The sequence below is a fragment of the Enterobacter cloacae complex sp. IR5384 genome, assembly GCF_049237265.1.
Classification (GTDB): domain Bacteria; phylum Pseudomonadota; class Gammaproteobacteria; order Enterobacterales; family Enterobacteriaceae; genus Enterobacter; species Enterobacter cloacae.
In genome coordinates, this window is record NZ_JBMKHJ010000020.1 from 1 (window position 1) to 57,671 (window position 57,671).

Annotated in this window: 49 protein-coding genes and 1 pseudogene; 16 read left to right on the forward strand and 34 right to left on the reverse strand. The window is 53.9% G+C overall.

Annotation, left to right across the window (positions count from 1 at the left end; genetic code table 11):
• From ACOTX3_RS16110 to ACOTX3_RS16150, 9 genes are all read right to left on the reverse strand, one after another.
• Positions 1-422: contractile injection system protein, VgrG/Pvc8 family (locus ACOTX3_RS16110; RefSeq protein WP_421634979.1), on the reverse strand; the 422-nt coding region annotated here is incomplete at its 3' end.
• Positions 419-3,055, reverse strand: coding sequence for a type VI secretion system ATPase TssH (tssH, locus tag ACOTX3_RS16115; RefSeq protein WP_421631625.1), 2,637 nt, complete (start codon positions 3,053-3,055; stop codon positions 419-421). The genes ACOTX3_RS16110 and tssH, both read right to left, overlap by 4 nt.
• A 172-nt stretch (positions 3,056-3,227) precedes the next feature.
• Positions 3,228-3,719: a type VI secretion system effector Hcp gene (gene hcp, locus ACOTX3_RS16120; protein ID WP_038985100.1), complete on the reverse strand. Its 492-nt coding sequence runs from the start codon at positions 3,717-3,719 to the stop codon at positions 3,228-3,230.
• Positions 3,720-3,724: 5 nt separating this feature from the next.
• Positions 3,725-5,431 (reverse strand): OmpA family protein, encoded by a 1,707-nt coding sequence (locus ACOTX3_RS16125; RefSeq protein WP_058679508.1) that lies wholly within the window; start codon positions 5,429-5,431, stop codon positions 3,725-3,727.
• Positions 5,428-6,120, reverse strand: coding sequence for a type VI secretion system protein TssL, short form (gene tssL / locus ACOTX3_RS16130; protein ID WP_058679509.1), 693 nt, complete (start codon positions 6,118-6,120; stop codon positions 5,428-5,430). Before tssL ends, ACOTX3_RS16125 begins: the two co-directional genes overlap by 4 nt.
• A complete protein-coding gene (gene tssK / locus ACOTX3_RS16135; RefSeq protein WP_246948875.1) occupies positions 6,117-7,457 on the reverse strand; it encodes a type VI secretion system baseplate subunit TssK in 1,341 nt (446 codons plus the stop codon). Before tssK ends, tssL begins: the two co-directional genes overlap by 4 nt.
• 17 nt (positions 7,458-7,474) lie before the next feature.
• Positions 7,475-9,010, reverse strand: a complete 1,536-nt coding sequence (gene tssC, locus ACOTX3_RS16140) for a type VI secretion system contractile sheath large subunit (protein WP_246948878.1) — start codon at positions 9,008-9,010, stop codon at positions 7,475-7,477.
• Positions 9,011-9,051: 41 nt separating this feature from the next.
• On the reverse strand, positions 9,052-9,543 hold the full coding sequence (gene tssB / locus ACOTX3_RS16145; RefSeq protein ID WP_105826575.1) for a type VI secretion system contractile sheath small subunit: 492 nt from the start codon (positions 9,541-9,543) through the stop codon (positions 9,052-9,054).
• 580 nt (positions 9,544-10,123) lie between these two features.
• Complete coding sequence (locus ACOTX3_RS16150; RefSeq protein WP_029883682.1) at positions 10,124-11,740, reverse strand: peptide ABC transporter substrate-binding protein; 1,617 nt, start codon at positions 11,738-11,740, stop codon at positions 10,124-10,126.
• 182 nt (positions 11,741-11,922) lie between these two features.
• Here ACOTX3_RS16150 and mpaA point away from each other — a divergent pair, with 182 nt between their 5' ends.
• Positions 11,923-12,636 carry a murein tripeptide amidase MpaA gene (gene mpaA / locus ACOTX3_RS16155; RefSeq protein ID WP_013096425.1) on the forward strand — a complete coding sequence of 238 codons (714 nt, stop codon included), beginning with the start codon at positions 11,923-11,925 and terminating at the stop codon, positions 12,634-12,636.
• Here the strand turns inward: mpaA and ycjG are convergent.
• Positions 12,627-13,592: an L-Ala-D/L-Glu epimerase gene (ycjG, locus tag ACOTX3_RS16160; protein ID WP_038986163.1), complete on the reverse strand. Its 966-nt coding sequence runs from the start codon at positions 13,590-13,592 to the stop codon at positions 12,627-12,629. The genes mpaA and ycjG overlap by 10 nt on opposite strands.
• A 107-nt stretch (positions 13,593-13,699) precedes the next feature.
• Here ycjG and tpx point away from each other — a divergent pair, with 107 nt between their 5' ends.
• Complete coding sequence (gene tpx, locus ACOTX3_RS16165; protein ID WP_058678841.1) at positions 13,700-14,206, forward strand: thiol peroxidase; 507 nt, start codon at positions 13,700-13,702, stop codon at positions 14,204-14,206.
• 319 nt (positions 14,207-14,525) lie between these two features.
• On the forward strand, positions 14,526-15,734 hold the full coding sequence (locus tag ACOTX3_RS16170) for an aldose 1-epimerase family protein (RefSeq protein ID WP_058678840.1): 1,209 nt from the start codon (positions 14,526-14,528) through the stop codon (positions 15,732-15,734).
• 36 nt (positions 15,735-15,770) lie between these two features.
• On the opposite strand, the gene tyrR is transcribed toward ACOTX3_RS16170, so the two are convergent.
• The 3 genes from tyrR to ACOTX3_RS16185 all read right to left on the reverse strand — a co-directional run bounded on the left by tyrR (position 15,771) and on the right by ACOTX3_RS16185 (position 19,872).
• Positions 15,771-17,312 carry a transcriptional regulator TyrR gene (gene tyrR, locus ACOTX3_RS16175; RefSeq protein WP_013096421.1) on the reverse strand — a complete coding sequence of 514 codons (1,542 nt, stop codon included), beginning with the start codon at positions 17,310-17,312 and terminating at the stop codon, positions 15,771-15,773.
• Between the two features lie 113 nt (positions 17,313-17,425).
• Positions 17,426-18,478 (reverse strand): YcjF family protein, encoded by a 1,053-nt coding sequence (locus ACOTX3_RS16180; protein ID WP_058678839.1) that lies wholly within the window; start codon positions 18,476-18,478, stop codon positions 17,426-17,428.
• On the reverse strand, positions 18,475-19,872 hold the full coding sequence (locus ACOTX3_RS16185; protein WP_058678838.1) for a YcjX family protein: 1,398 nt from the start codon (positions 19,870-19,872) through the stop codon (positions 18,475-18,477). Before ACOTX3_RS16185 ends, ACOTX3_RS16180 begins: the two co-directional genes overlap by 4 nt.
• A 151-nt stretch (positions 19,873-20,023) precedes the next feature.
• Between ACOTX3_RS16185 and ACOTX3_RS16190 the strand changes: the two genes are divergently transcribed.
• Positions 20,024-21,034 (forward strand): LacI family DNA-binding transcriptional regulator, encoded by a 1,011-nt coding sequence (locus tag ACOTX3_RS16190; RefSeq protein WP_013096418.1) that lies wholly within the window; start codon positions 20,024-20,026, stop codon positions 21,032-21,034.
• A 34-nt stretch (positions 21,035-21,068) separates the two neighbouring features.
• Here ACOTX3_RS16190 and ACOTX3_RS16195 read toward each other — a convergent pair whose 3' ends face one another.
• From ACOTX3_RS16195 to pspA, 15 genes are all read right to left on the reverse strand, one after another.
• The gene (locus ACOTX3_RS16195) at positions 21,069-21,983 is read right to left on the reverse strand and encodes an OmpG family monomeric porin (protein ID WP_058678837.1); all 915 of its coding nucleotides are present in this window, start codon (positions 21,981-21,983) and stop codon (positions 21,069-21,071) included.
• 66 nt (positions 21,984-22,049) lie between these two features.
• Entirely contained in the window at positions 22,050-23,132 is a 1,083-nt protein-coding gene (locus ACOTX3_RS16200; RefSeq protein ID WP_013096416.1) for an ABC transporter ATP-binding protein, read from the reverse strand.
• 2 nt (positions 23,133-23,134) lie between these two features.
• Complete coding sequence (gene pgmB, locus ACOTX3_RS16205) at positions 23,135-23,812, reverse strand: beta-phosphoglucomutase (RefSeq protein WP_045294260.1); 678 nt, start codon at positions 23,810-23,812, stop codon at positions 23,135-23,137.
• Positions 23,802-26,081 carry a glycoside hydrolase family 65 protein gene (locus tag ACOTX3_RS16210; RefSeq protein WP_058678836.1) on the reverse strand — a complete coding sequence of 760 codons (2,280 nt, stop codon included), beginning with the start codon at positions 26,079-26,081 and terminating at the stop codon, positions 23,802-23,804. The genes pgmB and ACOTX3_RS16210 overlap by 11 nt, the downstream gene beginning before the upstream one ends.
• Positions 26,075-27,133, reverse strand: a complete 1,059-nt coding sequence (locus ACOTX3_RS16215) for a Gfo/Idh/MocA family protein (protein WP_127869231.1) — start codon at positions 27,131-27,133, stop codon at positions 26,075-26,077. The genes ACOTX3_RS16210 and ACOTX3_RS16215 overlap by 7 nt, the downstream gene beginning before the upstream one ends.
• 11 nt (positions 27,134-27,144) lie before the next feature.
• Positions 27,145-27,933 carry a sugar phosphate isomerase/epimerase family protein gene (locus ACOTX3_RS16220; RefSeq protein WP_029883669.1) on the reverse strand — a complete coding sequence of 263 codons (789 nt, stop codon included), beginning with the start codon at positions 27,931-27,933 and terminating at the stop codon, positions 27,145-27,147.
• A gap of 18 nt (positions 27,934-27,951) precedes the next feature.
• On the reverse strand, positions 27,952-29,004 hold the full coding sequence (locus ACOTX3_RS16225) for a zinc-dependent alcohol dehydrogenase (RefSeq protein ID WP_013096411.1): 1,053 nt from the start codon (positions 29,002-29,004) through the stop codon (positions 27,952-27,954).
• Positions 29,005-29,032: 28 nt separating this feature from the next.
• Positions 29,033-29,875: a carbohydrate ABC transporter permease gene (locus ACOTX3_RS16230; RefSeq protein ID WP_013096410.1), complete on the reverse strand. Its 843-nt coding sequence runs from the start codon at positions 29,873-29,875 to the stop codon at positions 29,033-29,035.
• Complete coding sequence (locus ACOTX3_RS16235) at positions 29,862-30,743, reverse strand: carbohydrate ABC transporter permease (protein ID WP_013096409.1); 882 nt, start codon at positions 30,741-30,743, stop codon at positions 29,862-29,864. Before ACOTX3_RS16235 ends, ACOTX3_RS16230 begins: the two co-directional genes overlap by 14 nt.
• Positions 30,744-30,766: 23 nt before the next feature.
• Positions 30,767-32,059, reverse strand: a complete 1,293-nt coding sequence (locus ACOTX3_RS16240) for an ABC transporter substrate-binding protein (protein ID WP_058678835.1) — start codon at positions 32,057-32,059, stop codon at positions 30,767-30,769.
• Between the two features lie 15 nt (positions 32,060-32,074).
• Positions 32,075-33,760, reverse strand: coding sequence for a sugar phosphorylase (locus ACOTX3_RS16245; RefSeq protein WP_058678834.1), 1,686 nt, complete (start codon positions 33,758-33,760; stop codon positions 32,075-32,077).
• 209 nt (positions 33,761-33,969) lie between these two features.
• The gene (pspD, locus tag ACOTX3_RS16250; RefSeq protein WP_013096406.1) at positions 33,970-34,191 is read right to left on the reverse strand and encodes a phage shock protein PspD; all 222 of its coding nucleotides are present in this window, start codon (positions 34,189-34,191) and stop codon (positions 33,970-33,972) included.
• A 12-nt stretch (positions 34,192-34,203) separates the two neighbouring features.
• Positions 34,204-34,563, reverse strand: coding sequence for an envelope stress response membrane protein PspC (pspC, locus tag ACOTX3_RS16255; RefSeq protein WP_013096405.1), 360 nt, complete (start codon positions 34,561-34,563; stop codon positions 34,204-34,206).
• Positions 34,563-34,787 carry an envelope stress response membrane protein PspB gene (gene pspB, locus ACOTX3_RS16260; protein WP_013096404.1) on the reverse strand — a complete coding sequence of 75 codons (225 nt, stop codon included), beginning with the start codon at positions 34,785-34,787 and terminating at the stop codon, positions 34,563-34,565. The genes pspC and pspB overlap by 1 nt, the downstream gene beginning before the upstream one ends.
• Positions 34,788-34,841: 54 nt before the next feature.
• Complete coding sequence (gene pspA / locus ACOTX3_RS16265) at positions 34,842-35,510, reverse strand: phage shock protein PspA (protein WP_013096403.1); 669 nt, start codon at positions 35,508-35,510, stop codon at positions 34,842-34,844.
• A 166-nt stretch (positions 35,511-35,676) separates the two neighbouring features.
• Between pspA and pspF the strand changes: the two genes are divergently transcribed.
• Complete coding sequence (gene pspF, locus ACOTX3_RS16270) at positions 35,677-36,654, forward strand: phage shock protein operon transcriptional activator (protein WP_047023082.1); 978 nt, start codon at positions 35,677-35,679, stop codon at positions 36,652-36,654.
• Positions 36,655-36,710: 56 nt separating this feature from the next.
• Here pspF and ACOTX3_RS16275 read toward each other — a convergent pair whose 3' ends face one another.
• The 4 genes from ACOTX3_RS16275 to ACOTX3_RS16290 are packed head-to-tail and all read right to left on the reverse strand — an operon-like array spanning position 36,711 to position 42,863.
• Positions 36,711-38,444, reverse strand: coding sequence for a lipase (locus tag ACOTX3_RS16275; RefSeq protein WP_023622385.1), 1,734 nt, complete (start codon positions 38,442-38,444; stop codon positions 36,711-36,713).
• Positions 38,445-38,471: 27 nt separating this feature from the next.
• Positions 38,472-39,830, reverse strand: coding sequence for a TolC family outer membrane protein (locus ACOTX3_RS16280; protein ID WP_058678832.1), 1,359 nt, complete (start codon positions 39,828-39,830; stop codon positions 38,472-38,474).
• Between the two features lie 2 nt (positions 39,831-39,832).
• Complete coding sequence (locus ACOTX3_RS16285; RefSeq protein WP_038419591.1) at positions 39,833-41,146, reverse strand: HlyD family type I secretion periplasmic adaptor subunit; 1,314 nt, start codon at positions 41,144-41,146, stop codon at positions 39,833-39,835.
• Positions 41,139-42,863: a type I secretion system permease/ATPase gene (locus ACOTX3_RS16290; protein WP_255321527.1), complete on the reverse strand. Its 1,725-nt coding sequence runs from the start codon at positions 42,861-42,863 to the stop codon at positions 41,139-41,141. The genes ACOTX3_RS16285 and ACOTX3_RS16290 overlap by 8 nt, the downstream gene beginning before the upstream one ends.
• A gap of 471 nt (positions 42,864-43,334) precedes the next feature.
• On the opposite strand from ACOTX3_RS16290, the pseudogene ACOTX3_RS16295 reads away from it, so the two are divergent.
• From ACOTX3_RS16295 to ACOTX3_RS16325, 7 genes and pseudogenes are all read left to right on the forward strand, one after another.
• Positions 43,335-43,499 (forward strand): annotated as a pseudogene (locus tag ACOTX3_RS16295) (site-specific integrase); the annotation flags it as partial.
• Between the two features lie 66 nt (positions 43,500-43,565).
• A complete protein-coding gene (gene sapA / locus ACOTX3_RS16300; protein ID WP_038419595.1) occupies positions 43,566-45,206 on the forward strand; it encodes an ABC transporter substrate-binding protein SapA in 1,641 nt (546 codons plus the stop codon).
• Positions 45,203-46,168 carry a putrescine export ABC transporter permease SapB gene (gene sapB, locus ACOTX3_RS16305; protein WP_013096396.1) on the forward strand — a complete coding sequence of 322 codons (966 nt, stop codon included), beginning with the start codon at positions 45,203-45,205 and terminating at the stop codon, positions 46,166-46,168. Before sapA ends, sapB begins: the two co-directional genes overlap by 4 nt.
• A complete protein-coding gene (gene sapC, locus ACOTX3_RS16310; RefSeq protein ID WP_013096395.1) occupies positions 46,155-47,045 on the forward strand; it encodes a putrescine export ABC transporter permease SapC in 891 nt (296 codons plus the stop codon). The genes sapB and sapC overlap by 14 nt, the downstream gene beginning before the upstream one ends.
• A complete protein-coding gene (sapD, locus tag ACOTX3_RS16315; RefSeq protein ID WP_013096394.1) occupies positions 47,045-48,037 on the forward strand; it encodes a peptide ABC transporter ATP-binding protein SapD in 993 nt (330 codons plus the stop codon). The genes sapC and sapD overlap by 1 nt, the downstream gene beginning before the upstream one ends.
• Position 48,038: 1 nt before the next feature.
• Positions 48,039-48,845, forward strand: a complete 807-nt coding sequence (gene sapF, locus ACOTX3_RS16320; protein WP_013096393.1) for a putrescine export ABC transporter ATP-binding protein SapF — start codon at positions 48,039-48,041, stop codon at positions 48,843-48,845.
• 197 nt (positions 48,846-49,042) lie between these two features.
• Positions 49,043-49,957: an ATP-grasp fold amidoligase family protein gene (locus ACOTX3_RS16325; RefSeq protein WP_058678831.1), complete on the forward strand. Its 915-nt coding sequence runs from the start codon at positions 49,043-49,045 to the stop codon at positions 49,955-49,957.
• Between the two features lie 12 nt (positions 49,958-49,969).
• On the opposite strand, the gene ACOTX3_RS16330 is transcribed toward ACOTX3_RS16325, so the two are convergent.
• Together ACOTX3_RS16330 and ACOTX3_RS16335 are read right to left on the reverse strand one after the other, a co-directional pair.
• Positions 49,970-51,037: an ATP-binding protein gene (locus ACOTX3_RS16330; protein WP_058660363.1), complete on the reverse strand. Its 1,068-nt coding sequence runs from the start codon at positions 51,035-51,037 to the stop codon at positions 49,970-49,972.
• Positions 51,034-51,738 carry a response regulator gene (locus ACOTX3_RS16335; RefSeq protein ID WP_020690953.1) on the reverse strand — a complete coding sequence of 235 codons (705 nt, stop codon included), beginning with the start codon at positions 51,736-51,738 and terminating at the stop codon, positions 51,034-51,036. The genes ACOTX3_RS16330 and ACOTX3_RS16335 overlap by 4 nt, the downstream gene beginning before the upstream one ends.
• Before the next feature lie 315 nt (positions 51,739-52,053).
• Between ACOTX3_RS16335 and ACOTX3_RS16340 the strand changes: the two genes are divergently transcribed.
• The 4 genes from ACOTX3_RS16340 (at position 52,054) to fabI (ending at position 57,662) form a co-directional block, all read left to right on the forward strand.
• Positions 52,054-52,440, forward strand: coding sequence for a hypothetical protein (locus tag ACOTX3_RS16340; protein ID WP_044158342.1), 387 nt, complete (start codon positions 52,054-52,056; stop codon positions 52,438-52,440).
• Between the two features lie 128 nt (positions 52,441-52,568).
• Positions 52,569-53,471, forward strand: coding sequence for an ABC transporter six-transmembrane domain-containing protein (locus ACOTX3_RS16345; protein ID WP_040022219.1), 903 nt, complete (start codon positions 52,569-52,571; stop codon positions 53,469-53,471).
• Positions 53,472-53,506: 35 nt separating this feature from the next.
• Positions 53,507-56,602: a multidrug efflux RND transporter permease subunit gene (locus ACOTX3_RS16350; protein ID WP_058678829.1), complete on the forward strand. Its 3,096-nt coding sequence runs from the start codon at positions 53,507-53,509 to the stop codon at positions 56,600-56,602.
• A 271-nt stretch (positions 56,603-56,873) separates the two neighbouring features.
• Positions 56,874-57,662, forward strand: coding sequence for an enoyl-ACP reductase FabI (fabI, locus tag ACOTX3_RS16355; RefSeq protein ID WP_013096384.1), 789 nt, complete (start codon positions 56,874-56,876; stop codon positions 57,660-57,662).
• Positions 57,663-57,671: the final 9 nt, after the last annotated feature.

Sequence of the window (57,671 nt, forward strand, 5' to 3'; positions counted from 1 at the left end):
CGCTCGCGCAGGATTTTCTCCACAACCTGCGGGACGGACATGTCCTGGTAAATGGCGTTCTGGTGCGAGCGGTCAAGCAGCGCCAGGCGCGGCTCAAGCGTGACCGCGTAGCGGGTTTCATCTTTTGAGGTGCCCAGGCGCTCAAGCCCGCTCACCATCCCCTGTATCACCCGCACCGGCTGCTGCACCTTAATGCCATAACCCTGGTCAACCGGAGCCTGCAGCGTCAGGGAAGCCGCCTTCATCAGCATCATCTCTTTGCTGATGGCATGGTCCGCACTGGTGAACTCAATGCGGTAGCGGAAGGGTTTGCTCAGGGCTTCATCGCCCTCAAACGCCAGCACATCAAGCCCTGCGTCACAGCCCTTCACCGAAAGCAGGTGATGGCTGTGGCTAAATCTCAGCAGGGGATTACTGCTCATGCGTGCACTCCTTCTGTACAGTCAAACTCCAGTCCGATCCCCGCCTCCTCACTCCAGTTCAGGGTCAGATGCTGTGGCTTTTGCCCCGCCGCCTTGTGCGTCAGCAGCTGCTGGCTTAGTACCGGCAGAATCTGCTGATTGAGCAGGCTGTCAACGTTGCGCGCCCCGGTGTCCGGCAGCAGGCAGGCGGCGGTCAGGGCGTCATACAGGCTCTCGTCAATCTGCGTGGTCAGGCCGTAGTGTCGGTTCAGGCGCTTACTGACCTGTGCGAGCTTCATCTCCACGATGGTACGCATGGCTTCCTGCGTGAGCGGACGGTAAATCACCGTCTGGAAACGGGCGAGTAAGGCTGGCTGGAAGTGGTCACGCAGGATTGGGCGCAGCAGTTCGTGCAGGTCGGCCTCTGTCGCCTCCGGCTGCTCGTCCAGCAGTTGCATGATGTGGTCGCTGCCGAGGTTGGAGGTCATCAGAATTACCGTGTTACGGAAGTCGATTTCACGCCCCTCGCCGTCGCGCATAAAGCCGCGGTCAAAGACCTGATAGAACAGGTTCATCACGTCACGGTGGGCCTTTTCCACCTCGTCCAGCAGCACCACGCTGTACGGGCGCTTGCGCACCGCCTCGGTGAGAATACCGCCCTGGCCGTAGCCGACGTAGCCCGGCGGGGAACCCTTCAACTGGGAGACGGTGTGGGGCTCCTGGTATTCGGAGAGGTTGATGGTAATCAGCGACTTTTCGCCGCCATAGAGCGCATCGGCGAGTGTGAGCGCAGTTTCGGTTTTCCCTGTACCGCTCGGTCCGGTCAGCAGGAACACGCCCTGTGGGCCGTTTTCTGGCGTCAGCCCGGTTTTTGCCGCGCGCAGGCGCTGGGTGATGGCGTTCAGCGCCGCATCCTGGCCCACCACGCGTTTACCAAGGCTGGTTTCCAGGCTCAGCAGCTCCGTCTGCTCATCCTTCATTAATGAAGAGAGCGGCACACCGGTCCAGTCGGCAATCACCGTGGCGACAGTACGCGCATCCACATCCAGTCCCAGCAGCGGGTTACCCTGCTGAACGTCACTCAGTTGCTGTTGCAGGCCGGCAATCTCCGCCTGACGGGAAAGGTCCGCGCGGCAGGCGAGCAGTTCTTCCGTGAGTTTCAGCTCCTGGCCGTACTGCGCTTCCCGTTCGTCGAGCTCCAGAATAATGCGGACTTCATCCTGTTCGATGGCCGCCAGACGTTCACCGTGGGTGATGTGACCCACCGCGATATCTTCCAGTAACGCCTGCTTTTCCATCGCCAGGGCCGTGAGCTGCGCCTTCATCCGGGTCAGCGTCTCCGGCACGGTGTCGAGGCTCATCCGCACGCGGGCCGAGGCGGTATCCAGCAGGTCAACCGCCTTGTCCGGTAGCTGACGGCCGGTCAGGTAACGACGGGAAAGGGTCACCGCCGCCCTGACCGCCTCATCGGTAATGTGCACCCCGTGGTGCTGCGCGTAGCGGGATTTCAGCCCCCGCAGCATCAGGCAGGCGGTGTCGTCGTCCGGCTCATCAACTTTCACCATCTGGAAGCGCCGCTCCAGTGCCGCGTCGCGCTCAAAATACTGCTTGTATTCACTCCAGGTGGTGGCCGCGATGGTCCGCAGTTCGCCGCGGGCGAGCGCCGGTTTCAGCAGGTTGGCCGCATCCGCGCCGCCCGCCTGGTTGCCTGCGCCGATAATGGTGTGCGCTTCGTCGATGAACAGCAGCACCGGGGACGGAGACTGCTGCACCGCATCAATGACGTTTTTCAGGCGCTGTTCAAACTCCCCCTTCACGCCTGCCCCCGCCTGTAACAGACCGAGGTCCAGCGTGCGCAGGCTCACCGTTTTCAGGGATTCCGGCACATTCCCTTCGGCGATGCGCAGCGCCAGCCCTTCCACCAGCGCGGTTTTCCCCACGCCCGGCTCCCCCACCAGAATCGGGTTGTTCTTGCGACGCCGCGAGAGAATATCCACCATCTGGCGGATTTCCGTATCACGACCGAATACCGGGTCGATTTTGCCCTCACGCGCGTTAGCGGTGACATCAAGGGTGAATTTATCCAGCGCATTCTGTAACGCAGGTGACAGTTCGCCCTCTTTCACCTCGCTGCCGGACAGCGGCACGCTGCCGCCCTGCGCCAGTTCTTCTTCCTGTTGTACCTCTTCGCGCTCATCTGACTGCGCATCCAGCAGCGGTCGCAGACGCTCAAGCTGGCTCAGCCCCAGCGTCAGCAGCGGCCATAAACCGTCGCAGCGCACCAGGCTCTGCCGGTCCACCAGCGCCATCAGCAGGTGCTGGCTGCGGATCTGCGCTTCGCCTGCCAGCGAGGCGCGCAGCCACGCGTCCTGCATCAGGGTCTGAGTGCTGTCCGAAAGCTGCGGACGGCTGCGCACTGAACGGGGCAGCTTCTCCAGAAAATTCAGCAAATCCTGCCAGATGGCGTCCATATCCCATTCATAACGGCGGGCCAGCACGGTGAGATCGCCTTCACCCTGCTCCAGCAGTTTCAGCAGCCAGTGCTCGGGCAGGATTTCCGCATGGGCGCGGGTCTGGCACAGGGAGGCCGCGCCTTCCATCGCACGGGCGCAGTAGGGGTTCAGACGACGTAACAGGCTGGCTGGATTTTCCATGAGACTCTCTCTTTATCAGTTCCGGACACGCTACCGCCCGTCGCTTTTCCTGGTATTCAGGAACCCAAAGCGCATAAGGTCGGGCAGGCAGATTGTGTTTTTCTTTGCTGAACGTCCGCGGTTACAGGCGTTCAGCAAAAACGGCGGACGGGAGAACCCGTCCGCACGAGACTCAGGCGGTGGCGCGTTCGTTCCAGGAATCGGAATGAATGATGTTGCCGTCCTTGTAGGTCCAGGTGATTTTTTCGTAGCGCAGCTCAATCTGCTCCAGATGGTTGTGCTTCTCGAAAGACGGATCCTTGATGTCATGCATCACCGGATTCACCTTCACCACCTTCACGTTTTCCAGTCTGGTGTTGAAGTACTCCACTTCCTGGCCGGCATCGTTGATTTTGTACCACTTGAATTCCGCAGACTTCAGGGTCTGACCGGTGGTCACCGCCTTGTACAGATACGGGCTGGAGGAGTCGATCTCCTTGGTGAACAGGAACGGCGTGTGGATACGGGTGCCGGTCAGCTTGCCGGTGTTGTTGTCGGTCGGGATGTACAGGTTGTGTTCCTGCGCCACCACTTCGATGCTGCCTTCACGATCCTGAACGTCCACGGAACCTTTGATGTCCGCGCCGCCATCGTCCTTCAGCCACAGATAAACAGGAATTGCCATGTTAATTACTCCATTTCATTTTTTGAGACGCCATCATCCTGCGATGGCGCGGGTGTGTTGCCCGGCAGCTGACAGGCATTCGCCTGCGGCACCAGACTGATTTCGACACGGCGGTTCAGCGCCCGGCCTTCCGCCGTGTCGTTGGTGGCAACAGGACGGCTTTCGCCGTAGCCCTGCACCGCAAAGCAGCTCTCCGGCACGTCGCCGGTGTCGCGCATCCAGTCGCGCACAGATTCCGCACGCTTAAGCGACAGCACCTGGTTGGACTGGTCATCGCCCGTGCTGTCGGTATGACCCGCTATCACAATCAGCCAGCCGGGCTTCGCCTTAATTCCCACCAGCGAATTCACCAGCAGCTTCGTGGTGCCGGGTTTCAGCGCCCATTTGCCGGTGTCGAACAGCGACATGCTGTCGAGGCGGATGATTTTCGGCGCGACCTTTTCTACAGGCTTCGTTGGAGGAGGTGGTGGTACATACGAACGGATCGCTTCCAGCACCGGTATTCGCAGACGTACTCCCCGATAAAGCCCCAGGCCCAGCCGGGCCGGTACACCATTGCGTGCATGCTCATCCAGCAGCGCCGCATCCTCGCGCAGCACCTGTACGGCGCTGGCTTTCGGACCGTAATCATCCATGGCGATGCTGTTGTAACGGACAATATCGAAGCTCACGCGTTGCAGCAGCTGGCGGTTGTTCCAGCCACTGCTGAGCAGTGCAGCAATGGCCGCCAGCGTGAAAATCCCGAGCGCACAACGCCAGGTTCGCTCACGCGGTGTCAGGCCCCGCCCTTCCGGCAGTAATGGCAGAATAAAATCCGGGAACAGGGAGATGACCGTACTGTCCGTTCCCACCGGCTGCCAGCCAGACACCTGCTGCATCGCGGTGTGACGGGAAAGCCACGTCGTCCAGGCCGATGTGGCCAGGCTTCCGGCCAGGATCGGCCCCATTCCCCACAGCACCGCAACAGGTGCAATGACCGGCACATCGGGGTTCTCATCCATAAAGACGGCCTGGACATGCTGACGGAACCAGTTCATCAGACTATTCATCAGCACCTGTTGCTGCACCGCAGGCGTTCCGCCGGAGGTAACCCATTCAGCAACAGACCCCGGGGCTGAAGATTCACGCCAGACCCTCACGCCTTCTCCCGGGAAAACCGCCTGCCAGAACATGTCATTCGTCATCGCGCTGCCGACCTGACCATTCAGCACCAGCGACACAGAGTGACCGGTTGCTTTACGCAGCTGGCTGATATGCCAGCGCAGGGTCAGCAGTCGACTGGTCAGGGCTTCGCTGTCATGGTGCTGCTGCGGGCAGACGCTGACCATCACCGAAAGCTGACGTCCCCAGTCAGGACGTAACCACAGTATCTGACGGGCGACCTGCGCCAGATCATGATGATCCTCCACGCGGATCCAGCATCCCTGCGTGACAGTGAGTACTGGTGACGAATGTGGCCAGGCCAGAGGCAGATCGCCACAAACCAGCACTACGGGCTGACGGTAAGTGGCGTCAGGCAGGTCTTCCAGGCGCAGGGTGACATCATGCTGTTCACGGCGACTGACGACAGTCCAGAACGCCAGGATAACCCCCAGTACCACCAGCAGAATGAGCACAGAAACCCACCTGGATACCGGCAGAAAACTCAGGCAGACCACGGCACTTAGCAGGACGGCCCACAACGCCAGCCCGCGCTGTTGTGCAGGACTCATTTCACGGCCCCCGGTAAAAGGGTTCGCAGCAACTGGTCCAGCCAGCGATCCAGTCCCCACCAGAGTGCAGCGACCACTATCACGCTCAGACCAATACGTACGGGCCATGACGCCAGCCAGCCGCCCATGTTTCCCCGCCCGGTATGACTTTCCGCCAGTACGGGGTAGGACTGTGGATAGCTGAACGGCGTGACATATTCACTGAGTGCGTTGACAAGTTTCTGGCGCTCCGGGTCATTCAGTGAGCGGTAACTGCCGAGAAAACCCAGCATCATGACCCGCTGGAAGCAGGTCACGACAGCGTGGTCAGGCGCCGGTTCACGCAGCACATCGCGCATCCGATCGCACAGCGTGTCGCCGGCGTCCATAGTGCCGAGAAAGTGCCCCTGCAGGGGAATGTCATACCACTGCACACAGGCGTCATCTTCCACACCACGACCTTTCACCGCCTCATCGAGCAGGGCGCACTGTGCGGTAAGAATATGCTGACAGCTGGCTTCATCGAGTTCACTCGCTTTCAGCTCACGCTGCACACGTTCGACATCAGCAATACAGCGCTCCCACAGCGTGCGCCCTTCGCCCTCCTGAAACGTCGGACCGTGACGCAGGCTGATCACCTGAAGCCAGGTGTCCTGCAGCAGGGCATCAATATCAATGGCCGCGGCAGTGCCGCGTTTACGCTCACTCATGTTCTCAGCACCGCAAAGAGTTCAAGTTCAGGCTCGCCGAGCATGCCCGGAACGTAAAACATGCAGGTCCCACCCTGAAGCATTTCAGTGGCCTGAGGATGAGAGACATCAAGACTGAAATACTGATTTTCCAGACGTAACGGAATGGCTGCCGGTACATGGCGCAGCGGCGTCAGAGGCACGCCGACCCGCGATGAATTGACGATACTTCTGACATGATCGGGGCTGCCGACCTTGCACTGGCGCGGGAACTGCTCCTGCAGTTGTGCCACCGGTACCGTTGAACGCACCGAGAGGTAGTAATCAGCCCCTTCACGCAGACGTGGGTCATGCAGACGGGCCTGCCAGAAGTGAAGCCGGGCATCATGCTCAAGCTCAATCGCTACCACCCGCGACGGCAGGCTGGCTTCGAGCAGGTCACCCAGTAAATCAAACAGCGGCGGGAATACGTTATTCTGTTGCTCGTGCTGCCAGACCGGGATCGCACTCACCTGATGCTCCAGCGAGAAAGTCAGCAGACTGCCCGCCAGGCGTGCCAGTTCCGGATACAGACGCTCCGGCGGGCTTTGCGGGTGGCGCTGAAACTGTCCGAGTACGGGTTCTGCGCTGTTAAGGGCATTGAGCAGCCAGAACAGGGACACATCCGCCACGGCAAAATCGGCCATCCGCTCATTACTTTCCCGGCGCATGGCCATCAGCCGACTCAGGCGTACACGTAGCTGGCTCATCAGCTGTTCCAGCTGGGTCATCAGCCAGCGACTGCCCTGCAGAGCCAGCAGTGGCGGAAGAAACGTCTCATCCAGTAACCATGCCCCCTGCGAATCCTGATGCAGGCGGGCAACCGGGCAGGTCAGATAATCGCTGTTGTCCTGACAGGCAAACCGTAGCGTCAACTCAGGTTTCATCACCGCAATCTGGCGGGTATCGTCCCCATAAGCGTTGCGGATATCCCGCCAGCGCTGGCGATAGCGAACAGGGCGTTCGGCCACCGCATCGGGTGTAAGACAGTTGCCGCCATTCTCCCGCAGCAGCGGGAGGGCCAGCACCACCATCGCATCCTGTGATCCACTCTCAAGCGCCAGCACCGGTGGCAGATCGTCAGCATTATCAGTGTCGATAAGCGTCCCGTCAGGGAAACGAATGTGCAGATGACGAGCCTGCAGGCGGCCCAGTTTCAGTGCATCCGGTTCGAAAGTGGCATCAATCACTCCCCAGGGATGGGAGAGACCTAACCGGGCGATGCATTCCGCAGACCAGGCCGCATACGCGGCCTGTTGCTGGAAGTGCTGGGGAGAGACCATCTGGCCCCTGCCCCATAACGGTTGTTCCGTTTTCATTGGCTTCCTGCCTTAACTTACGCTTTCGCTTTCGGCATCTGGCTCACCAGCGACAGGTTCACGTCCATGCCTTCCACCTGGAAGTGCGGCACCGCGAACAGCTTCACGCGGAAGAAGCCCGGGTTGTCCTCAATATCTTCCACCACCACCTTCGCGTCGCGCAGCGGGTGTGAGGCCTGCAGTTCGTCGCCCGGATCGGTCATTTCGGTCACAAGACTGCGTACCCATGTATTGAGTTCCAGCTCCAGCAGACGGCGATCTTTCGTCGTACCGATATTTTCGCGCTGAATCAGCTTCAGGTAGTGCGCGATACGCGACAGCAGGAAGATATACGGCAGACGGGCATTGATGCGGCTGTTGGCAGTGGCGTCGGCGGTGTCGTACAGCGCCGGTTTCTGCGCCGAGTTCGCCGAGAAGAAGCAGGCGTAATCACGGTTCTTGTAGTACGACAGCGGTATAAAGCCCAGGTTAGCGAATTCAAACTCGCGGGTTTCCGGGATCATCACCTCTGACGGGATCTTCACCTGGTTGCCGGTACCCAGATCGTACAGGTGGATCGGCAGGTCTTTCACGGCCCCACCTGCCTGCGGGCCACGAATTTGCACGCACCAGCCGTTATTGATGAAGCTCTTCACCATGTTGGAGGCGAAGGAGAAAGATGCGCTTGTCCACAGGTATTTTTCGTGGTCCGGACCTTTCACCTGCTCAACGTAGTTGAAACTGCGAACCGGCACCGTGTCCGGACCGTAAGGCAGACGCCCCAGCACGCGCGGCATCACCAGGCCGATATAACGGGCATCGTCGGTGTCGCGGAAGGATTTCCATTTGATGTATTCGGCACGGTCGAAGTAATTACCGATGTCCTTAATCGCGGCCACCTCTTCCATCGATTCCTTGAGGAAGAATTTCGGCCCGACGGCACCGATAAACGGCATATGCGCGGCGGCAGAGACTTTCGAGATATTGCGCAACAGCGCCACGTCCTGCGGACTTGCGTCAAATTCGTACGCTGAAATAACCGAGCCAATCGGCTCGCCGCCCGGGGTGTCGTATTCAGCGGTATAGGTGTGCCAGTACAGGCCGCTCTGGATAAGTTCCGGCGCATCTTCAAAGTCCTGACGCAGGTCGTCCTTGGACACATCCAGAATTTCCGTTTTTACGTTCTGGCGGTAGTCGGTGTTGTCCACCAGCTGCTTCAGGCCGCGCCAGAGGGATTCCACCTTCTGGAATTCTTCGTGATGCATCACCGCATCCAGCTGGCGGCTGATTTGGAAATCCAGCTCTGCAATATGGTGGTCAATCAGGGTTTTATCGAGTTTTTCCACTGGCTGGCCGGATTTGCGGATGCAGTCCATAAATACCTGCATTGCCGCTGTCAGGCGCTCACCTGCCGGAGCATCAGACAGTGCGGCGTCGTCCAGAAACGCATTGATATCGCCCAGGCTTGTGGCCGGGGTCAGGTTGATTTTGTCGAACAGGGAGGCGTAGACGCTCTCTTTTTCCAGCACAGTGGTCTGCCCCTGCGCGGAGCCATTTTCAGTATTAACAGACATCAGCATTCTCTCGTTTAATCCATTAAAAGACGCGCCCGTTTTTATTTCGGGGCCAGGGCACTCATTTCGTTACGTAATTCCTGAGACAGCGCCGGGTCCTTAAGAATTTTCTCGAGCTCTTTTCTGAAAGTGGCGTTATCCAGCAGATTGGACTTGAGGTCACGTAATAAATTACGCATCGCCAGCATGGCACGAAGCTGGGGAATTTGTCGGGCCACCTGTTCGGGTTCAAAATCTTTCATATCTGAAAAGCGCAGCGTCACATTCTCTTCCGTACGCTCACCCGCCAGCGTATTCGGAACCGTCATGTTGACCTCCGGGTTAAATTCCGAAAGTACACTGTTGAGGTTATTTTTATTGACGTTAATTTTCTTTCTTTCAGATAATGGCTGGCTCTCTTTGCCGTTACTGAAATCACCGACAGTGAGTAATTTAAGGGGGAGCTCAACTTTCTTCTGCGCCCCTCCGGTATGCAATGCAAGTTTTAAATTAATGCGTGCCTTAGGCACTTCGTTCTGGAACGTATCAGCCATAGCAGTCCCTTTCCTTAAGGAATGTTTGTTGAAGTTAACGACGTTTCTGAATAAATCGATATTAGAACAAAACACCACAATAGATCAACTATCTGGAATCAAAACACAATTTAAGACATTCCTTAAGAATTTTACTCCATATAAATAAAATATGGTTTGCAGAGTGACTTTTCATAAAGAAACATCAACCACAACTCCGAAAATAGTCAGAATTAATGGCTATTTCTGTGAAAAAAATGAAGATCCATATCCAAACAAAGCAAAGTTATTGATTTAAATCAATACGAGAAAAAATATCTACAGTGCCACCTAATAATATGACCCGCATCAATGTTTACACGCTTCCGCAAGACGCGAAACCCATTAAAAAGTCCAATAATGGACAGTTTTTTTAACGAAATGCAATATATTCAAAATATGAATATTTCTCTTAATTAAAAAAAGAGCAATACCCAGTGCTGTAAAACACAGTATCAATGCAGCGCCGTCTTCAAGATCTAGAATGAACAGAAAAGCGCTGGCACGTGATATCGGGCCAGCGCAGTATCAGGAGGGGAAATAAATTAGCGGACTCGTGTTTTCAGTGCTTCACAATATACATCGTGCGGCTATACGCCACATCTTCAGGGTTATTGATCGGATATCCCTTCACCCAGGGTTTAATCAGACGTCCGTTGGTGTACTGGTAGATCGGCGCAATTGGCGCTTTTTCCGTGAGGATCTTCTCCGCACGGTTGTAATCCGCATTACGGGCTTCGGCGGTGGTTTCAAGCGTCGCCTGATTGATGATCTTATCGTAAGCCGGGTCGTTAAAGCGGGAGATATTGCCGCTGTGGGTTGATGTCAGCAGCGACAGGAAGGTCGATGGCTCGTTGTAGTCCCCGACCCAGGACGCGCGGATCACATCAAAATTCCCTGTGTTTCGGCTATCGATATAGGTTTTCCACTCCTGGTTTTGCAGTTTGACGTCTACCCCCAAGTTCTTCTTCCACATCGAAGCCACCGCAATCGCGATTTTCTGATGGTTCTCTGAAGTGTTATACAGCAGGGTCAGCTTCAGTGGACGCTGAGGACCATACCCCGCCGCCTGCAGCAAGGTTTTGGCCTGCGCGTTTAACTCCTGCTGCGACATCTGCTCAAACGGTGATGTCTCTGGCGTGAAACCTGCCGTCACATCAGGCGTGAAATGCCAGGCTGGTTTTTCTCCCGTACCTAATACTTTCTCCGCCATAATCCGGCGATCGATGGTCATACTCAGCGCCAGACGCACGCGGGAATCGGCGGTCGGGCCCTTTTGCGTGTTAAATGCATAGTAATACGTTCCCAGCTGCGGTGGCGTGTATACCTGTCCAGGAATATCCTTGAGCAATTTCTGATAAAGGTTTTTCGGGAACGACTCGGTGATATCAATATCACCTGCCAGGTAGCGTTTGGTGGCGGAAGACTCCTGGTTGATCGGAATAAACGTCACTTTTTGAAGAACAGTTTTCGCGTTATCCCAGTAGTGGGTATTCGGCACAACGACCAGCTTCTCATTCACCACACGATCTTTCAGCACATAGGCACCATTGCCCACCAGGGAGCCCGGACGCGTCCACTCTTTACCGCTTTCGACGTTCGCTTTCTGAACCGGATAGAATGCGAAGTTTGCCGTCAGGTTGCTGAACCACGGCAGCGGTTTATCGAGCTGAACGCGTAACGTTCTGGCATCCACCGCCGTTACCCCCAGCGTATCGGGCGCGGCTTTGCCATCAATAATCGCCTGAGCGTTGTTAATGCCTGCCAGAGCAGCAAACCAGGCAAACGGCGAGGTGGTTTTCGGGTCAACCAGACGCTGCCAGCTGTAGACAAAATCCTGCGCCGTGACTGGCGTGCCGTCAGACCATTTTGCATCATCGCGTAGGGTAAATGTCCAGATGCGGTTATCGTTACTCTGCCAGCGCGTCGCCACGCCCGGCGTCAACTCCCCTTTCTCATTCTGATTGACCAGGCCTTCAAACAGATCGCGAATCACCTGAATCTCGGGTAGCCCCACGGCCTTGGCCGGGTCAAGCGACGCGGGCTCGTCTTTGATGTGTCTGACCAGCTCCTGTTTTTGCGCCAGCACCGTCCCCTTTGGCACATCAGCAGCGTAAGAAAATGACGATAGCCCGCAAAGGCACAGTGCAGAAAAAAGCAGCGAAACAGGATGCTTCATGAGATCCCCTTTAGAAATCGGTAATACGCGAATGCGTAATTATTTGTTTCGAAACGGCGAAATGCAAATACCTTAAGCCGGAAAGGTGATATCTGGCAATCTTCGTTCTTCGATGAAACTATTTGATTAAACGTGGGTTTTGCACAACACTGCCAGTAAGCACTTCTTTATCAGGATTTCCTATGGCAGTTACCCGACCAAGAACGGAACGTGGCGCTTTCCCGCCAGGCACCGAACATTATGGCCAGTCTTTCTTAGGTGCACCGCTAATCTGGTTTCCCGCACCGGATGCCGATCGTCATAGCGGCCTGATTATTGCGGGAACGCACGGCGATGAGAACTCCTCGATCGTCACCCTCTCCTGCGCGTTACGCACCCTTGCACCGACACTACGCCGGCATCATGTGATCCTGACCGTCAACCCGGATGGCTGTCAGCTTGGGCTGAGGGCGAATGCGAGAGGGATAGATTTAAACCGCAACTTCCCGGCGGCCAACTGGCGCGCCGGTGAAACGGTATACCGCTGGAACAGCTCGGCTGAAGAGCGTGACGTGGTGTTACTGACGGGAGAAAAACCCGGCTCAGAGCCAGAAACACAGGCGCTCTGCCAGTTAATCCACAAGATCCACCCCGCGTGGGTTGTCTCATTTCACGATCCACTGGCCTGTATTGAAGATCCCCGTCACTCCGCGCTGGGACAGTGGCTTGCCGATGCCTTTGCCCTGCCTCTGGTCAGCAGCGTCGGCTATGAAACACCGGGGTCATTTGGTAGCTGGTGCGCCGATCTGGATTTGCACTGCATCACCGCTGAATTCCCCCCGATATCTTCCGACGAAGCCAGCGAAAAATACCTGAAAGCGATGGTAGATCTTCTGCGCTGGCAGCCTCAGAGATGAAGCACTCCGCTGGTGAAGGTGAGCGCAGGCGAAACGTCAACTGCCAGCCAGGTCGGGCCATCGAGATCGGCAAACCGGACCTGATTCACCAGCGGTAGCGCCGCATTAATCGCCCGGGAAGTACTGAGCATGCATCCCAGCATCAACGTAAACCCCTTCGCCTGTGCCTGCGACGCCAGCGCCAGCGCCTCGGTCAGCCCACCGGTTTTATCGAGTTTGATATTCACCATCTCATAGCAGCCCGCTAAACCGTCGAGACTGTCGCGGGTATGGCAGCTTTCATCGGCGCAGATCGGCAGCGGGTGGATAAAGTTCTTCAATGCCGCATCATCCTGTACGGGAAGCGGTTGCTCCAGCATAGCCACACCCAGATCGGCCAGCAGCTGGCAGCGCGCGGCCAGCCCTTCCGGGTGCCATGACTCGTTGGCGTCGACAATCAGCGTGGCGTCCGGCACCGCCGCGCGAATGGCGACCATGCGTTCACTGATCAAGCGATCGTCGAGTTTCACCTTCAGCAGCGTGGCGCCAGCCTCAAAGAGCGCTTTTGCGCTGGCGGCCATCTGCTCCGGCTCGCCAATCACCACGGTTTGCGCGGTCACCACTTTCTCCGGAAGCGTCACGCCGACCAGCGACGGTAAGGATATCTGCTGCCTCGCCGCCTCAAGACTCCACAACGCACAGTCAATTGCATTACGAGCCGCCCCGGCAGGTAAACGCTGCTGTAACGCCTCACGCGTCAACCCGGTTTGCAGGTCAGGTACCAGGGTCATAATTTGCGCCATCACCGAGGCAAGGCTTTCTCCGTAGCGAGGATACGGCGTGCATTCACCAACCCCTTTAACCCCTTCTTCTTCTATTTCGACCACTACCACGCAGGCTTCACTTCGGCTGCCACGAGAGATCACAAACGGGGAATGCAATGGCCAGGCTTCTTCATAGACCTTAACGCTTCTCATCACTGACTCCTTGCAGCCCGGTAAGGCGAAAAAATTGGTTTGCCGTGTTATCCGCTGATGGCATACACTAGCCTCGACGTTAACTATATGTAAACAGGAAGATATCTATGTCACAACTCGTTCATTTCCAGGGCAACCCGGTTGCTGTAGCAGGTTCCATTCCTCAGGCTGGCAGCAAAGCGCAGGCTTTTACTCTGGTGGCTAAAGATCTGTCTGACGTCACACTGAGCCAGTTTGCTGGCAAACGCAAAGTACTGAACATTTTCCCAAGCATTGATACCGGCGTCTGTGCCGCATCCGTGCGCAAATTCAACCAGTTGGCCACTGAAATGGACAACACCGTGGTGCTGTGCGTTTCAGCAGACCTGCCATTCGCGCAGTCCCGTTTCTGCGGTGCTGAAGGTCTGAGCAACGTCATTACCCTTTCCACTCTGCGCAGCCCGGATTTCCTGGAAAAATACGGCGTTGGCATTGCTGAAGGCCCACTGAAAGGCCTAGCGGCGCGTGCCGTGCTGGTAATCGATGAAAACGATAACGTCGTGTTCAGCGAACTGGTAAACGAGATCACCACCGAACCTGACTACACCGCTGCGCTGGAATCACTGAAAGTCTGATTATTTACAGGCATTTTATAAAGCTTAGCAATGTAATGAAATAAAAGGTTTATTTAAGAATAGACCTTGCGTTCCAAACCTCGCCGATGCGGGGTTTTTTATTATCTCAACTGCTGAATCGTTAAAGCAAAAATGTTCTAAAATCACATATATCATGAAATAAAAACGTTCCATTCTCACCATAACGAGATCTCTCACGCATAATAAAGGTTTAAAAACCGCAATTTCTCCGCCAGTGAAGCCCGTCACATTTCCCTTCTCGCCTAAACATTAGATTTGCTTACGTAATAAAAAATCGTTTCAGCAAAAGGGATTAAATATGAAGATTAAACTGGCTTTTACGGTTCTTGCGGTACTGATATCTGGACATGCCGCCGCTAAAACCTGGGTGCTGACAAGCGCTGAAAGCGGCGTGGAGAAAGGAAACTGGAAAATTTCCAGCGATGAGCTGAAGTTTCAGGGACAGCCTTTCAGCATCGAGCAAAAAGTCCTGCATGGTGGCAAGCAGGAAGGCAGCAAGGTAATCGTTATCAGCAGCAAAAATGGTCTGACAATTACCCTCAGCCCGACGCGTGGGATGAATCTGCTGCATGTCGAAGGCTTTGGTACCCGAATGGGGTGGGATTCGCCTGTCAAAGAGGTGGTGAATCCGGCCTATATCAATCTGGAAAGTCGAAACGGACTTGGCTGGCTGGAAGGTTTCAACGAAATGATGGTTCGTTGCGGCTATGAATGGACAGGCCACCCGGTCACGGCTGACGGTCAGATTTATACCCTGCACGGCAAGGCGGGAAATACGCCTGCGTCGCAGGTGGAAGTCGATGTTGCTGATCCCGCACCGCATGAAATTCGCATTCGCGGATTAATCAAAGAGAGCACGTTTAAAAAAGCAGATCTGCAGACGATGACCGAACTGCGTTACGTACCAGGCAGCAACCAGTTCAGCCTGCATGATGTTCTGACTAACCATGCTGATTATCCTCATGATTATCAGATTATCTATCACAGCAACTTTGGTACGCCAATCCTCGAAGAAGGTGCCCGCTTCCTTGCGCCGGCCGCCAGCATTGGTCCTTTCAATGACTATGCCAAAGCGGGTCTGGATAACTGGCAAACCTACGCTGGCCCCACTCAGGGCTTTGATGAAATGGTCTTCAATATCAAACCGCTCGCGGATAATAATCATGAAACCCTGGCGGCAGTGGTCAATAAAGCGGGAGACAAAGGTGCGTCAATTCAGTTCGACACGCGGCAGTTGCCTGTCCTGACCTTATGGAAAAATACCGATACGCTCAAACAGGGCTATGTCACGGGTATTGAGCCGGGAACCAGCTACGCCTATCCCGTTACCATTGAACGCGAGCAGAAACGCGTTAAGCAGCTACAACCTGGCGCCAGCACGCAATTCGACCTGACCTATACCCTGCTTCACAGCAAGGAACAGGTGAAAGAGGTTGAACAGAAAATTGCGGGGATTCAGGGAGAGACAAAAGTCGAGGTAGTTACCACGCCTCTGGCGAAAGAGTAAGTGCAAAAAAAAGCCTCTTTACAGAGGCTTTTATCGTTATTCGTCACCCTTCTTGTGGTTGAGTCCATATTCACGAAGCTTATTCGCAATCGCGGTATGGGATACCCCCAGGCGTTTTGCCAGCTTACGCGTGCTTGGGTAGCTGCGATAAAGCTGTGTCAGCACGGAACGCTCGAAACGGCTCGTAATATCATCCAGCGAGCCTTCCATCGCCTCTTCGCCCACCGATACCGTACCAGCATCGTAATCCGGTAACAGGATATCCTGTGGACGCAACTCGTACCCTTCCAGCTGCGTCAGCGCACGATAAACGGCGTTTTTCAGCTGACGAATATTCCCCGGCCAGCCGTAGCGCGTCAGCACCGTACCCAGATCGGCTGACAGTTTCGGACGCGGAACCCCCTGCTCGTCGGCGAAGCGTGCCACAAACAGCTCCGTCAGCGGAATGATATCTTGTGGACAATCGCGCAGCGGCGGAATGTTTAGCGTCAACACGTTCAGTCGATAGTAGAGATCTTCCCGGAACATCCCTTTCTGTACCAGCTCAACGAGGTTTTTCTGGGTGGCACAAATTACGCGCACATCCACGTGAACTTCGTGATCCTCCCCTACGCGACGGAAGGTCCCATCGTTCAGGAAGCGCAGCAGTTTGGCCTGCATGCGCGGCGACATTTCGCCAATTTCGTCCAGCAGCACGGAGCCGCCGTTCGCCTGCTCGAAGAAGCCTTTTTTGCCTTCCGGGGCGTGACCAAACAGCTCGCTTTCGACCGCATCCTCAGGAATAGAGGCACAGTTCAGCGCCAGATACGGTTTTGCCGCGCGTGGGCTGGCAAGATGCACGGCGTGGGCCAGCAGATCCTTCCCGGTCCCGGTATCGCCGGTAATCAGCAGCGGCGCGGTCAGGCTGGCGAGCTTACGGGCCTGATCGACCACATGACGCATTTTCGGGCTGACGGCAATGATCTGGCTGAACGCTCCCACATCCTGGCTGGAGAGATTTTGCAGCTGACGGCCCATCCGCACGGTAGAGCGCAGCATGATAACGGCCCCGGTCAGAACGCGAGTGTCGTTCTCTCCTTTCAGGTACACCGGCGTAATCTCCATCAGGAAATTTTGCCCGTTGATCACCACATGCTCGCTATGCGTATTTTGCGGGTTGCTGTCCAGCCAGCGCTGGAAATTAAACCCCGGGATCAGCTGCGCGGCATGGTGATGGGTGAGCTTGTCCTGGCTCTGGGCGAACAGCTGGCAGCTCGCATGGTTTACCCGCTCAACTTTGCTTTTCAAATCCAGTGACAGGAAAGGCTCTGGCATGGCTTCAAGCAAGGCGCTCAGGGCGAGGTGCTCACGCTCAGACGGCATCCAGGGAATGGTGCGTACATCCGTAACGCCAGCGATACGGCGGATTTCAGCCATCAGGCTGCTAAAAGTATTAAATTCAATTTCGGCAAAATTGAGGTAAATTCGCCCGACAGGATCAATCTCAATGCCACGTAAATCAATGCTACGTAAAACAAGGAGATCGAGTAACTCGCGGGTCAGACCGAGACGGTCTTCACAGAAGACTTCAAGACGCATGGGAAATTCACCGTTTTAAGCCAATAACCTTAAAATGATATGTCAGAACACGGTGATGCGGAAGATGGCTGTCAAGAAAGATTGACAGCCAGCACGATAAGTAAACAAACCGGTTACTGAACCGGTTTTTTATTGAGCGTCTCTTTGAGCTGCCCAATCAATTCACGACGAAAATCGCCCAGGCGCGGTTTATCTCCGTCGATCCACGGCAGTGGTCGGCAGACTTCCATCGCTTTTATGCCCAGACGTGCGGTTAACAACCCTGCCCCAATCCCCTGCGCGGCACGCGCTGAGAGACGGGCCGCCAGATCCTGCGACATCCAGTCCATGCCGACTTCGCGCACCAGCTCACTGGCACCGGCAAAGGCGATGTTCAGCAACACCAGCTTAAAGAGCCGCAGCCGGCTGTAGTAGCCAAGCTCAATACCGTAAAGACTGGCGATACGGTTTATCAGGCGCAGGTTACGCCAGGCGATGAACGCCATATCCACCAGCGCCAGCGGACTGACCGCGATCATCAGCGTTGATTCCGCCGCAGAGCGGCTAATCTCGCGCCGCGCCTGAGCATCCAGCACAGGCTGCACCATATGCGAGTAGAGCGCGACCACCTCCCGGTCATTTTGCGTTTCGTGAATGGCGGCATACCAGCGCTGCAGTGCCGGGTGCGACTGATCAATCCCCGCCTGCGCCGCCAGCTTTTCGCAGAATGCCCGGCCTTTTCCGGTGCCGTGGCTGTGCAGCAGATCGCGTGCCTCATCCCGTTCATGCGCACGCTGCCTCAGACGCCACAGTCGACGCCACTCGGTGACAACCGAGCCTACGCCTGCCCCCACGATCAACGCCCCCGCGGCACAACCGCCCAGCGCCACCCAGTCCTGGGTTTGCCAGGCGTTGATACCCCATTGCACGCCTTGTCCCACCACGCTTACGCCGAAGAGCGCCAGCCCGGCCGTGACCATCTTACGCCACAGGCTACGTTTCGGACGTAAAGCAGCCTCAACGACCGCTTCCGCCTGGCCCTCCTCAACGGACGGCTCGTCAGTCAGGGCCGGAGCAAAATGTTCTGCCTGCTCGCCGCTGAACGTCTGCGCCGTTTTAAAGGCCTCCTGCTGCGCCTGCTCAAGCGTCCCGGTAAAGTCAATGCGGGGTTTTAACGGTTCCGTCATCGCAATTTATCTCCAATCAAAAACTCCAGCGCCGCATCCAGACGAATGTGCGGTAATGGCTGATCGACGGTCATGACCTGTGGGCGGAAGGCTTCAAACTGGAAGCCCTGGCTCTGCCAGAATGCCTGCCCCGGAAGGCGTGCAGGCACTTCGCCCGGATACACGGTCAGCGGTTCGCCGTCGCTGAGGCGATTCCCCCGCAGGGCCGGGATTTTCTCGCCGTTAAGATCAATCAGCCCACTTTGCGTCGCCTGTACGGAAGCCAACCCAAGACAATCCATGCTGATCCCTTCGAACGCCGCATTTTGCCTGGCGTCCTGCACCAGTTGCTGTAACAGCGACACCATGTTGGCATGCTGATCAACCGTTACGTGATCGGCCTTGGTGGCCGCAAACAGCAGTTTGTCGATCACCGGGGAAAAGAGGCGGCGAAACAGCGTACGCTGTCCGTAGTGAAAACTTTGCATCAGTTGCGTCAGCGCCAGGCGCATATCGTTGAAAGCCTGCGGCCCGCTGTTGAGCGGTTGCAGGCAGTCCACCAGCACAATCTGACGATCGAAACGTAAAAAGTGGTTTTTATAAAAACCTTTCACCACTTTTTCACAGTAGTAGTTGTAGCGCTCGCGCAGCATCCCGGCGTTGGTGTGCTTGTCTGCCTGCGCCAGCTTTGCCTCTCCCACGCCATCCACGTCGGGCCACGGGAAGAACTGCAGCGCAGGCGCACCCGCCAGGTCGCCCGGCAAAACAAACCGTCCTGGCTGGATGAAGTGCCGCCCTTCCTGTTTGCACTGATGCAGATAATCCGTCCAGGCTTCGGCAATCGCCGCCAGGCGGTTCTCATCTGCGGGTGCCAGCGGATCTAATCCTGCGCATAACTGCCGCCATTTTGCCGACCACTCCGCGCGGTGACCCTGTAACAAACCGGTCATTTGTCGCGACCAGCTGAGATAATCCTGCGCCAGCATGGGTAAATCGAGCAGCCATTCGCCCGGGTAATCCACAATCTCCAGATAGAGCGTGGAGGTATCCTTGAAGTGGCGCATCAATGATTCATTGGAACGAAAACGCAGCGCGAGACGGATTTCACTCACCCCTCTCGTGGGTGTCGGCCACGCGGGTGGGTCACCGTAAAGCTGTGCCAGCCCTTCATCATAGGTAAAGCGAGGGATACCGAAATCGCGCTGGGGAACGCGCTTAACGCCCAGCAGACGCTCTTCCCGCACCGCACTGAGCAGCGGCAGGCGTGCCCCGGCGTGCAGGTTCAGCAGCTGGTTAACCATCGCCGTGATAAACGCCGTTTTGCCACTGCGGCTAAGCCCGGTGACCGCCAGACGCAAATGGCGATCGACGCCGCGGTTCACCAGAGAGTTGAGTTCGTTTTTAAGTCGCTTCATCGCCGTCCTTCGTCGCTGGAAGCCTGGAATGACTTGCTTCAGAATACAGTAAATGGGGGCAGATCGTTGATTATCAATTCATAATTATTGCTATTGCCGTTTTTTCTCCAGTAAGATGAACGACATTGCCGTCCCGGAGTGAGTAAGGTGTATGTCACCCACCATCTATGATATTGCGCGCGTTGCTGGTGTTTCTAAATCAACCGTGTCCAGAGTGTTGAATAAACAAACCAATATTTCTCCTGAAGCGCGGGAGAAAGTGCTGAAGGCGATTGAAGAGCTAAATTATCAACCAAATAAACTTGCCCGTGCTCTGACCTCATCTGGCTTTGACGCCATTATGGTGATTTCCACCCGCTCAACAAAAACCACTGCCGGTAATCCTTTTTTCTCCGACGTATTGCACGCCATAACCGCCAAGGCGGAACAGGAAGGGTTTGATGTTATTTTGCAAACGTCAAAGAGCAGTGAAGATGACCTGCTAAAATGCGAAAGCAAAATAAAGCAGAAAATGATCAAAGGGGTCATTATGCTGAGTTCGCCTGCCAATGAATCCTTTTTCTCACGGCTCGATATGTACGGTGTGCCGGTAGTCGTAATCGGTAAAGTTGAAGGCGACTTTCAGAATATTTACTCCGTCGATACCGACAATTTTCGTGACAGCGAGATGCTGACCGACACGTTTATTAAAAACGGGCGGAAAAAAATTGCCTGTCTGCATGCGCCACTCGATTATCACGTGTCTATTGATCGTCTCGCGGGTTATAAAGCCAGCCTGGAAAAGGCGAATATTGCTGTTAACCCGGACTGGATCATTGATGGCGGTTATACCCACGAGAGCGCACTTTCAGCGGCCATTACGTTGTTGTCTTCTTCCACCCCACCGGATGCGGTATTCGCCACCGACAGCATGAAATTGCTGAGTCTTTATCGCGCTGCGGATGAGTTAAATTTGATGCTACCTGAGCAGGTTGCCGTGGCGGGTTACAGCGACCCGATGCTCTCCCTGATTCTGACGCCTGCGCCAGCTGGATTTGATATTCCCACCCGCAAGCTGGGCGAAGAGAGCTGCGACCTGCTTTTCAGGCGTATCTCCGGTAAACCCGCCCCGCATAAGGTGCTGATTGAAACCCACTTTTCGTTCGCTGATTCTCTTCGCTAAAACCAGGGGCTGATAGCCCCTGGTGAACAGCCGATCAGAAGGCGTAATTCACGCCCACGCCCGCATAGTGGAATCGATCGCTTTCGCCTTCATCGTGGTTTTCCCATTCATAGGCATACTCCAGCGTCATTGAAAGACCGTTATTGAAATCGTAGGCATAAAGCAGGCCCAGACGGTTGAAATCATGCCCTTCACGCTCAGGATCGTCTTGCCAGTCCCAGTTTGACCAGCGGTCGAGCCCCAGGCGGGTATACGGCGTCAGCGTGGTATTGCCTAATGAAATGGGTAAATAGGCGCGGATCTCCTGCGTTGAAAACTCACCGTTATTACGTGAACTGTCCATATTAAAACCGCGCTCTAAATAGTAATTCACTTTTGCCGCGAAGGTTTCATTAATGGTCCAGGTAAAGCCCGTTTCTGTTTCAACGCGACTGTCGGCATAACCCGTTTTTTCCAGGTCGTTGGCAAACTGATACATGGCAAACCAGCCGCCGAAACGCCAGTCATCGCTTAACTTAATATCCCAGTCTGGTTGTATTTTGTAGCGCTGCATATTCGCGCTACCGTCTTTCGCGCCGTGTTCATCTTTGAAATGATAACCGTAATTACGGAAGCCGCCGGTCAGGCCGAGGGTAAAATCATCGGTTCCAATAAAACGATAGCGCAGCTCGAATTCGGGACGATCAAAATAGGTCCCGCGGGTCATACTGCTGTAATCAACGGGGCCTTCCTGATACATGGCAAGGGAAATCGCCCACGCATCCCATGTGGCGTTAAACCACACCGAGGGCTCATATAATCCGTCTTTATCATCCCCCTGACCTTCGACGTTTTCAATTTCATACATGGCACCTATATTAAAATTCCAGTGTGGTGCCGGTTCTGAGGCGTGTGCGTAGCTAACCCCTGCGCATAGAATAAGCGCAGCACTTCTTAGTAGAGTACTCATTAAAATATTCCTTTATAATGGACAAACAAAAAAACCGGAAATTAATATTTCCGGCGAACATTTTTATTATCTGATTGCCGCTTCTGTTTCCGCGTCAAAAAAATGACACTTATTCATATCGAACTGAATGCCGATATTATCCCCTGCAGCATAATCAGTGGTAGCCCCTGCCCGGACGACCAGTTCGTGGCCCCCGACGGTGGCATACAGCATAAATTCAGCACCGGTCAGTTCGGCAACGCTGATTTTGGCGGCAATCACCTCACCGCTGGCTTGCGAGGTGAAAATATCCTCCGGTCTGATGCCAAAGACCACGGCTTTACGTTGATACCCCTGAGCGTTAAGTACCGAGAGCATATCTTCGGGGATCTCCAGGCGCAGCGTTTCCGTCACGAAGAAGCGTTCATTGATCGCCCCCCGAATAAAGTTCATTGCTGGCGAACCAATGAAACCTGCCACAAACATATTTGCCGGTTCGTTATAGACCTGCTTCGGCGCGCCCACCTGCTGAATGTATCCATCTTTCAGGATCACAATGCGGGTTGCCATCGTCATGGCTTCGGTCTGATCGTGCGTCACATAAATCATGGTGGTATTCAGCTTTTGATGCAGCTTGCTGATTTCGGCACGCATTTGAACACGCAGTTTAGCGTCAAGGTTTGAGAGCGGTTCATCCATCAGGAAGACGCCCGCTTCACGCACAATCGCCCTGCCTAATGCCACGCGCTGGCGTTGGCCACCCGACAACGCACCGGGCTTACGCTTGAGGTACTCGCGCAGCCCAAGAATCTGAGCGGCCCAGTTAACGCGCTCTTCAATGACGGCAGGCGCGATCTTCTGCATCTTCAGCCCAAACGCCATGTTGTCGTACACCGTCATATGGGGATACAGCGCATAGTTCTGAAAGACCATCGCAATATCCCGGGACTTGGCCGGGACATCATTCATACGCACGCCGTCAATCACCAGCTCACCGGCGCTGATCTCCTCCAGCCCGGCAATCATACGCAGCGTCGTCGATTTACCGCAGCCCGATGGCCCGACGAAAACGATAAATTCTTTATCCTCAATGTCGAGGTTGAAATCTTTGACCACATGGACCTGGTTGTCATAGATTTTTTGGATATGTTTTAGCGATAGTTGCGCCATTCTTAATTCCTTATCAGTACCGTCCGGGAAGCCCAGAAATCTGTCAGGCATTTCCAGGTCAGCTCCCGCGTTGAATGAAGTTGAAGTCCCGCATGGTTGAGGCCTGCCCCTATTCCCACCGACAACATCCCTGCGGCGTTGATCGCCTCAACGCCGGAGGCGGCATCCTCAATCCCGATGGCCTCCTCCGGGAAGACGTTAAGACCCGCGCAGGCAGCAAGGAAGATTTCCGGGTCCGGTTTGGAGCGGGCAATACGGGACGCATCGGCACAGAAATCAAACGCCCTGTGGATCCCCAGCGCCTGCAAAATGCCGGGAGCGTTGAGTGAAACAGACGCCAGCCCAATTTTGACGTTTGCCGCGCGTATGTCGGCCAGCACCTCACGAATGCCCGGGAGCAGTGACGCTTGCGTAAGCGAAGCCAGCGACTGTACATAGAGCGCATTTTTTTTACGCGCAAGCGCCAGGCGCTGCTGTTCATCGAACGCGTCTTCTTTGCCACCGTGACGCAGGATCCGCTGCAGGGAGTCCATGCGGCTAATCCCTTTCAGCGTTTCATTGAAGGCCTCATCAATGGTGATCCCGACCTCCTTCGCGACAGCGCGCCAGGCCAGGAAGTGCAGATGAGCGGTGTCGGTGATCACCCCATCCAGATCGAATACAACGGCATTAAGGTTCATCTCTCCCCTCCGTGGTAGCGGTCCCAGTAACAGACGTAAGAAAATCCTTGCAGGACAAGACCTGCCGTCCCGAAAGCTGGAGGGTTTTACCCCAGAGCGTTAGCGTGACGGGAGCAGAACTGGTCACCGTAAGTGTCTCTTTCGTCACGATGAAGTGCAGCTGCGCATTCTGCCAACGCAGCGGAAACGCCAGCCTTTGCCAGTGCGCAGGCATCCTGGGTGCCAGATGTAACTCCCCGTCCACGATCTGCAGCCCGGCAAATCCCTGAATAACACCTGACCAGATCGCACCTGTCGCGGCAGCATGAATACCGTCATCACTGCTGTGCGGATCGTCGCCCAGATCGATGGCAATGCCATCACGCCAGAAGGCGTAAGCCCCTTCTGTATCACCACAGCGCGCGTTCACAATCCCGTGGATGGCTTTGCTCAGAGACGAGTCATGAATTGTGCACGGCTCATAGAATGCCAGGTTGGCCGCGCACTGCTGCGGCGTAAAGCGTTCCGGCAACAGGTAATTAAGCATTACCACGTCGGCCTGTTTGAGGATCTGCATCTCGTTAACTTCAGCGCGCGAGTAATCCAGCAGAATGGTCTGCTTGCCCGCTTTGGCTTTATAGCGGCTCAGATCGATCGCCGGTTTGGACATGAAGGTGTCATCCTGCGGTATGACCCCGTCGGCGTTAGCCTCGGGCAGCCATAAGCGCGCCAGGAACCGTTGCGCATTTTCCGTAAAACGCGCATCTTCACGCTCAAACATCGACATAAACCGGCAGGCACTGGCGACGTTGTGCCACGCCAGATAGTTGGTGTAGGCGTTGTTATTCACGTGCTCCGTGTATTCATCCGGCCCGATCACGTCATGGATCTCCAGACGGTCGCCAACTTCCGTCGCGCGTCCCATCCAGAACAACGCGGTTTCCATGAGCAGCGTCAGGCCTTCATTGCGCATAAAGGCGTCATCGTGCGTTGCCTGCCAGTAGGCGACAACGGCCCACGCGATATCCGCCACGATATGATGTTCAGCCAGCGCGGAGGCCACTTTCTGACGAACGCCCGTGCGGATGTTGATCGCTGCGAATTCCGGCGTCTCTTCCTGACCGCTCGCGGCACTCTCCCAGGGGAACAGGGCGCCAGGCCAGCCGTTACGGCGTGCTTTTTCCCGGGCCCCCGGCAGGTTAAGCCAGCGGTAGCGCAGCAGACGACGGGCAACATCTGGTCGGGTAAAGAGATGGAAAGGCAGCAGGAAAATTTCGGTGTCCCAGAACACGTGGCCTTTATAGCCCTCCCCGGTCAGGCCCTTGGCCGCAATACTGCTCCGTTCATCATGGGCAGGCGTCATGGCCGTGAGGTGCCAGACCGCGTAATCCAGCGCCAGCTGATCCTGATGTTCGGTCGACGTGACGTCCACCCGGCAGTCATGCCAGACCTTTTTCCAGGCGCACGCCGCGCTTTCGAGTAACGCGGCATACCCTCTTGTCGCGCAGGTTTTGAGCTCAGCCAGAGCATTGCGGGCAAACGTGTCCTGTGAAAGCGCTTTATCGCTGCGATGCGTCACCCAGACCAGCTTCTCAAGCGTGACAGTGTCACCCTGAGCGACCTTTACGGCGTGATGAACCGTGATACGCCGGTTTTTCGCGGTAAAGCAGCTGTCGCTGGTGGTTGAGAGACGACAGCATGCCGAGATCACCACATCCGCAGCACGATCCTGCGTTTCATACACGCCCTGCATGTAGTGCTGGTCAAAGACTCTGACCGAGATTTCATCCAGATGCTGACGGCCGCTGTTGGTTTGCGTCGCATCAATCCCCGTGCTCAGCATAACGTCTGATGAGGCATCCAGCGGAGTGACGGAGAGCTGCATTGCCACCAACGGCAGTTGATCCAGTGAGACAAAACGGCGGCTTTCCACACGGTAGCGCTTTCCGTCTGGCGAGCGCCACACTACGCGACGACGCAGTTCACCATTGGCAAAATCCAGCTCCCGCTGCCAGTCAATAATCTCCCCTGACAGCAAGGTGAAATTGATGCCGTCCAGTTCGATATCCATGCCGATGATGTCAGGCACGTTGATCAGTTCGTTAGTCTCATTACGACCAGCACGATGATAAAGCCCGGCAAGATACATTCCCCGGGTCTGCTGCGTGTAGTTTTCCTCATGCGCCGCACGTATGCCCATATAGCCGTTGCCGCAGGCCATGATTGACGCGTATTTATTGAGGCTGTGAGGGCAAAAACCCGGATCGTTTAATACAGACAGGTTCAGCATAACGTTACGCTTTCCCCTTTTTCTGCCGCCTCGTACAGTGCGGCGATCAGTTGCTGGATCACCAGCCCTTGTTCGGCATCGGCAATCATAACCGGCTCTCCCATGACGTGACGGACAAACGCATCCATGCTGCGTAAATGCCGCTGATCGTCTGCCTCTTCGCGCAGGGACAGGGTCTGCAAAACTCCGCTCTCATCGGTGTAAATATGGGCCGGGAACAGCGTTGCCCCCGCTTTTTCACCGCAAAAAGCGACATTCATGATGGACTGCTCGCGGATATTGAGCGCAAAGGAGGTATCCAGACGCAGAATGCCGCCATTGCAAAATTCAATCGTCCCGAACAGGGCATCTTCAACGGTAAACTGTGCAGGATCCCATTCACCAAACTGGCCACTGTTTTTGCGGTTTCCCAGTTTTTGAAAGCTGTGCGCCGTCACGCGTTTTACCGCCGGGAAACCGAGTACATACATCGCGGCGTCGAGCATATGGATGCCAATATCAATCAGCGGCCCGCCCCCCTGCAGTGCTTTATTGGTGAAAACGCCCCAGCCGGGAACGCCGCAGCGGCGCAATGCCTGCGCCGTAGTGAAGTAGATTTCACCCAATGTCCCGTTTATTACCGCCTCACGCAGCAGTTGCGTATCACGTGCAAAGCGGTGGTGAAAATCATAGGCCAGCACTTTTCCCGCCGTTCGGGCCGCCACACGCATCCGGTCGGCTTCATGTGGCGTCATGGCTGGGGGTTTTTCGCACATTACATGGCAACCGGCTTCCAGGGCTGCCATCGCATGTTCAAAATGAAAACGGTTGGGCGAACAGACGCTCACCACATCCGGTTTGACCGCCTGCAGCATTTCATTCACGTCCTGCCATGCCGACGGAATGGCATGGCGTTCAGCAAACGCCTGAGCCTGTTCAGGATGGCTGTCCATGACAGCCACCATCTGAACATCACTGCGCGTGGAGTAATACGAGGCATGCACTTTGTCCGCGACCTGCCCGGCACCAATAATGGCGACACGCAGAGGCGAAGGTGTTAAGGCACTCATCACGCTGGTCATCCTTAGCATTCACGCAGATAAGTGAGAGAATCCTGATAGGCCTTCGCAGGATCGTCAGCGCGAACGCGGCACTCGTAAACAACGTAACCCTGATAACAATCGGCACGCAGCTGGTCGAACAGAGCGGCAAAATCAAGAGAGCCGCTTCCCGGCTGATAACGATGGTTATCGGCAATATGCACATGACCCAGCAGGTCGCGGTTCTGGTGCAGCGCTTCCGTCAGCGAGTCTTCTTCAATATTCATATGATAGAAATCGCCGATAATCTGAACATGTTTCAGCCCATTCTCTTCGATGTAACGACGTGCATCCGCGAGGGTGTTGATCATGTGATCCTGATAGCGGTTCAGCGGCTCCAGGTAAACGGTGGTGCCGGTGCGCGCCGCCACCTCGTCCAGTTGGCGCAGCGAGGCGCTAACCGCCTTGCGGTCTCCTTCAAGGCTACGCGGCGACGTCATCGGCGGCAGGCGGAAGGTAAACATCCCCCAGGCGGCAGGAACCACGATTCCTTTACCGCCCACCTCTGCTAACGCTTCAAGGATGCGTTCGATCTGCGTTAATCCGTTCAGGCGACGCTCTTCGATGAAGTCACCAATCCAGCCATCGTACCCGCCGCAGGCCGTGGTAACCGGCAGCCCTGTAGCCTTAATGGCCGCTTTAACCTCTTCAAGGTTCTCCACCAGCAGCTTGCCGTCTATCTCATACCCATCAAAGCCCATGGCTTTGATGTATTGGAATTTTTCCAGGATATTTGTCGGGAAAAAGGCCTGGTTTTGCGTTGCGATTTTCATTTTCATGCTCTCCATAGCTCAGAACGTGACGCCCATTTTGATACTCAGTTCAGGATGCTGATCGACATAGGTCATGTAGCTCTCAGCGCTGGTGGTAAACGTTACGACCGGGTCGATTAAATCTTCGCAATTGAGATAGCCGTTCATCAGCAATTCCCAGCAGGTCTCTTCAATACGCTTACGGTTCCAGCGTGGGTAATCAGGATTTGGCTCGCTGCAGGCGCGGGAGAAGACAATTTTCGCATTATTGAAATGTGCTTCGCGGCCGAGGTTAAAGCCTTCCGCGAACGGCTTCGCAAAGGCTACGTATGAGATGGTGCCACCGTAAGCGAGTCCGCGCAGCGCAGACTGCAGCGCATCAGCAAAGCCGCTGGTTTCGATAATCACATCCGCGCCCTGCTTGCCGGTCAGTTTTTTGATTTCCAGACCAACATCCGTTCCAATCGGATCCAGACAGTGGTCTGCCCCATGGCGACGGGCAATGTCGCAGCGGTGCGCGATAGGGTCGACACCGATAACGATTGACGCACCGGCTTTCTTTGCCAGCTGGATGGCAATCTGACCAATCGCGCCAAGCCCAACGACGACGACAAAATCCCCTACCCGCACATTGGCGTCACGTACGCCGCTCATTGCAAATTGTGCCGGGTCGTAGCAGACCGCATTTTTCCAGGAGGCGCCCTGAGGCATTTTGCGCAGTTTGTAGTTATTGACGGCATTCACAATGACCGTTTCCTGTAGCGGTCCATAACAGCAAACGCGGTCTCCGACACGGTATTCCGTTACGTCAGCGCCGCACTCAATGATGTCCCCGACAATCATGTTCCCGAGCTGGAATTTGCCAAACTCGATCCCGCGAGCCGCCCCCTCTTCACGCGGCGTAAACAGCTGCCAGTCAGGGTTAAACTCTTCGTCGATAAACGGACTCGCCGCCCTGAAATCCACCACTTCGGTGCCGTGTTTCGGTGCGCCAAAGCGGGCGCGAATTTTCACTTCATGAACGGCAACGGGACGGTCTTCATATTCGACCAGCGCTGCCACACGCGGCGCTGTCGCAACTAACTTCTTCATTACTCACTCCTTGTTAAAATTGGCCGCCTCAGCCCTTAACGCCACCGGCGGTCAAACCACTTTTAATAAAACGTTCAGACAGCGCATACATGATGACAACCGGCAGTGCCGTCACCAGCGATGCCGCCATCATGCGGCCCCAGATGTAATCTGGCGTACTGAAAAGGGTGTTCAGCCCTACCGGCAAGGTGAAGTTGCTGGCGCTGGACAGGAAAATGGAGGCAAACAGATAGTCGTTCCACGCCACCATGAAGCAGTAGACAAAGACAGACACCAGGCCCGAAATCGCTAACGGAACGGTAATGCGAAAGATGATTTGCAGGCGGTTAAGGCCATCCATCATCGCGGCTTCTTCTATTTCGTCCGGGATGGTGTCGAAATAGCTGCGCAGCATAAACACCGCCGTAGGTAACGTCTGAGTCACCATGGTGATAATCAGCGCCAGTTCGGTGTCATAGATACCGAGCGCGGTGATGATTTTGAACAGCGGCACCACCAGCAGAATCCCTGAAAACATGTAGACGGTGTAGAAGCTGGCGTTGATCGTCGTGCGCCCTTTAAAACGCAGTTTGGATAAGGCGTAAGCCCCCAGCGTGCCGAGAAACACGGCAACGATCGACGAGGTCAGTGACACCACCATGCTGTTACGGAAGTAATCCACAAACGGGAAAATCAGCGGGTTAAAGATGTCGATGTAATGCTGTAACGTCCACTCCTGCGGCAGAATGGTCGGATGCAGCGATATCGCCTCTCTGGCGCTTTTAAAGGAGGTCATCAGCATCACGAAAAATGGGAACAGCGTGATAATCAGGAACGCCGCGAGCCCAAGGTAAAAGCCAATACGACCCAGTACGCGTTTATTTGTTGCCATTGAGATTTACCCTTTTTCTGGTCAGCAGAATGACGGCGAAAATGATCACAAACAGCACCACTGAGATAGCCGCAGCTTTACCCAAATCGTTAAAGGCAAACGCCGTTTTGTAGAGATAGACGCCCAAAATATCGACTTTGGTAGTCAGCAGGTACACGTCCGCAAACATGTAAAACATCCAGATGGTTCGCAGCGTGATGACCGTGGCCAGCACCGGCATAATCGCGGGCAGCGTGACGATGCGAAAACGTTGCCAGCCATTCGCGCCATCCATTTCTGCGGCTTCGTATAACGATTTATCAATCGTTTGTAAGATCGCGAGAAACGAGATAAACGCATACGGGAAGTAGCGCCAGATGGCGAATAGCACCACCAGCACAAAGCTGCTGCCGGGGTTGTCGAACCACAGCGGTGCCTGGTCATACAGATGCAGCAGGTCTACCCCAAGGTAGTTCACGATGCCGTAGCCGTTGTTGAACATGTACTTCCAGGCAAACACCAGTGAAATAGACGGCGTGACGTAAGATAAAATCACCAGCGAACGCGCCGTTTTGCGCAGCCGAAACTCCCGGTTAAAGAAGATGGCGACAGCCAGCCCGAGCCCCGTGCTACCTATCACCACCAGGGCCGTATACCAGAAGGTCATCCACAGGGAGTGCCAGAACGCTGCATCACTCAAAATACGGATGTAGTTATCCAGCCCAACAAACACCGCGCTAATGCGCGGGTTGAGCGGCAAGCGTAAGAAACTGATTTCAATGTTGGAAATCATTGGCCAGGCCACAAGGCCCCCCAGCAAAATCAGGCTGGGGGCCAACAGCAGCATGGCGAAAGGCATATCTGAACGACCAGAAAACAACGTCTTCATAATTTCCTTCCGCAGAAGCGCTCCTATCGTTGTGAAACCAGGTCAGCCAGGCGTTTCTGGCTGTTGCTTAACGTGGTGTTGAGGTCTTGCTGACCTACCGTCACGTTATGCACCATCGAACTGATGATGCCGGAACCTGTCACGTCGCCCATGCGGGTAAAGTTTTTGTCGCCCACGGCCCCAAATACCTGCACATTCGGGAACTGCGCGATCAATTCATACGGCAGTTGACCAAAGGCTTTGATGACCTCGTTGTTTTTCCAGCTCTCGGTATCCACCACCAGTTTGTTCACCGGTAACGCCGCCCCCGGAGACATCATGACCCAGTCCGAGGCGTTTTGAGCCTGCTCCATCCAGGTCACAAATTTCTCAGCGGCTTTGGTTTCTTCTTCAGTCTGACCGGTCGTGATCGTCAGCGACGTCACCATGCCGTAAACCGCAGACGATTTTTCCGTTGGAACCACGAAGCCCAGGTTGGCAGGATCCCCTTCTTTAAACACGGCAGGCAGAATGTAGGTGGAGTAAACCGCCATTGGCGCGGAACCGTTCATGAACGAGTCTTTGATCTCCATGACGTCGTTCGAGCCTGGCATCGTGTTCTTCGCCAGTTCTTTATAAAACGCCAGCGCGTTTAACATTTCAGGCGTATCGATCTGGATGTTGCCCTGCGCGTCGAAGACGTTTGCCCCACCTGAAAGGGCAAACTGGGAGAAGGCCTGCTCGGTCATGACACTTTCAGCGGTAGGAAGCGCGATACCGTAGTGTTTCTTAGCCGGGTCGTTGAGCATCTGACTGGCTTTCAGCAGCTGTTGCCAGTTATGCGGCTCTTTAATACCCGCCGCGGCGAGAACATCTTTGTGGTACCAGACGCCTGACAGCCAGGCGCTAATTGGCACCCCCGTCCACGCGGTGCCGTCTTCCGTGCGAACAACACGGAGAATACCGTCATAAAATGTCTTTTCACCGACGGCTTTAATGGCTTCGCCAATTGCGTCACGGTCCAGCAACTGCTCTTTATCCATCACTTTTGCATAGTCATGGCTGACCTCAATCACCTCCGGCAGTGCGCCGGTCCGCGCGAGGGTAATGACCTTGGTGTTGTATGCATCCTCTTCCACTGGCACCTGTTTCACCGTGATGGAGGGATTCTCTTTCTCGAATTTCTCAATCAGTTTCGTGATGACGGCCTGACGCTCCTGCTCCACCGACGAATGCATAAACTCGATGGTCACAGAAGATTGTGTGTCGTCCTTGCAGCCTGATAACAGGGCGCACGAAACCAGTGCTGAAATCAGCACAATTCTCGGCATTTTCATTGTTAAGGTCCTTTTTTAGTTTTCTTTAATCCACATAACCTGCCATGGATTTAGGGTCAACGTCGTATCGTTAATATTGATCCCGGTTATTAAATCTTTTCCTGTCTGACTATTTGAAGGGAGGTGTTGAATATCATTACTGAAATTAAAGAGTGCTGTAATTCGCTCGCCGTTATCGGCAATGCGAACTATTTTCAAAACATGCTCCCCGGATGTTTCAAAGCGCGCCTGACTGTCCGGGTGGAACGCTTTTTCCTGACGACGCAATGTAATTAGCGTACTCAATCCAGAATAAACCTTATGACGAAGGCTATTAATTTCGTCGAGTTTACGATCAATTTCACCGGCCTGATATTTCTTTCGGTTTATTGCTCTATTATACCCTAAGCGCTCCACACCCTCATAATCATTACGGGAGCCAATAATACTCTGAATATAGATTGCAGGCACACCCGGGAAACTCAACAGAACGGCATGAGCCAGAATAAAACGGGCTATGCGCAGAGTATCTTCATCCTTCTTCGCACTTAATGCATCCAGATAGGTTACATTGATTTCATACGGGCTGCGCGTACCGTCAGGGTTATTTTTCCAGTTAACCAGCGCGCCTTCCTGCTGGAGTGTTTCCACCAGCGACAGAATTTCCGATTCCGGTAAAATTCCGCGTAACGGATTAAGTCCGATCCCGTCGTGCGAGGCCAAAAAGTTAAACCAGGTGGTTTGCTTTGACGGCAGTTCCAGCGATGTGGCCCACTGGCAAAGTGCCCGTACATCCTGACGATGAACGGCATGCAGAACCAGTGGTGGCAAGGAGAACTGATACACCATCTGGGCTTCATTCTTGCCGTCACCAAAGTAAGAAACGTTGTCTTTATGCGGGACATTGGTCTCAGTGATAATCACCGTACCCCGTGCCACAGCGTCCGTAATGGCGCGGAAGAGTTGAATCAAACGGTGCGTTTGTTCAAGATGGATGCAGCTTGTTCCAGGGATCTTCCACATAAAACCGACCGCATCAAGGCGGATATAGCGCGCCCCTTCCATCAGGTAATGGAGAAGCACATCCACCATTGCAATCAACACCTCAGGAGAGGCGAAATTGAGGTCAACCTGATCATCGCTGAAGGTCGTCCACAGATGCCGAACGCTTCCGTCATCAAGTGTAAAAGGTGTCAGGAGAGGCAATGCGCGAGGCCGTGTGACAGCAGATAAATCAGTTTGCGGATCCACGGAAATAAAGAAATCTTCATAGCCCGGTTTTTGCGCAAGATAATGAGCGAACCATTGGCTTTTCGCTGACATATGGTTGCAAACAAAATCGAACATTAAACTGGCATATTGTTTTAATTCAGCAACGTCTTGCCATGTTCCCGTTTCAGGCGCAACGTCATGGTAATCGATAACAGAAAAACCATCATCAGAGGACCACGGGTAAAAAGGTAAAAGATGCACATGAGAAAATGAACGAGAAAGCCATCTGTTATAAAAACGGGTAAAAACAGGCAGCGCTTTCTCCCCTTTATTGTAGAACTGATCGGCATAGGTTATCAGGACGATATCTTTTTCATCCCAACCGGCTTTACGCTTTTCGGTAATAACAGCAGCAGCTCTGGAGATTTTCCCTGACAGTGTTTCACGGTGCGCCTCAGAAAACGATTCGCCGTAAACAATATTGATTAAATTTTTAATTTTATCGTTCACTTTATTTTTCCATGGTAGCGGTCCCACGAAACGCAATCTACTCCCATGAAAAATATCTGTCAACGGACCTGAGGGGGTAAAAACGTCTTCTCAAGGCAACTCAGCGCAGTAATGTGAGCTGCCGCAAAGAAAGACAGAAAAGGGAGAAAACGAAGAGAAATGCCAGCAGCCCTCCTCTCATAAGAGAAAGACTGCGGTATACATGGGGATCAGGATAAGTATCGACGGGAAAAACGTTTGGCCAGTTTTTGCAGCAGCGGCTCCAGCGCCACGGCCAGCAACAGTCTTACCGGCTTACGGGCAACAGATTTTATTGCCCAGCCAGCCACGCCTGCCGGGCCATAACGTAACGCCGTCAGCAGGACCAGTTTACCTGCGATTTTCAGGCCGGGTTTTACCTTCTGACCGGCCTGTTGCCAGTTTTTGTTCATCTATGTTCTCTCTTAAAGCTGACGAAAACGACTTCTCAGCGTAAAGGTATCAGACGTGACGTAACGTTCCATTTCGCGCAACCGCTTTTCACCTGCGGCGAGTTCAGCATCCACCTGGTTCAGAATGTCACTACTGCTCGGTGCGCCTTCTGCAGCCAGTTCACCTTCCGGCATGGGGTCGAGCACAAACGACAATACGATGTACGCCACCAGAGTGATAAACGCCAGACCGAAGAAAATCGATAACACCGTTACCACGCGCACCAGCTTAACCGGTACATCCAGATAGTGGGCAAGCCCCGCACAGACGCCGCGAACCATGCCCTGCTGTGGGATCCGCCACAGCTTTTTATTCAGATTCAGTCCTGACATTAACGCTCCCTCCAGTTCGGGTGTTCCGCATCCAGGATAGCTTCCAGCGCCTGAATACGTTCACGCATCTTATTCGCCTGATCGGACAGCTGTACCAGACGTTGTTGCTCGCTCTGGGAAAGGGCGTCCCGTGAAGAACGGTTGCTGTAGTGCAGCCATAACCAAATCGGCAGCACGAACAGCACGAAAATGGTCAGGGGAATAGCGAGAAAAAGCGCGCTCATGTGTACTCCTTGTCGTACGATGCGTGGCGGCACGCTCAGGTGCCGCATGAATTATTATTGATTGTCTTGCTTCATTTTGGCTTTCAGTGCCGCCAGCTGCTCGCTGATTTCATCGTCGGCTTTCAGATCGGCGAACTGCTGATCGAGCGATTTTTGCTTACCGATGCTGTGGCTTTCCGCTTCCGCTTCCATCTGATCGATACGACGTTCGAAGGACTCAAAACGCGCCATTGCTTCATCAAGCTTACCGCTGTCCAGCTGACGGCGTACATCGCGGGAAGAGTTTGCCGCCTGGTGACGCAGCGTAAGTGCCTGCTGACGCGCACGGGTTTCGCTCAGCTTGTTCTCAAGCTCGCCAATCTCTTTCTTCATACGGGTGAGCGTGTCGTCCACCAGCGTAACTTCATGTTCCAGCGCGGTAACCATATCCGCCAGTTTCTGTTTTTCAATTAATGCGGCACGGGCCAGATCTTCTTTATCTTTACGCAGCGCCAGTTCGGCTTTTTCCTGCCATTCATTAAGCTGGGCGGTAGCCTGCTCAATACGGCGGGTTAACTGCTTTTTCTCAGCCAGCGCACGGGCGGAGGTAGAACGCACTTCAACCAGTGTATCTTCCATTTCCTGAATCATCAGACGCACCAGCTTTTGCGGATCTTCCGCTTTCTCAAGCAGCGAGTTGATGTTGGCGTTCACGATGTCGGCAAAACGAGAAAAAATACCCATAATTCAATCCTCACATTTCTGTTATCGGGCGATGCCCTGCTGTACAGATAATACAATTCCCGTGCCAACTTTTTATCTTATTGATTTCACTGAATGTGATTGATTTTCGCTCACTATGGAACTAAGCTCACCTGGTGAATCTCGCTAAGGAGTGGTTAATTTCATCATGGCTGAATATAAAGATAATTTACTCGGTGAGGCTAACAGCTTTCTCGAAGTGCTGGAGCAGGTTTCACGCCTCGCCCCTCTCAACAAACCAGTGCTGATTATCGGTGAGCGCGGCACGGGCAAGGAGCTGATCGCCAACCGACTCCACTATCTGTCCGGGCGCTGGGATGGTCCTTTTATTTCGCTTAACTGCGCCGCGCTGAATGAGAACCTGCTGGATACCGAGCTGTTCGGCCATGAAGCGGGAGCCTTTACCGGGGCGCAAAAGCGCCATCCTGGCCGTTTCGAGCGTGCCGACGGCGGCACCCTGTTCCTCGACGAACTGGCCACCGCGCCAATGCTGGTACAGGAAAAATTGTTGCGCGTCATTGAATATGGCGAGCTGGAACGCGTCGGCGGCAGCCAGCCGCTACAGGTTAACGTGCGTCTGGTCTGTGCGACAAATGCCAACCTGCCGGAAATGGTGGCTGAGGATAAATTTCGCGCCGACCTGCTCGACCGCCTCGCTTTTGACGTCGTCCAGCTTCCACCGCTGCGTGAACGGCGCAGCGATATTATGCTGCTGGCGGAACAGTTTGCCATTCAGATGTGCCGTGAGCTGGGTCTGCCGCTCTTTCCGGGCTTTAGCGATAATGCCCGGGAGACGCTGCTTAACTACCCCTGGCCGGGGAATATTCGCGAGCTGAAGAACGTCGTCGAACGCTCTGTCTACCGTCACGGCAGCAGCGAAACGGAACTGGACAACATTATTCTCGATCCTTTTCAGCGTAACGCGCCATCTGTTACCGCGCCGGCGCGTTCGAACGATGGGCCCTCACTCCCGCTCGATCTGCGCCAGTTTCAGCATAAGCAGGAACAACAGCTACTGGAGCAGAGCCTGAGGATGGCGAAATATAACCAGAAAGGGGCAGCTGAACTGTTGGGGCTGACCTACCACCAGTTAAGAGCATTGCTCAAAAAGCACCAGATGCGCTGACGGGCAGAGCCATTCTGACGGGATTTATCCCCGCGAGGATCCCGCGGGGATAAGAGTCATGCTACCGCAATATGCATCTGCGAAAGCATATCGGTATTCACACCGACCAGCGTGACGCTGCTGTCGCCGTAGGTGAGTAAGGCATTATCACCTTCAAACGACAGGTGGTTGAGATAGCTGTCATTATCGGCAATGTTCTGGTTAGCCATAAAGATCAGGCTGTCGCTGGCGGAGAGGTTATAGACCGTGTCATGACCAAAATCACCGTAGAAGAGAAGCGTGTTTTCGCTGCCGTTAAGGTGGATGGCGTCGTCGGCATACCCGGAAACCACATTGTTATTGTTCCCGTTTACGCTGATCTCACTGTCATTGGCTCCTGAATAGAACCAGCTGTCATTACTGGCGGTCGAGATAGTGAAGCTGTTCTCTGTATCGGCATAATAGCTTTTCGCATACGCGATTGAGCCACTGTCACCTTCTAAGCCATAATCCGTGACCTGCCATGTCGCGTTCTGGTTGATGTTAATACCAAACAGGCTGAACAAGGTGTGGTCTGCGTTAACGTAATGGATATCTTCCGCCCGTGTAATATCGCCGGTGGAATATTTAAAGTACAGCGTCCCTTCTGCATCGTGGCTAAACGTAAAATCGGCAATATGACATTCCGTTACGTAGGTGTTAGTCCCTGCGCCGCCATAAATAACGTTGTAGCCGCTGTGATCTTTAAAACTGTCATCTCCCCCACCACCGCAGAGATAATCGTTACCCTTCCCTCCTTGTAATAAATCATTTGTTTCGGTACCAATAATAAATGTTGATCCCACATGCGTTACGGATTTATTGAGATCCGAAACCCAGGTCGTGGAACGGTATGCTTCAGAAAGATTAGAAACAATGATATTGGAATTTTGATGGGTGAAATCATAGATTTCAGAATCCATAATTCGTAATGCACCGTCCGTATAGCCCTGACCGGAGTGCCCGGCCCAGGACGCCATATTCGCGATCGAAAAGATCTTACAATCGTTGGTCAGGCCGGCATAGTAATCATTAAAGGAGACGATGTTGTTGGTGCAGGTTTCAAGCGGCGTGTCGTGGTTAAATAAACTGTCCAGCGTCAAGCTGTGACCCGTTAACACACGAAATACCGGATCGTTCTCATAACCAATATTAAGCACTTTGTCATCGGCCAGGTTTTGAGTCGGAGAGGCGAATGCGACGTAGCTAGCGTCCTCAAAGAAACCACCCCACTGGCCCTGTGCGGACAGGGTTGCCATGCTGTTAACAGCCAGTCCGCCAAGACTATGTCCGGTAATGATGATGTCATTACCGGTCAGGCCATTTGCCGTGGCAAACGCGGCCACCGAACTCATGAGGTTTTTATACGCGTTGAGAACATAGTTATCCGCATAGCCGTCGACCAGTGCAGATAATACGTCGCTGACGGTATCCATCGCGGTATTGATGGTATGCTGAAGTGAAGGCGCGCTGGCGTAAGTGCCCGTCCCCCAGAAGCTAATGCCTATATTGACCAGCTTGCCATTGGCGTCATATTTTCCCATAACGTTGCATTCGGCACTGGTTTCAAGAAGACTTTCGCCATAAAAAGCACCATAGGGATTAGTACAGCCGCTGTAGTTAAGCGTGGTCCCGTCTAATACTTTCCAGCCATTTTCTTCTGTATAGGTATAATCAGCATACGTGGCTGCACCAAAATTGATACTTTCAATGGTCAGTGCATCCTTAATAAGCTGCGTGTTTTTCTCGCCCTGATAATCGAATACAGGCATAGTCGTCCCTCTGTTTATTATCAACAATCATTGAGCAAAATACGAATCAAGTAACATAACGTTATCATTGTTTATTTCGCCCGTCTGCGCGAGCAAACTGACCCATGCCTTAATGACAGCATGTTTTTCTGCAGTAAGCTCAACTTTGGTTTTATAGAAAGATTGTTCTGCATTTAATAAATCGATATTCATGCGCTGACCAGCCTGAATGCTTTTTTTCGTCGCTTCAATCTGACGCCTGGCGGCGTCCACCGCGGAAGCATAGGCAGCAAGGCGCTCTGACGCATGGAGGCATTTATTTAAGGATTTTTTAATTTCGCTGTAGGTCGCCAGCCGCTGTGCATCGTGAAGATATTTTGCCTGCTCATAGCGGGCCGCTGCCTGACGCAGGGACGCTGAAACGCCGCCCCCGGAAAAGAGATCCATGCTGACGCGCAGGCCTATGCTGTCGGTACGATATTTCTGATGAATGGTATTGTCGTTGCTTGAATCGTTCTCCGAATGCATCGCGTAAAGCTGTACCCGGGGAAGCGCGCCAGCGCGACTGCGTTCAATTTCATAGCGTTTTTCTTCCACGCTATGTCCGGCAGAAAGAATATCGGGATTATGCGCGGCTGCCTTTTGTTCCCAGTATCGATAGTCTCCTGATGCCAGCGGCAGCCTAAGCGGCTTTTCACCGAGTATCGGCAGCGCTGCCGTCTGCGAGAGATCCATGCCCACGATCGCTGATAACGCAACGTTAGCCGTATCCAGCGTATCGCGCGCCTCCACCTCATCCGCAATCGCCAGGCTGAGCGCAGAGGCGGTCTCGGTGACATCCGTTACTGCTCCCTCACCGGCCTCAAACTGTCGCTGAGCCTGCTTTTTCTGCTCTTCCAGCCCCTGACGATGCAGAGCCGCAAGCTGAAGCCGTTGATGCGCCTCGGTAAGATCCAGCCAGGCGGTAATGAAACGGTTTTGCAGATCAATCAGACTGCTTCGGTAGCGTTCATCAGACTGCATTTTTTTGATAATGCCGATGCGATACCCCGCATAGGCATCGTAATCAAACAGCGGCTGAACAACGGTAACCGATCCCGAATAACTGTCATATTGTTGATGTTGCACCACCTCAGAACGCTCCCCCAACAAATTTGTCTGCTGGTACTGCTGTCGCTGCCAGTTACGCGGTGCGCGTTGATAGCTAACGCTGACTTTTGGCAGTAACCCGGCGCGACCGATGGGGATGTACTCTTCTCCGGCAAGCTGATCCTTCACAGCAGCGCGGTACTGCGGATCGTTGTCCAGCGCCATGAACCAGCCCTGGGTCAGTGTCAGCGCACCTGCTGAAAAGGACGTCATCAGCGCGAGCAGATACACAACAGGTATGAATTTTGCGGTAAGCATCTTTACTCCTCGATGAACGACCGCGATGCACGATCCACAATGGGTTTCAGCAGATAGCTCAACAGCGAGCGCTCTCCGGCTTTAATAAAGACCTCTACTGGCATACCCGGTTTAACCTCCTCGCTCTTCAGCTTTTTCATCCCCTCCGGCGTAACGGCGATCTGAATCTTGTAGTACGGCTGCTGGGTGGTGGGATCGGTCTGGCGATCCGCTGACACCAGCGACACCTGGGCCGGGATTTTCGGCGTGCTTTGCTGGTTGAAGGCGGTAAACATCAGGGTAACGGGCATGCCCTTATGGACTTTATCGATCAAGGCGACGTCAATTTGTGAGTCGATAATCAGGGGGGAGGCCTGCGGGACAATTTCCAGTAGCTGCTCGCCCGCACTCACCACCGCGCTGTCGCTGGCAAGCGCGAGGTTCATTACCACACCATCCTGCGGTGCGACAACGCGGGTCAGGGAGAGATCGACACCGGAGAGCGTCAGCTGTTTTTTGCTCTCGCTGACCTGCAGGCGAAGCTGGTCAATTTGCGTTTCAATATCTTTCCGGTTGTCAATCAACCGCTGCCGCATGCCGCGTTTGAGCTGGGCGATCTGATTCCCTAACTCTACGATTTTGCTGCGGGTTTCACCCACCTCGCCCGCCAGAGACGCCGATTGCACCTGGATATCGAGATAGCGGTTACGGGGGAAATAGCCCTCTTCCATTAGTGGTTTCAGGTCTTTGAGTTGACGATTTAACAGTGCGAGCCCTTGCGCTTTCGTCTCGCAGGTTCTGGCAAGCGAATCGCGCTGGCGAGCCAGCCCTGCAATGGCCTGAGCGTCGTTTTCCTGGGCATTTTTCAGCGCCTCCTGCCGGGCATGCATAAGCTGGCGTTGCTGAGCCACAATGGGCTTGATCGCATCCCGCAGGGCTTCGTCTTCTGTCTCAGGGGGTAAGGTCAGCGTTTGCATGCCCGCCAGCTCAGACTGCAGGCGGCTTTCAGCAATGAGCGACGTCAGATAATGCTGGCGCGCAGCGGAGAGTTGGGCGAGCGTCGATTGCTGGCTGAGAAGCACCAGCAGGTCGCCTTTATGTACCGTCTGCCCCTCTTTGACGGCGATGCTTGTCACCACACCGCCTGTGGGTGCCTGAACGGCCTTACGGTAGCCGTCCACCACCACGGTTCCGGTGGAAACAACACCTTTATCCAGCGGCGCCAGTGCCGCCCAGAGCAAGAAAGATCCCAGACCTGCCAGCAACACTACCCAGCCAAGGCGGACAAACGGAACGACGTCAACAAGGGGCGTCTTCTGCGCATCGCTATTATGCATGGACTCTTCCTTGTTCAGCAGGGACGCTGTGTGTCTTATTTACCGGGCGAGCTGACTGCTGTAAGAGTTGTGCCGTTGGGCCATAAAGCTTGGTTTTTCCGCCTTCGAGGACGAGCAAATGGCTGGTCAGCGGCAATATTCCCGGACGATGAGAAATGATGACGACGCTTTTTTTCTGCTGCCGGAGCTGCCGGATAACCTGCTGCAAAGCCTGCTCACCCGATTCATCGAGGTGAGCGTTGGGCTCATCAAGGATCACCAGTGCCGGATTGCCGTACAGCGCCCGGGCCAGGCCAATACGCTGTTTTTGCCCACCCGACAGGGCCATACCCTGCTCGCCAGTCAGGGTGTTATACCCGTCAGGCATACGCAAAATCATGTCGTGGATCCCGGCCAGCTTTGCCGTGGCGATCAGTTGCGTTGAATCAATCTCACCAAACTGGGCAATATTTTCAGCGAGGGTTCCCGTAAAAAGCGTAACGTCCTGCGGCAAGTAGCCGATTCCGGGACCCGGCGTCTGCTTCTGCCACTGATAAATATCCGCCCCATCCAGCCTGACGTCCCCCTCTCCGGCAGGCCAGACACCGCACAACACTCTGGCGAGACAGGATTTCCCCGATGCACTGGCTCCCACAATTCCCAGCACCTCACCCGGGTTTACCCGTAGAGTGATGTTTTGCAGTATGGGTTGCCGGGGGTTTCCCGGAGGGAAAACGGTGACATTCTCCACCGTGAGCACTCCCTGCGCAGCTGGCAGGCGAATGCTCTCCTGCGCCGGGGGAAAGTCTCCCGTCAGACGAACCACGCGTTCCCATGCCAGACGAGCTGACCGGTAGCCTTTCGCCACGCTGATGAGTTGTTCCACCGGTGACAGCGCTCTTCCGAGCAAAATTGAGCCCGCGATCATTATGCCCGGCGAGATATCTCCCAGAATCGCCAGCCAACAGCCCAGCCCCAACATCAGGGACTGAAGCGCCATGCGTACGGTTTTGGTGACGGCAGACATCAATACAGCGCGTTCACTGGCCGCACTCTGGCTATAAACGAACTGTTGATGTCCGCGCCACCAGCGCGCCTTAACGTTATCAGTCATCCCCAGGGCATGCAGCGTCTCAGCGGATTGTAAGGAGCTGTTAGCCTGGTGATTTGAGATCAAGGCATACCCCCCCGCTTCATTCAAAAGCTGACGCGTCGTTTTTTCGTTAATAAACGCCAGGGCCAGCAGCAGACATGCGCCTGAAAGCGAGAACACCCCGAGCCAGGTGTTAAAAAGAAAAATAACGCCGAGGTAAACGGGAAACCAAATGGAATCAAAAACCGCAAATAACGCCGGGCCGGTAACAAACTGGCGTATAACGGTGAGGTCGCTGATAGCCTGCCCGGCATTCGGGCTGTGCTTAACGAGATTACTTTCACATGCAGCGGTATAGATTGCAGGCGAAAGCGCATTATCAAACTGATTACCCAATCGGATGATGACGATGCCACGCGCGTAATCAAGGAGTGCCATGACGGCAAACATAAATAACACCAGCAGCGTCAACATAAAAAGCGTTGTGGTATTCCCGGATGACAGCGCGCGATCGTAAACCTGCAACATATAAATAGATGGTGCCAGCATCAGTATATTTATGACCGATGAGAAAAACGCAATCGTCACGAATATGCGCGTGCGAACGCGTGCAAAATTCTTAATTAGCCCCAAAGGTTCAATCATTCCCTAACTCTCTGATGTTTTGGTCACTTCTCATGCCATGAGAAAGACGCGAGACGTCCATGATGAAAAAGATTTAACATTAAATATAAAAAAGCAGACAATCAGGCGCAGTGCCGTTCGGTATGCCCCAACAGAAAACTGTAATTTTCTTAGATGTTATGATGATTCATTTTATTCTTTTTTTCTTTCACCCTGCCAAATTGCAGGATCAGAGGGTCAGTATATAAATCAACATTACTCGTAACGCAACCATTAATTAAGCAAGTATACGTTTAGTGAATATTTCTTATTGTAATACATCGACTCAATAATAATTCACGCCATCACATCATGCTTGCACAGGATAAACAGCGCGCACTTTATTATGGGGTTTTATTGCCCACCCAATATCGCATCGCGAGGTAACGGGAAGATGTCAGTCGTGAGTTCCATCAGCCAATCACGCACGCAGTTGCTAACCGCATACGGTCTGTCGGGGCGAATCCTTCGTTTATAGCGAGTCAGACAGGGCATGAAAATGCTAAGATGGTTTATGAGGTATATTCAAAGTGGAGAGTCGGTATGAACGCCGATCAGGTTGGTATGCTGAATGAGCGACTGCAAACGCTACTGCCCCCAGGATGCCCTCAGGGATAAACGACACTGGATAATTTCGTTTAATATTAGTAAGATAGCCACTTAACATATCATACCTTAAAAATTATGCGTCTGGTTTTATCGTCCTTTTTTGCACTCAGTCTGTTCAGTAGCCAGGCCTTTGCTGCCCCCGAGCCAACTGAGCAGCCTGATATTCGTGACAGTGGCTTCGTCTACTGCGTCAGCGGACAGGTTGATACCTTCAACCCACAAAAAGCGGGTAGCGGCCTGATTGTGGATACTCTCGCCGCTCAGCTTTACGACCGTCTGCTTGATGTTGATCCGTACACCTACCGTCTGGTGCCGGAGCTGGCGGAAAGCTGGGAGGTGCTGGACAACGGCGCAACTTACCGTTTCCGTCTGCGTGATGACGTTGCGTTTCAGCATACGCCGTGGTTTACCCCCACGCGCAAGCTGAATGCAGACGATGTGGTCTTTACGTTCCAGCGTATCTTCAACCGCCATCACCCCTGGCATAACGTCAACGGGGGGAACTTCCCCTATTTCGACAGCCTGCAGTTTGCCGACACCGTTAAAAGCGTGCGCAAACTGGATAACCGGACGGTTGAATTTTCCCTGACGCGCCCGGATGCCTCTTTCCTCTGGCATCTGGCGACCCACTATGCGTCCGTCATGTCCGCTGAGTACGCGGCAAAGCTGAACAAGCAGGATCGTCAGGAGCTGCTTGACCGCCAGCCGGTCGGCACCGGTCCGTTCCAGCTGGCCGAATACCGCGCCGGGCAATATATTCGCCTGCAGCGCCACGAACACTTCTGGCGCGGCACGCCGCTGATGCCGCAGGTTGTGGTCGATCTCGGGTCTGGCGGTACGGGGCGGCTCTCAAAGCTGCTGACCGGCGAATGTGACGTGCTGGCCTGGCCTGCCGCCAGCCAGCTCACTATTTTACGCGACGATCCGCGCCTGCGCCTGACGCTTCGCCCGGGTATGAACATTGCCTATCTCGCTTTTAACACCGATAAGCCGCCGCTGAATAACCCGGCTGTGCGTCATGCACTGGCGCTGGCCATTAACAACCAGCGTTTGATGCAGTCCATTTATTACGGCACCGCGGAAACCGCCGCCTCTATTTTACCGCGCGCCTCGTGGGCGTATGACGGTGAAGCCAAAATCACGGAATACAATCCGGCAAAAGCACGCGAACAGCTTAAAGCGTTGGGCGCTGAAAACCTGACGCTGCAGCTCTGGGTACCGACCAGCTCTCAGGCATGGAACCCTAGCCCGCTGAAAACCGCCGAGCTGCTGCAGGCTGATATGGCGCAGGTGGGTGTAAAAGTGATCATCGTTCCGGTTGAAGGGCGTTTCCAGGAAGCGCGCCTGATGGATATGAACCATGACCTCACGCTGACGGGCTGGGCGACTGACAGTAACGACCCGGACAGTTTCTTCCGTCCGTTGTTAAGCTGCGCGGCAATAAACTCACAGACCAACTACGCTCACTGGTGCAACCGCGAGTTTGACGCCGTTCTGCAAAAAGCGCTGGCGTCACAACAGCTCTCATCACGCATTGATGCCTATGATGAAGCGCAAAAGATTCTCGCTAAGGAACTGCCCGTGCTGCCGCTGGCCTCTTCCCTGCGTCTGCAGGCCTATCGTTACGATATTAAAGGCCTGGTATTGAGCCCGTTTGGCAACGCCTCCTTCGCCGGGGTCGACCGTGAAAAAGAACAAGAGGTGAAAAAACCATGATCATTTTTACCTTGCGTCGACTCCTGTTACTGCTGGTGACGCTCTTTTTACTGACCTTCGTGGGATTCAGCCTGAGCTACTTTACGCCGCACGCCCCGCTTCAGGGATCGTCGCTGTGGGATGCCTGGTTGTTCTGGTTCAACGGCCTGCTGCACTGGGATTTTGGCGTCTCCAGTATCAACGGACAGCTTATCTCTGAGCAGTTGAAAGACGTGTTCCCGGCCACGATGGAGCTCTGTATTCTGGCCTTCGGCTTTGCCCTGATGGTAGGCATTCCAGTGGGCATGCTGGCGGGGATTTATCGCAATAAATGGCAGGATAAATTTATCAGCGCCCTCGCCCTGCTCGGCTTTTCTATCCCGGTCTTCTGGCTGGCGCTGTTGCTGACGCTGTTCTTCTCTCTGACGATGGGCTGGCTGCCGGTTTCAGGCCGCTTTGACCTCCTCTACACGGTTAAATCGGTGACCGGTTTCGCCATTATTGATGCATGGCTCTCTGATTCCGTCTGGCGTCACGAAATGATCGTCAGCGCCCTGCGTCATATGGTGTTGCCGGTGCTAACGCTTGCGGTGGCGCCAACAACCGAAGTGATCCGCCTGATGCGCCTGAGCACCATGGAAGTGTTTGATCAGAACTACGTTAAAGCTGCGGCCACGCGCGGGCTCTCACGCCTGACTATCTTGCGTCGTCACGTACTGCATAACGCGCTCCCGCCGGTTATTCCGCGCCTTGGGCTGCAGTTTTCGACCATGCTGACCCTGGCGATGATCACCGAGATGGTCTTTAGCTGGCCAGGTCTGGGCCGGTGGCTCATTAACGCCATTCGTCAGCAGGATTACGCCGCCATTTCAGCAGGCGTCATGGTGATCGGTTCGCTGGTGATTATTGTTAATGTGATTTCCGATATTTTGGGCGCAATGGCCAACCCGTTGAAGCATAAGGAATGGTATGCCTTACGATAGCGTATACAGTGAAAAGCGCACGCCCGGTGCGCTACGTACCGTGTGGCGTAAATTCTATGGTGACACCACGGCAATGATCGGCCTGTACGGCTGTGCCGGTCTGGTCTTGCTGTGCGTATTTGGATCGTGGTTTGCGCCATACGGTATCGACCAGCAGTTCCTCGGCTATCAACTGTTGCCCCCATCGTGGTCACGCTATGGGGAGGTTTCCTTCTTCCTGGGCACCGACGATCTGGGCCGTGATGTGCTGAGCCGCCTGCTGAGCGGTGCCGCCCCAACGGTGGGTGGCGCGTTTGTGGTGACGCTTGCCGCCACAGTTTGCGGTCTGGCGCTGGGCATTTTTGCTGGCTCCACCCACGGTCTGCGCTCGGCGGTGCTGAACCATATTCTGGACACCCTGCTCTCTATCCCGTCGCTGCTGCTGGCGATCATTGTGGTGGCCTTTGCCGGGCCGCACCTGATGCATGCCATGTTTGCCGTGTGGCTGGCTATCCTGCCCCGTATCGTTCGCTCTGTGTACAGCATGGTGCATGACGAACTGGAGAAAGAGTATGTTGTTGCTGCCCGTCTGGACGGTGCCACCACGCTGAATATTCTCTGGTTTGCCGTCCTGCCGAATATCGCAGCCGGGCTGGTCACCGAGATCACCCGCGCCCTGTCGATGGCGATACTGGATATCGCTGCGCTGGGTTTCCTCGATTTGGGTGCCCAACTGCCGTCACCGGAATGGGGTGCGATGCTGGGCGATGCGCTGGAGCTTATCTACGTCGCCCCGTGGACAGTTATGTTACCGGGTGCGGCCATTATGGTCAGCGTGTTGCTGATTAACCTGCTGGGCGACGGTATTCGCCGCGCAATTAATGCGGGGGTGCAATAATGCCGCTTCTTGATATTCGCAACCTCACCATCGAGTTTAAAACCGGGGAAGGCTGGGTTAAGGCCGTCGATCGAATCAGCATTACCCTTGCTGAAGGTGAAATTCGCGGGCTGGTGGGCGAATCCGGCTCCGGGAAAAGCCTCATCGCCAAAGCCATTTGTGGTGTAGCGAAGGACAACTGGCGCGTCACCGCCGACCGCATGCGTTTTGATGATATCGACCTGCTGCGCCTCTCTCCGCGCGAGCGTCGCAAGCTGGTGGGCCATAACGTCTCGATGATTTTCCAGGAGCCACAATCCTGCCTTGACCCGTCCGAGCGCGTAGGTAAGCAGCTGATGCAAAATATCCCCGGCTGGACCTATAAAGGCCGCTGGTGGCAGCGTTTCGGCTGGCGCAAACGCCGCGCCATTGAGCTGCTGCACCGCGTCGGGATCAAAGATCATAAAGACGCAATGCGCAGTTTCCCCTACGAACTCACCGACGGTGAATGCCAGAAAGTGATGATCGCCATCGCGCTGGCCAATCAGCCGCGCCTGTTGATTGCGGATGAACCAACAAACGCCATGGAGCCGACCACGCAGGCGCAGATATTCCGTCTGCTGACGCGGCTGAATCAGAATAACAACACCACCATTTTGCTGATCAGTCACGACCTGCAAATGCTCAGCAAATGGGCGGATAAAATTGATGTGATGTACTGTGGGCAAACGGTGGAAACCGCCCCCAGTGAAGATCTGATCACCACGCCGCACCACCCCTACACCCAGGCGCTGATTCGTGCGATCCCGGATTTTGGCAGCGCCATGCCGCACAAGAGCCGTCTGAACACGCTGCCGGGTGCGATCCCGCTTCTGGAATCATTGCCGATAGGCTGTCGTCTTGGGCCACGTTGCCCGTATGCTCAGCGTAAGTGTATTGAAACGCCGCGTCTGACGGGGGCGAAAAACCATCTTTACGCCTGTCATTTCCCGCTGAACATGGAGAGAGAGTGAAATGGTCGAAACCTTACTGGAAGTACGCAACCTGAGTAAGACCTTTCGCTACCGCACCGGGCTGTTCCATCGCCAGACCGTGGAAGCGGTGAAACCGCTGAGCTTTACGCTGCGCGAAAAGCAGACGCTGGCGATTATTGGCGAGAATGGTTCCGGCAAATCCACGCTGGCTAAGATGCTGGCGGGCATGGTTGAGCCAAGCGGCGGTGAAGTGCTGATTGACGATCATCCGCTGGCATTCGGCGATTACTCCTTCCGCAGCCAGCGCATCCGCATGATCTTCCAGGATCCCTCCACCTCGCTCAATCCGCGCCAGCGTATTTCGCAGATCCTGGATTTCCCGCTGCGGCTGAATACCGATCTGGAGCCTGACGCTCGCCGTAAACGTATCTTTGAAACCCTGCGTATGGTCGGACTGCTGCCCGATCACGAAAGTTACTATCCGCATATGCTGGCTCCGGGACAGAAGCAGCGTCTGGGGCTGGCGCGCGCCCTGATTTTGCGCCCGAAGGTGATTATTGCTGACGAAGCCCTCGCCTCACTGGATATGTCGATGCGTTCGCAGTTAATTAACCTGATGCTGGAACTTCAGGAAAAACAGGGGATCTCTTATATCTACGTCACCCAACATCTTGGCATGATGAAACACATCAGCGACCAGGTGATGGTCATGCATCAGGGTGAAGTTGTCGAGCGCGGCAGCACGGCGGATGTGCTGGCTTCCCCACTCCACGATTTAACAAAACGCCTGATTGCCGGACATTTTGGTGAAGCGCTAACTGCTGATGCATGGAGAAAGGATCGGTAACCGCCCGTCAGGCGTCTCCCGCGACAGCGAATATTTCGACTCAGAACTTCAAAGGATTAAACAGGACGTTTAATCCTTTTATTTTGCGTTGCACATCGCCATCCGCTTTATAAGCGGCTCTCCATTTTTCCTCCATACTCCAGGCAATAAGAATCAATCCTTCTCCTTCAGAATATGCAGATATTCCGGAGGAAAGAATGAACAAAACCACATATTATTTAAAACACCTTGAGTATCTGCTTAGGAAGTGTCGGTCTTATTTAATATCAGACATTAACTTTCATCTGTCCCGTCTCAAAGCAACCCACGGCGACACATTTGATATAAAATCACCTGCCACCCTGAACGAAAAAATTTGTCATCGTCTGGTCTATGACCATAATGCGCACTATACGATGCTGGCGGATAAACTGGCTGTGCGGGAATATGTCCTGTCGAGAACGCAACGTCTAAAAATCGTTCCATTGATTGGCGTATACCGTCGCGTTGAGCACATCGACATGACGAAACTGCCGCATAAATTTGTCTTAAAGTGCAACCATGACAGTGGAAGCGCGATCATATGCACAAACAAAGCTGAATTTGACCTTAAAAAAACGCAAAACAAACTCCGGCTGGCATTAAAGAGAAATCTATATTACACCACACGGGAATGGCAATATAAAAACATCCCTCCTGTTATTCTGTGCGAGAAGTATATCGATCTCTTTAATGACATGGACAAAAACACAACACCCGAGATGTTGAGGATTCATTGTTTCCACGGTGTCGCGCAGTTTGTGGAAGCTGATTTCACCGATGAAAGCGGCAATGGTTTTATCAACGTTTACGATCGCCACTGGCAGTTGCAGCCTTTCCAGATGGAATATCCCAACACTCCGCAGGACATACCCAAGCCTGCCTCTTATCAGGAAGCGCTGCTGGCGGCGCAAGAGCTGGCCCTGGGTATTGACTATTGCCGTGTCGATCTCATGCTCACCCGGGACGAGATCTACTTCAGTGAGATAACGTTAAGCCCGAAACGGGGCAAACTGGCTATCACGCCGCCGGAATGGGATGCCAGGTTAGGTGAAATGTGGCAAATGACGCCCGTCGCAAACAGGCTCATTTGAGCCTGTACGCAGTTACGACGCGTTCGGCCAGGTTAATTTGAAGAGGGAGTGGTTTTGCTTCGTCAACACATAGGTGACATCGCCACCGTGCGCAGACATGATGGCTTTGACCACCGACAGCCCTAAACCACACCCTTCAGGATTCAATTGTCTGGCCCCTTTATCCCGCTGAAAGGGCTGGAAGAGAAAATCATGAAATTCGCGGGGAATGCCCGGCCCTTCGTCCTGAATCAGGATGTAATTTTCTCTGCCAAACACGCCATTTTTTACGATGAGTTTACGTGATGTCGAATAATGCAGCGCATTGTCGAACAGCACGGTTAAGCACTGATTAATACGTAGCGGATCGCAGAGACACCGCTGGGCTTTAAGTTCGGTACGAAGAGTAAATTGCTTACGCTCAAACTCGGGTCTGAAGGTTTCCAGCGCCGTTTCGAGGGTTTCCTTCAGGTCGATTTCACTCTTACATAACGTATAACCGGCACCGCCGTCTGAGCTGACAACCCTGAGATCTTCTATCAGCCGCGCCAACCCTTCGGTTTGTTTAAGCAGGTTATTAAACAGAACAGGTTCCGGCGTAAAAACACCGTCGACGAGCCCCTGAAGCCGCCCGCGTAAAATCGTGACGGGCGTTCTCAACTCATGCGCAATCGCCGCATTCCAGGATTTACGTTGACTGTCCAGCGTCTGTAATTTTTCAGCCATTTCGTTGAAGTCGTTGACGAGATGATTTATCTCGCCAAGCCGGGAGCTGGCGCACCAGGCCCTGGCATCCAGCTCGCCCTGCGAGATGCGTTTCAGGCTTGTGGCTACCGCGTTTAACGGCGTGAGGATACGCGATGACAGCTTTACGGTTAAAAAGAGGGAAATCATCACACTGATTGCAGAGACCGTCACGATCCACACCCAGTCCCACATCGTCATATTTTCATCGTTACCGGCCGCTACGCCGCCCGGAAGGTAATCGAGTACGAAGCTGTAAAACAGCCAGGACCCCAGGATAGCGATGGCGATAATCATCAACGCCAGCGTTAACATGTAGGTCAGAATCTGGCGGCTCAGAACAGATTCTCTGCTCATTTTTTTTCTCCCAGCCGGTAGCCCATTCCTCTAATGCTTTCTGGCACACCATGAAGACCTGCAAGCTCCAGTTTTTTACGCAGCTTGCTCATGTGGCTGTCGACCGTTCTGTCTAAGGTATCGCCTTCCGGCAGGCAGGCGTTAAGTAATTCCTCACGAGAGCAGACCTTTCTTGGGTTCCTGACCAGGTAAGTCAGCAATTTAAATTCTGTGGTGGTCAATACCGGGCAAACCACCTCTTCCCCCACCGTAACTTCTATATAGAAATCATCCGGGTAGACCGTGATGAAGGGCGTCCTGAGCGGCATTGCAGCCACCTGTTGAACGTGAGCCTTCGTCCTGCGCAGTACGGCTTCGACTCGTGCGACAACTTCAGAGGGATTGAAAGGCTTGATCACGTAGTCGTCAGCGCCCAGGCGCAATCCCATCAGTTTATCAACATCCTGATCGAGGGCGGTGACCATAATAACAGGCACCGTACTCTCCCGGCGCAGCGTGGTAAGAACGCTCCAGCCATCAAATACCGGCAACTGGATATCCAGCAAAATGAGATCCGGTTTATGCAGACGCGTCAGGTTTATCGCCTGCTCACCGTCAGTTGCCCTTAACGTTTTCATCCCAGCCCGCTGCAGGTAGCTCATCAGTATATCGGCGATTTCATCTTCATCTTCGGCGACAAGGATTAAATTATTTTTGTACATTTTATCTCCACAGGAACTGAAAGCGTCTCTATTATGTTGAGAAAATACGCTATACGTCATTTTATAAAAGTCTAAGACCCACGCACGACAAAAAAGTGCCGTTGGGCGACGACTTTTTATAAACATTTCTGCCACAACCGAACCCCCTTAGGTTATTGTCTCCACACTTCCTCCACATTTCGGAAATAAATACTCCATATACAGACGTAATCTTTTTTATTCAGAAAAAAAACGACCAAAGAGAATAAACCGTTGAACTTCTCGCACGCACCCCGGTCTATCAATTGCTTTCATTAATACCCGAAGACACTCACCATGAATATTAATAGATATGTCTCACCTGCTAACATTGGCACGTCATGTTTGTTTCTTATTGTATCGTGGGGATTATTGCATCTTTGGATGATCCTGATACATGAAGTCGATGAAAAAGTGGCGGCAACCATTATCTCCTCACCTGTTATTTATGGTTGTATCGCAGCGACATCGTTTTTTCTTGCGATTCAACATAAAGGAGGCGGATTGACGGAACTACTTGTCATGGCCCTGTGCCTGGCATTGATTTTTATCTACCTGATCATCATTTTCAGTATTTTGTTAAACATCGCACCTGATATCGCCGATCTGGTGTTTTACTGCGAATGTTTTCTCATTATATTTTTTGTTGGCTCACCCATTTATCTCATGTTAAGGATGATTTAAGTTTACTGTCTCCATATAACCTCCACAAATCGCACATCAGTACTAAACATGCGCTGTATAAAGTAACGGTTAATGGATAAATTCCTGACGGAATTCCCCTGCTCTCTGGCATTAATAACTCGAAAAATATGATCCTTAAAAATACTCATCGTCCTCCGGTCGTTTCCGGGGTTGTTGGCTCGCTCAAGGCACTTGCCGTGCGGCACCGCAAGAAACTGTTTATTACCTTCTTTCTGGTTATTGCCGAAAATGTGACTTTTTTACTCTATCCCGTACTTGCGGGGATCGCGATAAATGCCATTCTCGCCGGGGATACCGTGAGCGCTGCACTGTATGGGCTAATGGTCCTGTTTATCTGGTGCATTGGTGCCGCCAGGCGCAGCGTGGACACGCGCACCTTCGCAAGGATTTACGCCGGGCTTGCGGTCTCTGTGGTGCTGGCTCAGCGAAAATACCAGCTTAATCATTCGACAATCGCGGCGAGAGTTACCTTATCGCGTGAGTTCGTGGATTTCTTTGAAATGCATCTGCCCATGCTCATTACCTCAATGAGTTCGCTTTTTGGTGCAGCCATTATGCTGCTGATCATTGAATTCTGGGCTGGCATCGTCTGCGCCATCATCGTCTTAATCCTGATGGGATTTGTTTCCGGTTTCACCCATAAGAATGAATTGCTCTTCAGACGCCTCAATAACCGCCTCGAGAAAGAGGTGGATTATGTACATAAAGCGGGCTCTGCGACCCTCAAACGTCATTATTCTACGCTTGCACACTTGCGTATTGCGCTCTCTGACCGCGAAGCGTGGGGATATTTACTGATTGGTTCGCTGATCGCCCTGCTTTTTACGCTGACCATTATCCTGATGACCCACTCGACGGGTATTACGGCGGGTCATATTTACTCCGTGATGACCTATATGTGGATGTTTGCGACAAGCCTGGATGACGCCCCGCAACTCCTTGAGAAATTTTCACAGCTCAGGGACATCGGTAAACGGGTATCGACCGATGACGAGGCACTGCACCCGTAATGCGTTTCACTGTTAGTTGACTGGAAGTAATCCTCATGCCGCAATTTTTTATTGATCGTCCTGTTTTCGCCTGGGTCGTCGCACTTTTTATTGTTTTGACGGGCGTGTTGTCTATCCCCCGGCTGCCGGTTGCGCAATATCCGGCCGTTGCACCGCCGGGTATTATCATTACTGTCTCGTATCCCGGTGCCAGCCCTGATGTGATGAATACATCGGTCGTCTCTCTTATCGAACGTGAAATATCCGGCGTGGATAATTTGCTCTATTTTGAATCCTCGAGCGACACCACCGGTTCAGCCTCAATTACGGTGACGTTTAAGCCAGGCACAGATATTAAACTGGCGCAGATGGATCTTCAGAATCAGATAAAAATTGTCGAGCCGCGTCTGCCTCAGTCGGTCCGGCAAAACGGCATTAACGTCGAGGCGGCGAACGCCGGTTTTCTGATGATGGTGGGGTTAAAATCCACCTCCGGGAAATTTCAGGAAGCGGATTTGAGCGATTATTTTGCCAGAAATATTAGCGATGAGCTTCGCCGCGTGCCGGGGGTTGGCAAAGTCCAGCTTTTTGGTGGTGAGAAAGCGCTACGTATCTGGCTCGATCCGATGAAGCTTCACAGCTATGGGCTGTCGGTGAGCGATGTACTTACGGCAGTCAGCCAGCAGAACACCATTGTTTCCCCCGGCAGAACGGGCGATGAACCGGCAACAGAAGGCCAGGGAGTGACTTATCCGATTACGGTTAAAGGACAACTTTCTTCGGTCGAGGCATTTCGCCATATTACCCTTAAATCCGATACCACAGGGGCCCGCCTGCAGTTGTCGGACGTTGCCCGCATTGAGTCCGGCCTGCAAAGCTATGCGTATGGTATTCGCGAAAACGGCGTCCCGGCGACGGCAGCCGCAATCCAGCTGTCACCGGGAGCGAATGCCATCAGTACCGCCTCAGGCGTGCGGGCGCGCATTGATGAGCTCTCTCACGTGCTTCCGGAGGGAATGACCTTCACCGTCCCTTTTGATACGGCGCCCTTCGTAAAGCTTTCAATTATGAAAGTGGTACAGACGTTTGTTGAAGCGATGGTGCTGGTGTTTCTGGTCATGCTGCTTTTTCTGCACAAGATACGCTGCACGCTTATTCCGGCGATTGTCGCCCCCGTGGCGCTCCTGGGCACCTTTACGATCATGCTGCTCAGCGGTTATTCCATCAACATCCTGACCATGTTCGGCATGGTGCTGGCAATCGGTATTATCGTTGATGATGCCATCGTCGTGGTTGAAAACGTCGAAAGACTGATGGAAGAAAAAGCGCTTTCACCGCGCGAAGCCACGCGGCAGGCCATGCAGGAAATCACCCCTGCCATCGCGGGTATCACGCTTGTGCTCACGGCGGTGTTTATCCCGATGGGCTTTGCTGAGGGATCGGTGGGGATCATCTATCGACAATTCTGTATTTCAATGGCCATTTCCATTTTGTTATCGGCCTTTCTGGCGCTGACGCTGACACCCGCGCTTTGTGCCACGTTACTCAAGCCCCATGAGGCGAACAAAAGAGGCACCGGGAAATTTGCGACCAGGTTTAACGCGCATTTTCACGCCCTCACGGCGGTATATGCCTCCAGCCTGGGCGCCGTATTAAAACGAACGGGCCGCATGCTGCTGCTGTATGTTGCCCTTTGCGCAGCCCTGTTTGCTGGCCTGTCGTCTTTGCCCTCCTCGTTTCTGCCGGATGAAGATCAGGGCTACTTTATGTCATCCCTGCAACTGCCGTCTGATGCAACCATGCAGCGTACCCTTAAAGTGGTTGAAAAATTTGAAGAGGAAATTGCATCGCGATCGGCGATTGAGAGCAACATTATGATCCTGGGCTTTGGCTTTTCAGGTTCTGGCCCCAACTCGGCCATGGCCTTTACCACGCTTAAGGACTGGAAAAACCGACAAGGGATCACCGCCCAGGATGAAGCAAACGCTATCCAGTCGCGCATGGAGAGCGTTTCTGATGCCGTGACGATGAGCCTGCTCCCTCCGGCGATTTCGGATATGGGGACCTCATCCGGATTTACTTACTATCTGCAGGACCGGGCAGGACTGGGATATCAGGCTCTAAAAAAGGCTGCGGATGACCTTGTTCAGCAGGCAAATCAACGGCCTGAACTGAATGATGTCTACATAGATGGCCTGCCGGATGGCACCAGCCTGGCGATTCAGATCGACCGGGAAAAAGCCGAGTCCATGGGCGTCTCGTTTGACGAAATTAATCAAACCTTGTCTGTGACCACGGGCTCCAGTTACGTTAATGACTATACCAATAACGGCCGCGTTCAACAGGTGATTGTTCAGGCCGATGCGCCCTACCGCATGCAGCCCGAACAACTGTTAGCCTTATCGGTAAAAAATCGGACGGGACAGATGGTGCCGGTCTCTGCGTTTGCCACCCTTTCATGGAACGTTGCGCCCCAGCAGTTGAACCGCTATCAGGGTTATCCTGCGATACGTATTACGGGAAGTGCCGCCTCGGGTGAATCCAGCGGTACGGCAATGAAAGCCATGGAAGCGCTGGCAAGAGAGATGCCTGCGGGTATCGCAGGGGAATGGGCCGGGAGTTCATTGCAGGAGAAAGCGTCTGAGTCACAGCTTCCCGGCCTTATTGTGCTGTCAATCCTCGTTGTGTTTATGGTTCTTGCCGCGCTCTATGAGAGCTGGTCTATACCCTTCGCGGTTATGCTGGTCGTGCCATTGGGTCTTATTGGCGCGGTAGCGGCCGTACACATTGCCGGCATGACAAATGATGTTTTCTTCAAGGTGGGGATGATCACCCTGATCGGGCTGTCTGCAAAAAACGCCATTCTGATTGTCGAGTTTGCCAGGCAGCTGCAGCGGGAGGGGGAAACAATCGTGGCAGCAACGCTACAGGCTGCCCGGCAACGCTTGCGCCCTGTTCTGATGACCTCACTGGCCTTTACGCTAGGGGTTGTCCCGTTAATGCTGGCCCGTGGCGCAAGTGACAGCACGCAGCATGCCATTGGTACTGGGGTTTTCGGCGGTATGATTAGCGGTACATTTCTCGCCATTTTCTTCGTCCCGGTTTTCTTTATTGTCGTCGCGCGTTTCATCGAGCAGACCAGGAAAAGGTGAAACGCTTTACGGGATCACGCTTCGACGCTGGTTGGATGAGGTGAACCTGACGCCGGATGATATACTGGACGAATGCCGAAATTTTCACAGCCGCGTTTCCCATATCAGCCCCTTACGCGCGTTCATTCCCGGGAGATTCGCAAGAAATAGCGTGACACAAGGGGCAGTGAGTGGGCTATAATTTCGAGCTGATTTCGAATAATTTTGAAATACTGCCTGTAACGCCATGAATTACAAGGCAAAATAAGCAATGAATATAAGGATTAAAGCTATGGGTTTTCTTTCCGGTAAGCGCATTCTGGTAACCGGCGTTGCCAGCAAACTGTCCATCGCATACGGCATCGCACAGGCAATGCATCGCGAAGGCGCTGAGCTGGCGTTCACCTACCAGAACGACAAGCTGAAAGGCCGTGTTGAAGAATTTGCCGCGCAGCTGGGTTCCAGCATTGTTCTGGAATGTGACGTTGCACAAGATGAAAGCATCGATGGCATGTTTGCTGAACTGGCAAAATCGTGGGACAAATTCGACGGTTTCGTTCACTCCATCGGCTTCGCACCTGGCGACCAGCTGGACGGTGACTACGTGAACGCGGTAACCCGCGATGGCTTTAAAATCGCTCACGACATTAGCTCTTACAGCTTTGTTGCGATGGCGAAATCTTGCCGTGCCATGCTGAACCCGGGCTCCGCCCTGCTGACCCTCTCCTACCTAGGCGCAGAGCGCGCAATCCCTAACTACAACGTGATGGGTCTGGCTAAAGCGTCTCTGGAAGCAAACGTCCGCTACATGGCGAACGCAATGGGCCCTGAAGGTGTGCGCGTTAACGCCATCTCTGCAGGTCCAATCCGCACCCTGGCGGCTTCCGGTATCAAAGATTTCCGTAAAATGCTGGCACACTGCGAAGCGGTTACCCCGATTCGTCGTACCGTTACCATTGAAGATGTGGGTAACTCTGCAGCATTCCTGTGCTCTGACCTTTCCGCGGGTATCTCCGGCGAAGTGGTTCACGTTGACGGCGGCTTCAACATCGCTGCAATGAACGAACTGGAAATTAAATAAGTTTGTGAC

Coding starts and splice junctions, on each gene's coding strand:
- tssH (WP_421631625.1), bottom strand. CDS start 3,055: ATGGAAAATCCAGCCAGCCTGTTACGTCGTCTGAACCCCTACTGCGCC.
- hcp (WP_038985100.1), bottom strand. CDS start 3,719: ATGGCAATTCCTGTTTATCTGTGGCTGAAGGACGATGGCGGCGCGGAC.
- ACOTX3_RS16125 (WP_058679508.1), bottom strand. CDS start 5,431: ATGAGTCCTGCACAACAGCGCGGGCTGGCGTTGTGGGCCGTCCTGCTA.
- tssL (WP_058679509.1), bottom strand. CDS start 6,120: ATGAGTGAGCGTAAACGCGGCACTGCCGCGGCCATTGATATTGATGCC.
- tssK (WP_246948875.1), bottom strand. CDS start 7,457: ATGAAAACGGAACAACCGTTATGGGGCAGGGGCCAGATGGTCTCTCCC.
- tssC (WP_246948878.1), bottom strand. CDS start 9,010: ATGTCTGTTAATACTGAAAATGGCTCCGCGCAGGGGCAGACCACTGTG.
- tssB (WP_105826575.1), bottom strand. CDS start 9,543: ATGGCTGATACGTTCCAGAACGAAGTGCCTAAGGCACGCATTAATTTA.
- ACOTX3_RS16150 (WP_029883682.1), bottom strand. CDS start 11,740: ATGAAGCATCCTGTTTCGCTGCTTTTTTCTGCACTGTGCCTTTGCGGG.
- mpaA (WP_013096425.1), top strand. CDS start 11,923: ATGGCAGTTACCCGACCAAGAACGGAACGTGGCGCTTTCCCGCCAGGC.
- ycjG (WP_038986163.1), bottom strand. CDS start 13,592: ATGAGAAGCGTTAAGGTCTATGAAGAAGCCTGGCCATTGCATTCCCCG.
- tpx (WP_058678841.1), top strand. CDS start 13,700: ATGTCACAACTCGTTCATTTCCAGGGCAACCCGGTTGCTGTAGCAGGT.
- ACOTX3_RS16170 (WP_058678840.1), top strand. CDS start 14,526: ATGAAGATTAAACTGGCTTTTACGGTTCTTGCGGTACTGATATCTGGA.
- tyrR (WP_013096421.1), bottom strand. CDS start 17,312: ATGCGTCTTGAAGTCTTCTGTGAAGACCGTCTCGGTCTGACCCGCGAG.
- ACOTX3_RS16180 (WP_058678839.1), bottom strand. CDS start 18,478: ATGACGGAACCGTTAAAACCCCGCATTGACTTTACCGGGACGCTTGAG.
- ACOTX3_RS16185 (WP_058678838.1), bottom strand. CDS start 19,872: ATGAAGCGACTTAAAAACGAACTCAACTCTCTGGTGAACCGCGGCGTC.
- ACOTX3_RS16190 (WP_013096418.1), top strand. CDS start 20,024: ATGTCACCCACCATCTATGATATTGCGCGCGTTGCTGGTGTTTCTAAA.
- ACOTX3_RS16195 (WP_058678837.1), bottom strand. CDS start 21,983: ATGAGTACTCTACTAAGAAGTGCTGCGCTTATTCTATGCGCAGGGGTT.
- ACOTX3_RS16200 (WP_013096416.1), bottom strand. CDS start 23,132: ATGGCGCAACTATCGCTAAAACATATCCAAAAAATCTATGACAACCAG.
- pgmB (WP_045294260.1), bottom strand. CDS start 23,812: ATGAACCTTAATGCCGTTGTATTCGATCTGGATGGGGTGATCACCGAC.
- ACOTX3_RS16210 (WP_058678836.1), bottom strand. CDS start 26,081: ATGCTGAACCTGTCTGTATTAAACGATCCGGGTTTTTGCCCTCACAGC.
- ACOTX3_RS16220 (WP_029883669.1), bottom strand. CDS start 27,933: ATGAAAATCGCAACGCAAAACCAGGCCTTTTTCCCGACAAATATCCTG.
- ACOTX3_RS16225 (WP_013096411.1), bottom strand. CDS start 29,004: ATGAAGAAGTTAGTTGCGACAGCGCCGCGTGTGGCAGCGCTGGTCGAA.
- ACOTX3_RS16230 (WP_013096410.1), bottom strand. CDS start 29,875: ATGGCAACAAATAAACGCGTACTGGGTCGTATTGGCTTTTACCTTGGG.
- ACOTX3_RS16235 (WP_013096409.1), bottom strand. CDS start 30,743: ATGAAGACGTTGTTTTCTGGTCGTTCAGATATGCCTTTCGCCATGCTG.
- ACOTX3_RS16240 (WP_058678835.1), bottom strand. CDS start 32,059: ATGAAAATGCCGAGAATTGTGCTGATTTCAGCACTGGTTTCGTGCGCC.
- pspD (WP_013096406.1), bottom strand. CDS start 34,191: ATGAACAAAAACTGGCAACAGGCCGGTCAGAAGGTAAAACCCGGCCTG.
- pspC (WP_013096405.1), bottom strand. CDS start 34,563: ATGTCAGGACTGAATCTGAATAAAAAGCTGTGGCGGATCCCACAGCAG.
- pspB (WP_013096404.1), bottom strand. CDS start 34,787: ATGAGCGCGCTTTTTCTCGCTATTCCCCTGACCATTTTCGTGCTGTTC.
- pspA (WP_013096403.1), bottom strand. CDS start 35,510: ATGGGTATTTTTTCTCGTTTTGCCGACATCGTGAACGCCAACATCAAC.
- pspF (WP_047023082.1), top strand. CDS start 35,677: ATGGCTGAATATAAAGATAATTTACTCGGTGAGGCTAACAGCTTTCTC.
- ACOTX3_RS16275 (WP_023622385.1), bottom strand. CDS start 38,444: ATGCCTGTATTCGATTATCAGGGCGAGAAAAACACGCAGCTTATTAAG.
- ACOTX3_RS16280 (WP_058678832.1), bottom strand. CDS start 39,830: ATGCTTACCGCAAAATTCATACCTGTTGTGTATCTGCTCGCGCTGATG.
- ACOTX3_RS16285 (WP_038419591.1), bottom strand. CDS start 41,146: ATGCATAATAGCGATGCGCAGAAGACGCCCCTTGTTGACGTCGTTCCG.
- ACOTX3_RS16290 (WP_255321527.1), bottom strand. CDS start 42,863: ATGATTGAACCTTTGGGGCTAATTAAGAATTTTGCACGCGTTCGCACG.
- sapA (WP_038419595.1), top strand. CDS start 43,566: ATGCGTCTGGTTTTATCGTCCTTTTTTGCACTCAGTCTGTTCAGTAGC.
- sapB (WP_013096396.1), top strand. CDS start 45,203: ATGATCATTTTTACCTTGCGTCGACTCCTGTTACTGCTGGTGACGCTC.
- sapC (WP_013096395.1), top strand. CDS start 46,155: ATGCCTTACGATAGCGTATACAGTGAAAAGCGCACGCCCGGTGCGCTA.
- sapD (WP_013096394.1), top strand. CDS start 47,045: ATGCCGCTTCTTGATATTCGCAACCTCACCATCGAGTTTAAAACCGGG.
- sapF (WP_013096393.1), top strand. CDS start 48,039: ATGGTCGAAACCTTACTGGAAGTACGCAACCTGAGTAAGACCTTTCGC.
- ACOTX3_RS16325 (WP_058678831.1), top strand. CDS start 49,043: ATGAACAAAACCACATATTATTTAAAACACCTTGAGTATCTGCTTAGG.
- ACOTX3_RS16330 (WP_058660363.1), bottom strand. CDS start 51,037: ATGAGCAGAGAATCTGTTCTGAGCCGCCAGATTCTGACCTACATGTTA.
- ACOTX3_RS16335 (WP_020690953.1), bottom strand. CDS start 51,738: ATGTACAAAAATAATTTAATCCTTGTCGCCGAAGATGAAGATGAAATC.
- ACOTX3_RS16340 (WP_044158342.1), top strand. CDS start 52,054: ATGAATATTAATAGATATGTCTCACCTGCTAACATTGGCACGTCATGT.
- ACOTX3_RS16345 (WP_040022219.1), top strand. CDS start 52,569: ATGATCCTTAAAAATACTCATCGTCCTCCGGTCGTTTCCGGGGTTGTT.
- ACOTX3_RS16350 (WP_058678829.1), top strand. CDS start 53,507: ATGCCGCAATTTTTTATTGATCGTCCTGTTTTCGCCTGGGTCGTCGCA.
- fabI (WP_013096384.1), top strand. CDS start 56,874: ATGGGTTTTCTTTCCGGTAAGCGCATTCTGGTAACCGGCGTTGCCAGC.